We start from the raw sequence: 56,702 nt of genomic DNA, 5'->3' as shown, positions 1-56,702 counted from the left end.
GCGTCAATCCGATATAGATCGGCCCGAGCGTGCCGAGTGCCCGCCATACCCGCGCTTCGGGCTCGATGCTGCGGTCGCGGACGCGGATCGCGTTCGGCCCTTCGCCGCCGTGTCGCAGGCTGGTGTTGCCTTCGGCGACCTCGAACCCGCCGAGATTGAGGGGGGCGAGGATCGCGATGGCCGCGACCCAGATGACCAGCCCGCCCTCCCAGGCGACGACCGCACGCCACAGATGCACGCTGTCGTTCAGCCGTGTGGGCTTGTAGAGGCTGCCCCCCGTGGTCGTCGCGGCGGAGACCATTTCGACATAAAGGTTCAGGAGCCGCGTATCGACGATCACCTGCGCCAGAGGGATCGCCGCAAGGAGCGGCAGCGTCGTGAACGCCATCAGGAGCGCCACGAGATGGCTGCGCGAGACGTTCGAGGGCCGGCGCCGCGCGCTCGCCACCGCGACCGCGGCGAGAAACGCGAGAAGCAGCGTCGCTGAATAGAAGAACGCCCGCGCCGTCGGATGTTCTCCCGCGATCTCGGCGTGGAGCGCGGGGCCGTACATCGACGCGCAAAGGCCCATCGCCATCAACACCGAGAGCGAGACCTGCTGGCCCACGAGGGCGAGCCGTCCGGGCCGGGCGCGCGTCCGGTGCATCAGAAGAAGTCCACCTGCACCTGCAGAAGGCGTTCCACCTCCGTCACGTCGGAGGAAAGCGCAAAGATCACGACCACGTCCGCCTCCTCGATCCGGGTGGCGCCGTGCGGCCGGATCACGCGGCCGTCCGCCTTGCGGATCGCCCCCACGAGCGCGCCCTCGGGAAAGTCGACCTCGCGGATCAGACGCCCGGTCATGGGCGAGGTGGAGAGCACCTGCGCCTCGATCACCTCGGCCTCGGCGTCGCCCACCGAATAGACATTGCGCACCCGGCCGTGCCGGACGTGCCGAAGGATCGACGACACCGTGGTCTGCCGCGGGTTGATGTAGGCGTCGATCCCCAGCGGCTCCATCAGCGGTACGAGCGTGGGGTCGTTGATGAGCGCGATCGTGCGGTTGCAGCCCGCGGCCTTCGCCCGCACACCCGCGAGGAGGTTGGTCTTGTCGTCGTCCGTCACCGTCAGCACCGCGTCGGCCCGCTCGATTCCCGCCTCGCGCAGAAGCTCGATGTCGAGCCCGTCGCCCGACAGGACGATGGTCCGGGTCAGCGCCTCCGCCGCGCGCTCGGCCGAAGGTCGGTGACGCTCGATCATCTTGGCGCGGATACGCTCCGGCGCGTTTTCGAGCGCCTCGGCCACTGCGAGCCCGACATTGCCGCCGCCGACGATGACGACGCGATTCTGCTTGCGAACCTTCTTGCCGAAGATTTCCTGCGTGCGGTGCAGGTCGTCGGAATGGGAGACGATGTAGACCTGATCTCCGGCCTTCAGCTGGTCGTTCGGATCGGGCGCGAAGAGGCGCTTGCCGTCCCGCCGGACGCCTACGACGACTGCGCGCAGGGTCGAGAACAGCTCCGAAAGCTGGCGCAGCGGCGTGTCGAGGACGGGGCATTCGGCGTCGAGGTTCAGGCCGATAAACGTCGCCCCGCCGTCCATGAACTCCTCCACGTCGAAAGCCTCGGGTGCGCGAAGCCGGCGCAGCGCGGCCTCCGCCACCTCCCGCTCGGGCGAGATCACGACATCGATCGGCAGGTGGTCGCGCCGGTAAAGGTCGGCGCGCACCGCGGAAAGATAGCTCTGCGCGCGCAGGCGGGCGATCTTGCGCGGTACCGTGAAGATCGAATGCGCCACCTGACAGGTGACCATGTTCACCTCGTCGGAATGGGTCGCGGCGATCAGCATGTCCGCATCCTCCGCCCCCGCCCGTTCGAGCACGTCGGGATAGGAGGCGAAGCCGGTGATGCCCTGCACGTCCAGCGTGTCGGTCGCCCGATGCACGAGAGCTGAATTGTTGTCGACGATGGTGACGTCGTTGCGCTCGCCGGCGAGGTGCCGCGCGATCTGCCAGCCGACCTGTCCCGCGCCGCAGATGATGACCTTCATGGTCCCCCTTCCCCGAACGGCCGGTTCGGCACCCTGTTTCGGGGATTGGATAGGCAGGCCGCACCGGACGGTCAACGGCCCTGCGACGGCGCGTGTCCCGCGTTCGCGGGCGATTGTCATGTCCTGTCCGTGTGCTAGGGTCGCGCCTATGCGGTATTTACCTCTGGCCCTTTTCCTCGCGGCCTGCGCCGGTGTGTCCGATCCGGTCTGGATCAAGCCCGGAACGCCCGCGCTGAAGGCTGAGCAGGAATATCTCGCCTGCGCCGCCCGGGCGCAGACCGACTTTCCCGTCGCGAGCCGGATCCGGTCGTCGTCGCGCATCACGGTCGGCACGAGCATCTGCCGGGGTTGGTTCTGCTACGGCGGCTATTCCGCGCCCGACGTCCACGAGGACGATCCGAACGAAGAGCTGCGCGCCCGCGCTTTCGATGTCTGCATGACGACGAAGGGCTATCGGGCGGTGGATCTGCCGGCCTGTTCCACGCAGGATGCGGCAATCCTGCAGAGTCAGCCCTACGACCTTCGTGGCCTGTGCGAGGCTGACGGACGGATCGCCGCGGACTAAAGCGGTTTGCCCCCATCCCGACTCAAGGGGGATTCCCGCGGTGTCGTTCGTCCGGTTCGCTTTCGGCGGGAGATGGAACAGGGGCACGTCCCACGCGATGGATCGTCGCGAGCAGGTCCTCGGCCGCATCTTCGCGGGTCGTTCGTGCCGGGCGGTGGCGCGGGTGGTCGTGGTCGGCGCGAGTCCGGCGATCCGGCCGGTGTCCGATCGCCGTGATCGGGGGGCGATCGCCCGAAGCGGCAGGGTCGCGCACCGGGACCCGCGGGCAAGCCCGCGCCGCACATGGCGTTCCCGGCCGGGATCGTCCGTGCGGCGCCGGACATCTCCCTGAAAGAGCCGGCCCCTGAAGGAGCAGGCCGGGGCGCCGGAGGCGGCGCGCCCGTCGGCCGCGGGACGCCGCGGACCTTCATCGCCGGGCTCGCCCGCGACGCGGGGTTCGCGCCCCGGGCAATCGGGGACGCGATGGACCGGACCGCGTTCGGCATCCACGTCGAGACCCGGCTCACCCCGGCCCTGTCGCCCGGCACCGTCGTGATCCCCGACGACATCTCCGCAGGAGCCCGAAAGCGGCCGGGATCCGGAACGGCCAGAGAGGCCGGATGCCGGTCCGGCCCGTTTGTGCCAGACCCGACCCCGATCGAAACGGCCTTCTCCGGGCCGAAGGCTCACCTCCGCCCCATCGGCGCACGTGCCTGCGATCCCCGTCTCCAAGCTCTCGGCGACATCTGCGGCCTGTTCGATTTCGGGGCGTGCCGGACCGCCTTCAGCGCCGCGGGATACGCGCCCGATTGAACGCAGACCGGTTTAGTCGTCCACCCGCGCCACCCGCGCGCCGCCCCGCGTCGTCGTCACCACGCCCAGCGACTTCAGCTTTCGATGGAGGGCCGACCGTTCCATCCCGACAAAGTTCGCCGTGCGGGAGATGTTGCCGCCGAACCGGTTGATCTGCGTCATCAGGTATTGCCGCTCGAAGAGTTCGCGCGCGTCGCGCAGCGGCAGTGAGGCGAGGGAGCCCGACAGCGTCATCTCACCCCCGTCCGTCCCGCCGTCGGAGGGGTTCGGAAGCTCGCTCGGCTCGATCGGCCCGGTCCCGTCGCCAAGGATCAGCACCCGCTCGATCACGTTGCGGAGTTGGCGCACGTTGCCGGGCCAGCGCATCGTCTGCAGAAGCGCGCTGGTCTCGTCGGAGAGCGCCCGCAGCGGCAGTCCCTGCACCTTGTTGAGCGCGGAGATGAAATGGTTGGCCAGCACCGGAATGTCATCGCGCCGCTCCTCCAGCGAGGGCACTGCGATCGGGACCACGTTGAGACGGTGGTAGAGCTCCTCGCGGAACCGGCCCGCGCGGATCTCCTGCGTCAGCTCACGGTTGGTCGAGGAGATGACCCGCAGGTCGACGCGGATCTTCTCGGTGCCGCCGACGCGGGTGAAGGCCTGCTCGACGAGGACGCGAAGGATCTTCGACTGCGTGCCGAGCGGCATGTCCGCGATCTCGTCGAAATAGATCACCCCCTCGTGCGCCTGCTCGAGCATTCCCTGCTCGATGCCCTTTTCCGGGCTCTCGCGCCCGAACAGCACCGTCTCCATCCGCTCCGGCTCGATCGAGGCGGAGGAGATCGTGACGAAGGGGGCGTGGGCGCGGCTCGACTTGGCATGGATGTAGCGCGCCGCGACCTCCTTGCCCGCGCCCGCGGGCCCGGTCAGCATGACGCGGCTGTTGGAGTTCATCACCTTCTTCAAGTGCCCCACCAGCATCTTGTAGGCGGCCGACTGCCCGATCATCTCGGCCGAGGCGGCGTCCTTGCGGCGAAGCTCGCTGTTCTCCTGCCTGAGGCGCGCCGTTTCCATCGCGCGTGTGATGACGACCATGAGCTGGTCGATGTTGAACGGCTTCTCGATATAGTCGTACGCGCCCTGCTTGATGGCCGCGACCGCGATCTCGATGTTGCCGTGCCCCGAGATGATGATGATCGGAATATCGGGATGCGAGCGGCGGACCGACTTCAGGATGTCGATCCCGTCCATGTCACTGTCCTTGAGCCATATATCGAGGATCATCGCCGCCGGCGGCTCCTCCGCGAGGGCGGCCATGCAGGCCTCGGCGGTCCCGGCCGTGCGGCAGGTGTACCCTTCGTCCTCCAGGATGTCCGAGATGAGGCTACGGATGTCGGCCTCGTCGTCGGTGATCAGAATGTCGCCCATGTCACTGCTCCTCTATGCGGGGAAGCCTTACGACGGCCTCCGCTCCTTTATGTCCCGTCGGGTCGGGCGCCGCGTCCCGCAGCTCCAGCGTGCCGCCGTGCTCCTCGACGATTTTCTTGACGATCGGCAGGCCGAGCCCCGTGCCCTTGTCGCGGGTCGTGACGTAGGGCTCGAACAGGCGGGCGCGGTCCGCGGGCAGACCGATGCCGGTATCCGCGATGCGGATCTCGATATGCGTCTCCCCCGGCTCCATTGTCACGGCGACCCGGCGCGGGACGTCCGCATTCGCTTCCTCCTGCCGGGATTCAATGGCTTCGCCGGCGTTCTTGATCAGGTTCGTGAAGGCCTGTCCCATCATCGTCAGGTCGAACTCGGCGGCGACGGGCCCGTCGGGAATCTCCGCCACCATCTCGACGGGATCGAGCGCCGCGCGTTGCAGCGTCACGGTCTCGCGTAGCAGCGCGGCCAGGTCGCCGCGACGGCGCTCGGGGACCGGCATACGTGCGAACTTGGAGAACTCGTCGACGATGCGGCGCAGGTCGTTGGTCTGCCGGACGATCACGTCGGTCAGCTCGGCGAGCTTGGCGGCACTTTCGGGAGCGAGCTCGCGGCCGAAGCGCCGGTTCACGCGCTGCGCCGAAAGCTGGATCGGGGTCAGCGGGTTCTTGATCTCGTGCGCGATGCGCCGCGCCACGTCGCCCCAGGCCGCCATGCGCTGCGCGGAGACAAGGTCGGTCACGTCGTCGAAGGCCACGACGTAACCCTCGGGCGCGCCGTCCTCGCCGGCGCGGGTGGCGATCCGAACGAGCAGGCTTTCGAGCTTGCCCCCGCGCGCCAGCCGGACCTCCTCCTGCATCGTCTCGGCGCCGGTTTCCCGGAGGCGGTCGAAGAGATCGCGATATTCCGGCACCACCTGCGCCAGCGTGTCGCCGTCGCGGTCGTCGTCGAGCCGGAGGAGCCGCTGCGCCGAGCGGTTCATGAAGTCGATCCGACCTTCCGCGTCCAGCCCGATCACCCCCGCCGTCACCGAACCCAGCACCGAGTCGAAGAGCCGCCGCCGCCGTTCCGTCTGCATATTGGTCTCGACGAGCGCGTCGCGCTGGCCCTTCAGCTGTCGCGTCATCTGATTGAAGATGCGGCCCAGCATGGCGATCTCGTCGTCGCCCGCCTCCTCCCGGACACGCACGTCGAGATCGCCCTGCCCGACCCTCTGCGCCGCCCCGGCAAGCCGGCCCACCGGCCGCGACAGCCGCTCCGCGAACCACAGCCCGGCCCAGGTCGCGGCGAGAATGAGGATCAGCGCGAAGCCGAGATAAAGCAGGCCGAACTCGAACAGGAGCCGCCCGCGGTCGCGCTCGAGTTGCTGGTAGAGCTGCGCCGTCGCCTCGGTCTCGTCGAGCAGTTCGAGGATCTCGCCGTCCACCGTCCGGGTAACGTAGAGATAGCGGTCGGCATAGTTCTGCAGCTTGAGGAGGACGCGGAACTCGTTGATCTCCTTGTCCTCGACCAGGATGATCGCCCCGTCGCGCGCCCGCGCGAGCTGCTCCGGGGTCAACGGCTCGAAGTCGAACAGGTAGGAGCTCTCGCCCCGCGCCCGGATCTCGCCCGTGCCGTCGATCACGAAGGCCTCCTCCAGCCCCCGCTGCACGAGCTCCTGCCCCTGTCCCAGCAGCTCCCGCAGGTCGCCGTCGGCCATGAAGAAGGACGCGCGCTTCGCGACGTCGAGATAACCGGCCAGCGCCCGGGCATCCTCCGTCAGCCCGTCGCGATGCTCCTGCGCATAGGCCTGCGCGGCTTCAACCGAATTTCCGAGGGCGTTGCGGACCCGGTCGGAGAACCACCCTTCCAGACCGATATTGATCGTCACCGTGGCGAAGACGGCCGTGAGCACCGTGGGGATCAGCGCGATGCCGGTGAAGACCCCGGTGAGGCGCAGATGCAGCTGCGACCCGGCGGAGCGGGCCCGGCGCGCGGAGATCATGCTCGTCAGGCGCCGCACGACCAACGCGGCGATGGCGAGGATGTAGACGAGATCGCCCAGCAGGACCGCGCGCAGCCAGCCGTACTCGCCGCCCGGGCCGCGCAGGTCGAGCGTGAGAAAGGTCACGATCACCAGGAGCGGCCCAAGCACGACGAGCGTGACCGTCAGGACGGATTGCACATCGCGCCGGCCGCTCCAGAGGAAACTGCGCGACAACAGGTCGGCCGTTGGGGCGGAAGACCGCAAGATTGCCTCGTATCAATGTCCTACCTCACGCCGCTCACGCCGGGTTGTTCCCGATCTGCAACGCGTGTGACGCGTTTACATCATCTTGCGTCGTCGTGTCACGAGGATATCGAGGTCGATGATCTTCTTTCGCAACGTATTGCGGTTGATCCCGAGCAGGTCCGCGCAACGTGCCTGATTGCCGCCGGTCGCGTCGAGCGCGATCCCGATCAGCGGCGCTTCCACCTCGCGCAGGACGCGGGCATGCAGGCCCGCGGGCGGAAGCTGGCCGCCTTGCAGATCGAAATACCGTTGCAAATGCGCCCGCACGGATTCCGACAGGTCGTCGGTCGCGCGCGCCGCCTTCGGTCCCGCGGCGGCGGGGCCAAGCACGGCCTCCAGTTCGAGCCGCGTGATTTCCTCCGCAGGGGCGGTGGCGACGAGCCAACGGGTCACATTCTCGAGTTGCCGCACGTTGCCGGGCCACGGATGGGCGCGCAGCAGATCCGTGGCTTCGGTCGAGAACCGACGCACGGCGGCGCCGTCGCGCTCGACGCGATGCAGGAAATGCGTTGCCAGAAGCGGGATGTCGTCGACGCGCGCGCGAAGCGGCGGCACGTCGATCTGCGCCCCGGCCAAGCGGTAGTAGAGGTCGGACCGGACGCTCCCCGCCCCGGCGTCAAGCCGGGGGCCGGGGTCCCGCTGCGTCGTGGCCATCAGCCGCGGCCCCGACCCGTCGAGACCGTCGATCAGCCGTGCGGCCCGCGCCTGCGCATCGAGGCCCAGATCGCCGAACTCGTCGAAGAGGATCGTGCCGCCCCGCGCCCGCGACAAAAGCTCCGACGGGCCGTCGTTGCCCTCGAAATCGGCGCCGGTCGCGACGACGAACGGCAGGGCGCGACGATCCCCGAGATTGTGGATCGCCCGGGCGATCAGCGACTTTCCGGTGCCGCTCTCGCCCTGGATCAGGACCGGCAGGTCGGTGTTCATTACTCGCGCGATGAGACGGTAGAGCGCCTGCATCAGCGGGGTCCGTCCGATCAGCGGAAGGTCGTCCGCGCGCTCGGTCTCCGTTCGAGGCGCGGCGGCCTTGTTGCGCTCGTTCAGCGCCTGCGCGGCGCGCTTCATCAGATCCGGCAGGTCGAAGGGCTTGGGCAGGTAGTCGAACGCCTCGGCCTCGGCGGCCTGGACGGCGGTCATGATCGTGTTCTGCGCGGAGATCACGATCACCGGCAGGTCCGGCCGCAGCTCCGCCAGCCGCGGCAGCATCTCCAGCCCGTTGCCGTCGGGCATGACGACGTCGGTGATCGCGAGATCGCCCTTGCCCTCCTCCGCCCACCGCAGGAGCGTGTCGAGCGATGCGGTCGCATGCACCTTGCAGCCGGCCCGCGTCAGCGCCTGCGTCAGGACCGTTCGGATCGTGCGGTCGTCATCGGCGACCAGGATCGTGCCGTCCATCGTTATCCCTCAACCCGTTGTGCGTCGCTCTTCAGGTCCGTCAGCGCGCGCGGCAGGGAGATGCGGAAAACGGTCCGTCCCGGATGCGAATCCACCGTGATCCAGCCGTCATGCTCGTGGACGATCTTCGATGCCAATGCGAGGCCGAGCCCGGTACCGTTCTCCCGGCCCGATACGAATGGCTCGAACAGGTTGTCTGCGATCTCCGCGGGAATGCCCGGTCCGTCATCCGCTATCTCCACCTGCAGGGGAACGGCGCCGTCGGTGCCGTCCCGCCGGCGCACGCGCAGAGACATGTCGTAGAAGGTCCGGATGGTTATTTTCCCCGACCACATCGATGCTTCCGCCGCGTTCTTCAGTAGGTTTAGGACGACCTGCAAAAGCTGGTCCGCATCCCCCCATGCGGGCGGAAGCGACGGGTCGTAATCCTCGATCAGGGTCATGCGCGACGCGAAGCCGACCATGGCGGAGCGGCAGGCGCGGTCGAGCACGTCGTGCAGGTTCACGGCCCGGCACTCGAACGCGCGATGGTCGCCGAACCGCTCCACCTGTTCGAGAAGCTTCACGATCCGCCGGCTTTCCGCGACGATGAGCTCGGTCAGCTCGAGGTCCTCGCCGGCGAGGTTCATGCCGATGAGCTGGGCGGCGCCGGTGATGCCCGCGAGCGGGTTCTTGATCTCGTGGGCCAGCATCTCGGCCATGCCGACGGCCGAGCGGGCGACGCTGCGCGATTGTTCGGCGCGGTCGAGCCGGGCCGCGACATCCTGTGGCGAGATCAGAAGGAGAATGTCGCCGCCGAGCGGTGCGAGATGCAGGTCGCAGCGCAGATCCGGCGCGGTGCCGATCCGCAGGGCGGTGTCGTGCAGCGTGATGGGCGACTCGCGCGCCCGTACCCGCGCCACGACATTGGCGAGCCCGCCCTCGACCGACAGCAGCGCGGGCAGGATCGCACCCTCCAATGCGCGGGCGGAGCGGTTCAGGAAACCCTCCGCCGGCCCGTTCGCCGCGACGATGCGATCGTCGGGCCCGATGACGAGCGCCGGCATCGGCAGTGCCTGCCAGATGTCGGGATCCCTCATGCCGCGCGGCGTTCGCGAACGGCGAGCGCTTCGGGCAGCAGCGCAGCCACATCGTCCGGCGGGGATGTGAGTACCCGCTTGCGGAGCGCCGGCGGTGTGCCCGCATCGTCCATGTACCAGCCGAGATGCTTCCGCGCGACGCGCCCGCCGAGTTCCGACCCGTAGAACGCCACGATGGACGCGTGGTGGCGGGCGACCATGCGAGCCAGCGCCTCGCCCGACGGTATGTCCGGTCGCGGACCGTGGCCGAGCGCATGCGTGACCCCGGCAAGGGCCCAAGGCCTTCCCTGTGCGCCGCGCCCGATCATCACGCCGGCGGCGCCCGACATTGCAAGGGCCGCGCGGGCGGTCGCGGCGTCGGTGATGTCGCCGTTCGCCAGAACGGGGATCGAGACGGCGCGGGCGATCGGCGCGATCGCGGCCCAGTCGGCCCGGCCGCGGTAGAACTGACACCGGGTCCGGCCGTGGATCGTCAGCAATCGCACACCGGCCGCTTCCGCGCGGACGGCCAGGGCCGCGGTATCCCGGCTGTCGTCGTCCCAGCCCAGCCGCGTCTTGAGCGTCACCGGCACGTCGACGGCGCGCACCACCGCCGCGATCAGGCGCAGGGCATGGTCGTGGTCGCGCAGGAGCGCCGAGCCGGACAGCCCGCCGGTCACCTTCTTCGCCGGGCAACCCATGTTGATGTCGATGATCCGGGCGCCCTGCCCGGCCAGCGTCTTCGCCGCTTCCGCCATCCAGAACGCATCCCGCCCCGCGATCTGGACCGCCGTTCCGGCCACGTCCGCGCCGAGTTCGGCCCGGTCGCGGACGGACGGCTTGGCCTCCACCATCTCGCGACTCGCCACCATTTCCGAAACGACGAGCCCTGCGCCGAATGACGCGACAAGCAGGCGTGTCGGCAGATCCGTGATGCCCGCCATGGGCGCAAGGACGACCGGACTGCGCAGGCCGAGCGCCTTAAGGCGGGGGTCGATGGTATCCGCGGGTTTTTTCGGCATATGCTGTGTTTCCGGGCTGGTCGCAGCAGTCCTACGGGGGCGGTGTCGGCACTGGCAGGGTGATGCCGCGGACGGAGAGCGTCCAATCCGGGATATGCCCAAAAGTTGGGCAAACCGCCAGTGCCCGGCCCGTCCGGTTGTCACCTCCGGGGCGGATCGCTAGGACGGGGCGTCCGCCGGAACGGAGCGTGCATGCCCCCTCCCACCTTCACCGCCCTGATCGTCGCCGCGGGCCGCGGCCTGCGGGCGGGTGGCGGAACGCCCAAGCAGTATCGCGACCTCGCCGGGCGGCCGGTCCTCGCCCGCAGCGTGGCGGCCTTCGCCGACGCGATGGACGTCGTCATCGTCATCCATCCCGACGACCGGGCCTTGGCGGAGGCGGTGGCGCCGGGCGTCCGGCTCGTCGAGGGCGGCGCCACGCGCGCGGCGTCGGTCGCGGCGGGGCTGGCGGCAATCGAAACGTCGCATGTCCTGATCCACGACGCCGCGCGACCGAGCGTGCCGTACGACGTGATACGGCGTGTGCTGGACGCTCTGGAAACGGCGGACGGCGCGGCCCCGGCCCTCGCGGTGACGGACGCGCTCTGGGCGGGCGACGGCATCGTCGACGAAATCCGCGACCGGACGGGGCTTTGGCGCGCGCAGACGCCGCAGGGATTTCGGACCGAGGCGATCCGCGCGGCGCATGCCGCCCATCCGGGCGAGGCTGCCGACGACGTGGCCGTGGCGCTTGCAGCGGGGCTTGCCGTCCGCATCGTGCCGGGCGACGAGGCGGCGATGAAGATCACCACGTCCGGGGATTTCGCCCGGGCGGAACGTCTGTTCAGGGAGGGGTGCATGGATGTCCGCGTAGGCAACGGGTTCGACGTGCACGGGTTCGGGGCTGGCGACCACGTCATGCTTTGCGGGGTGCGTGTGCCGCATGGTCGGGGTTTGCGAGGCCATTCCGATGCCGATGTCGGCCTGCACACGGTGACGGATGCCATCTACGGCGCTTTGGCCGAAGGTGATATCGGTCGTCATTTTCCGCCCTCCGACCCGCAATGGAAGGGCATGGACAGCGCCGTGTTCCTTGCGCATGCCGCTGCGTTGGCCATGGAACGAGGCTTCTCCATCGGCAATGTCGATGTCACGCTGATCTGCGAGGAACCGAAGGTCGGCCCGCACGCCGCGGCGATGCGGGCGCGGGTGGCGGAGATTGCGGGGATGGAGATCGGGCGCGTGTCGGTGAAGGCGACCACGACGGAACGGCTGGGCTTCGCGGGGCGCGGCGAGGGGATCGCCTGCATGGCCACCGCGACGCTGGTGGCGCGATGATCGCGAAGGCCGTTGCCACTCTCGGCTATGTCGGCCTGCTCACGCCGGCGTCTGGAACATGGGGGTCGCTCCTCGCTCTGCCGCTCGGCTGGCTCGCCATGCAGGGCGGGCCGTTCTTTTTCACCCTCCTCGCGATCCTCGTCCTGCCCGTCGGCTACTGGGCCACCTCGGTGGCGACGCGCGGGGCAACCGATCACGACCCGTCGGAGGTGGTGATCGACGAACTCCTCGGTCAATGGGTCGCTCTGATGCCCGTCGCCTGGGGGGCCTGGGCGGCGGGGGTACCGGTGACGGCGCTCTGGCCTGGCTGGATCGTGGCCTTCGTATTGTTCCGGGTCTTCGATATCTGGAAGCCGGGGCCGGTGGGTTGGCTGGATCGACGGAACGATGTCTGGGGCGTGATGCTGGACGACGCGGTGGCCGGCGCGATGGCGGCGGGCGGTGTCGTGCTGCTGGCGGGGCTGGCGCATCTATGAGCGTCGCCCGGCTGCTGCAGACCTGCCGCGAGCGCGGTCTGACGATCGCGACGGCCGAAAGCTGCACCGGCGGCATGGTGGCGGCATCGCTGACCGATCCGCCCGGCGCGTCGGACGTGTTCCTGTGGGGGGCGGTCACCTATTCGAACGCGGCCAAGCGGTCGCAGCTCGGCGTCGCGCAGGTCTCGCTCGTCGAGCATGGCGCGGTGTCCGAACGCGTCGCCCGGGAGATGGCAGCCGGCGCGCAGGGGCGGTCCGGTGCAAGCCTCGCGGTCGCGATCACCGGTATCGCGGGGCCCGGCGGCTCGGAGTTCAAGCCGGAGGGCCGCGTCTGCTTCGCCGTGGCTGACGCGAACGGCGTGCGGGCGGAAACGGTCGAGTTCGGCGCGCTCGGCCGCGACGCGGTCCGGAGGGCGGCGCGCGATCACGCCATCGCGCTGCTTCAGGCGGCGGCCGGTCCGTAGAGCTCCCGCGCGCGCTTTTCGAAGGCCGCGACGATGCGCTGCATCGCCTGATTGAACACGCTGCCCACGACGCGCCCGATGAGTTTGTTGCGGAACGCGAAATCGACCCAGAAATGCACGCGGCAGCCGGTCTCCGTCGGCTCGAACCGCCACTCCGAGTTCATATGGTCGAAGGGCCCGTCGAGATAGGCCGTCTCGATCCGCTTTTCCGCAGGCCAAAGCGTGACCTTGGAGCCGAAGCTCTCCCGAAACACCCGAAAGCTGATGACGAGGTCGGCGAGCATTACCTCGCCGTCCGAGCCGCCCTCGCGCGAACGGATCCGCGCGGCGGCCGTCCAGGGAAGGAATTCGGGATAGCGTTCCACGTCGGCGACGAGGTCGTACATCTGGTCCGCCGTATAGGGCAGCTCTCGGGTCTCGGAATGGCGGGTCATGTCATCCTTGGGGTCGGGCGATCTGCATGTTAACGCCTCTGATGGCGCAAGGGTCCGAAGGGGGCAACATGCAGGACGACTACGTGATCGAGCAGATGATCAGCGCCAAGGCCATCGCCGCGCGGATCGAGGCGCTTTCCCGCGAGATCGAGACGCGGTTCGCCGGCACCGAGAAGCTCGTCGTCGTCGGCCTCCTGCGCGGCTCCTTCGTGTTCATCGCCGACCTCGTGCGCGAGCTGCAGCTGCCGGTGGAGGTCGATTTCCTCGAAGCGTCAAGCTACGGCAACGCCATGGAATCGAGCCGCGAGGTCCGCATCCTCAAGGACCTGCGGGGGGAGATCGCGGGGCGCGACGTCCTCGTCGTGGAGGACATCGTCGATACCGGCCATACGCTGCGGCACGTCATCAACTTCCTCGGTCATCGCGACCCCAAGCGGCTCGAGACGATCGCGCTGCTCGACAAGCCATCGCGGCGGGAAGTGGATGTCAGGGCAAGCTGGACGGGCTTCGAGATCCCCGACGCCTTTGTCGTAGGCTATGGCATCGACTACGCGCAGCGGAACCGGAACCTGCCTTATATCGGCGTCGTACGGATGCGATCCTGACCGTCGCGAACCCCGGCGTTCCGGACGAGCAGGGAACCGGACGCGGACACGCCGCGATGTAATCAAGATGCCAATGGCATCGTCGTATGGGAGGTCTTCATGTTCGGTCGCATCGTTTTTCTCATGGGGAGTCTGGTCGGGTTGGCCGCCTGCGGCAGCGGTGCGACGGAACGCGCCGCGACCGGCGGTCTCGGCGGGGCCGTGCTGGCCGGGCCCGCGGGCGCGGTGGTCGGCGGCACGGTCGGCGCGGCGACGTCCGACGAATAGCTCCCGCCGCCATCCGGCACGCAAACGCGGCGCGGCCGACCGGCGTATCCCGGGCGGTCGCGTCGGGTCCGGTCAGCGATAGAGCAAGGACACGCCGTTGCGGAAGATATGCACTTTCGACGGCTTCGCGGTGAGGGACATCTCGCGTCCGCGGATATCGGTATGAATGCCCTGCAGCTTGGCGATGATCGTGTCCGTCTCCTCGCCGGTCCGGGACACTTCGAAATAAAGCTGCGTCACCTCGCCGAGCGCCTCGACGATGTCGACCTTGCCGCGGAACGCGTAATCCTCGCCTTCGGCCGGGATCATGTCCTCCGGACGGATGCCGACATTGACCGTGGCTCCCATATCCTCCTCGCGGGACGGCACGCCCGATTCGATCGTGCCGCCCCCTTCATGAAGCCTTAGCCGCGTCGTCGGACCGGTCCCGACGATCTCCCCGGCCATGAGGTTCATCGCGGGCGAGCCGATGAACTGCGCCACGAACTCGGTCTCCGGGCGCTCGTAAAGGTCGAGCGGCGTGCCGACCTGCGCGATCCCCTTGTTGGCCAGGACCACGATGCGGGTAGCGAGCGTCATCGCCTCCACCTGGTCGTGCGTGACGTAGATCATCGTCGAATCCGGCATCTGCTCCTTCAGCTGCGCGATCTCGATCCGGGTCGCGACGCGAAGCGCGGCGTCGAGGTTCGAGAGCGGCTCGTCGAAGAGATAGACCTTGGGGTCGCGCACGATGGCGCGGCCGATTGCGACCCGCTGCCGCTGGCCGCCCGACAGCGCCTTCGGCAGACGGTCGAGATATGGCGTGAGCTGAAGCTTCCGCGCCGCCGCCTCCACCGCGGACTCCATCTCCGCCTTCGAGACCTTCGCAATTTTGAGGGCGAACTGCATGTTCTCGCGCACGGTCATATGCGGGTAGAGTGCATAGGACTGGAACACCATCGCGATGCCGCGCTCCGACGGCGGGACGTCATTGACCACCTGTCCGTCGATTTCGAGCGTGCCCGAGGAGATCTTCTCCAGACCGGCGATCATCCGGAGGAGCGTGGACTTGCCGCAGCCGGACGGGCCGACGAAGACGATGAGTTCCCCGGTCCGGATGTCGAGGTCGATGTTCTTCAGAACCTCGACCTGACCGCCATAAACCTTGGCCACATCCGTAAGTTTCAGATTCGCCATTCCGCCCCTCCCTTTCGCTGCGCTAGCCTGTCGCGCGCAGAAGCACGTAGTCCCACGGGCCGAGGATCAGCCCGCCCGTCCCGTCGTTCAGCTCCGACCCGCCGATTCCCTCGATCGCGCGCCAGAGCCCGGCCGGAGCCGGAACGGTGTTCGTCCCCTTGCCGAGATTGAACGCCGCGAAGATCCGCACGCCTCCGCCCTCCCGGGTGAAACTGAGAACGTCGCCGCGGGCTGTCGTGTCGCGCTGCGTTCCCGAGCGCAGCACTTCGTGGGCGCCGCGAAGCGCGATCACCCGGCGGTAGTGATGCAGCATGGCATCCGGCGCCCCTTCCTGATCGGCGACCGCCTTGCCGAGATGCTCGGGCGCGACCGGAAGCCAGGGCTTTGTCTGGCTGAACCCGCCATTGGTGTTCGACGTCTCCCACACCATCGGCGTGCGGCATCCGTCGCGACCGGCGAATTCAGGCCAGAACTCGATGCCGTAGGGATCGCGCAGATCCTCGTAGGCGACGCTCGATTCCGTCAGGCCGAGCTCTTCTCCCTGGTAGAGGCAGACCGAGCCGCGCAGCGTCTGGATGAGCGTCGCGTAGCAGCGCGCGGCTGCTTCCGTCAGATGCCACCGGGTCATGTGGCGGGTCACGTCGTGATTCGACAGCGCCCAGCAAACCCAGCCATCCGGAGCGGCCCGGTCCATGTGGTCGAAGACGTCGACGATGCGGCGGGCGGTCAGCGGATCGGCGGCGAGAAAATCGAAGGCGTAGCACATGTGCACCCCCTCCCCGTCGCGCGTGTACTGGCCCAGGATCTCCATGCCGAGCTGCGCATCACCGACCTCGCCGACCGCGGCGGTGCCGGGATACGCGTCCAGAAGGTCGCGGAACCGCTTCAGGAAGACGAGGTTCTCCGGCTGGTTCTTGGAGTGGATGTGTTCCTGGTGGTTGTAGGGGTTCACCTGCGGCGCGATGTGCGCATTGCGACGCTCGGGCGGCAGGGCCGGATTGTCGCGCAGGTAGCGGTCGGCGAAGTAGAAGTTGATGACGTCGAGCCGGAACCCGTCGACCCCGTGATCGAGCCAGAAGCGCGCCACGTCGAGCAGCGCGTCCTGCACGTCGGGGTTGTGGAAGTTCAGGTCGGGCTGGCTGACGAGGAAATTGTGGAGGTAGTATTGCTGCCGCCGGGTGTCCCACTGCCAGGCCGGGCCGCCGAAGATCGACAGCCAGTTGTTGGGCGCCGTGCCGTCGGGCTTCGGATCAGCCCAGACATACCAGTCCGACCTGGGATTGTGGCGCGAGCCGCGGCTTTCGCGGAACCACGGATGCTTGTCGGAGCTGTGCGACAGGACGAGGTCGATCATGACCCGGATGCCGAACCGATGCGCGGTCGCCACCAGCTCATCGAAATCGGCGAGCGTGCCGAACATCGGATCGACGTCGCGGTAGTCGCTGACGTCGTAGCCGAAATCTTTCATGGGCGACGTGAAGAACGGGCTGATCCAGATCGCGTCGACCCCGAGCGAGGCCACGTAGGGCAGCCGTTCGGTGATGCCCGCGAGGTCGCCGATGCCGTCGCCGTTGCTGTCCTGATAGGACCGGGGATAAATCTGATAGATCACACCCCCGCGCCACCAATCGAGATTCTGCGCGGGCTGCTGGGCTTCGGCGATGGCGATCATGCGGTGTCCTATTTCACGGAGCCGGCCAGAAGGCCGCGCACCAGATACCGCTGCATCGTGAAGAAAACCAGAAGCGGAACCGCGATCGACACGAAGGCCGCCGCGGCGAGGATGCCCCAGTCGCCGCCGCGCGAACCGAGCAGGTCGTCCGCGATCTTGACCGTCATCACCCAGGATTCCGCGCTCGACGGCAGGAACACCTTGGCGATGAGCAGGTCGTTCCATGTCCACAGGAACTGGAAGATCGCAAAGGAGGCCAACGCAGGGAAACTGAGCGGCAGCACGATCCGCGTGAAGACCTGGAAGTCGGTGGCGCCGTCGACCTTGGCGCTCTCGATGATGTCGCGCGGCAGACCCACCATGTAATTGCGAAGCAGGTAGATCGCGAGCGGCAGGCCGAACCCGGTATGGGCGAACCAGATCCCGTAGAAGCTCTGCCCGATACCGATCGTGTTGTGGAACTTCAGCATCGGCACGAGCGCGAGCTGAAGCGGGACGACCAGCAAGCCGACGATGATCGCGATAATCGTGCCGCGGAACGGGAAGTCCATCCAGGCCAGAGCATAGGCGGCGAAGGCCGCGACGAGGATCGGGATGATCGTCGCGGGAATCGTCACCGTCAGCGTGTTGATGAAGGCCCGGTCCATGCCGTTCGAGAACAGGATCGTCTCGTAGTTACCGGTCCCGAACGTCGGCGGCACTTCCGTCGCAACATAGAGCGTCGGATTGCGGGACGGTTCCTCCGCATCCGGGTCGACATAGACGAAGTCGCCGTCGGCCTCGATCGTGAGTGTGCGGCCGCGGACCAGTTCGCCGGTCTCGCCGGGGGCGAAGGCGTTCGGCTCCGAGCGTCGCCCGCCGAAGGCCGAAACCTCGCCCGACCCGTCCGGACCAAAGACGTTGCCCGTCAGCGTCCAGCCGTCCGGCGTCTGCGTGAACTCGCCTTCCGTGGAGATCGCGACGTTCTGGCTCGTCGCCGTGAAGGCCCGCCACCATCCAGAGCCGCCGATCGCATCGCGGTCGCGGAAGCTCGAAACCAGCAGACCCACCGTGGGGATCAGCCAGAGGATGACGAGGAGGAGGACGGTGACGTTGGTGACCAGGGACAGGCCGCTCTTGGCGCCTGCGATGCCGTCATCGGATGCTGCGGCCATGTCAGCGAACCTCCTTATTCGCCTGCACGATGTTCCAGACCATGACCGGAAGCACGATGATCATAATGACGAAGGCCACCGCCGTCGCCCGCCCGTCGTCGCGGAACATGTATTCCATCATGTAGCTGGGCAGGATCTGCGTTCCGAAGTTGCCGCCGGTCATCGCGTAGACAATGTCGAAGACCTTCAGGACCAGAATGGTGATCGTGGTCCAGACGACGACGATCGTGCCCATGATCTGCGGAATCTTGATGCGGAAGAAGATTTGCAGGGGGCTCGCGCCGTCGATGATCGCCGCCTCGATCGTCTCTTCCGGGATGCCGCGCAGCGCCGCCGAGAGGATGACCATGGCGAAGCCCGTCTGAACCCAGACCAGGATGACCATCAGGAAGAAATTGTTCCAGAACCCGACCTGGAGCGGGTCGACCGGCGCCATGCCGAACGTGTCGCGGATCGCGTTGATGATGCCGATGTCGGGATCGACCGCGTAGACGAACTTCCAGATGAGCGACGCGCCGACAAAGCTGATCGCCATCGGCATGAAGATGAGGGACTTTGCGATGTTCCCCCATTTCAACCGGTCGGTCAGCTGCGCCACGAGAAGGCCCAGAAAGGTCGCGGCGGCGGGCACGAAGAGCACCCAGAGGAAGTTGTTGAACAGCGCCCCGCGGAACTCCCCGTCCCCCATCAACGCGACGTAGTTCCCGGCACCGACGAAGTCGGTCCCCGCGCGATTGAAGAGCGAGCGCCAGAAGCTGCCGAAGACCGGATAGACGAGGTAGAGGGCGAGCGCGAGCATCGCCGGCAGCAGGAAGAGCCAGGGGCGGATCGCATTGGCCCGGTTGATGTTCCGCCCGGCATTCGGACCACGCGGCGGGAACAGGACCTTGTCGAGGACAAGGTTGGAGGTCCAGAAATAACCGATGCACCCGCCAACGCCGATGACGACCGTCAGAACTCCTTGAAATAACGGCGACATGGCTTCCTCCCTGACCCGCGGGTCCTGCAGCTAAGGCCGGGTTCGGTTCCCCGGTCAAAGGAAAAGTGGCCCGCGCCCGGAAGCGCGGGCCGGAGCGTGCTCAATTGAGCGCGTCCCAACGCTGCTGGATCTGCCCCGCCACGCTTTCGGCGTCCGCACCGGTGACGTAATCCACCATGCCGGCCCAGAACGCGCCGGCGCCGATCTCGCCCGGCATCAGGTCGGAGGCGTCGAAGCGGAAGGTCGTGGCCTCCGACAGGATCTCGCCCTGCGCGGCCTGGCTTTCGTCGGCATAGGTGTCGGGGTTCACCCCGGCATGCGCCGTGAGGAACCCGCCCTGCGCCATCCAGAGCTCGTGCGCGACCGGCAGCTTCAGGTAATCGATCATGGCGGTCGCCGCGTCCGACGGATCGGTGATCGCGAAGAGCGTGCCGGCGCCGAGAACGGGCTGTCCCAGATCCCGATCCTCGTAGGCAGGGAAGTAGAAGAAGTCGACATCCTCCCCGACCACGGTCCCTTCCGGGAAGAAGGCCGGGATGAACGAGGCCTGCCGGTGCATGTAGCAGCCCGGCGGAATCTCGAAGAGGCCCGAGGGGCTGTCGCGGAAGTCGGTATTGGCGACCGATTGCGCGCCGCCCGAGACGTAATCGTCGTTGGTGGCGAACCAGCCGAACTCCTCGATCGCGGCGATGACCTTCGGGTCGTCGAAAGGCAGATCGTTCGTCACCCAGGCATCGTAGTCCTCGGGGCTGTTGACGCGCAGCATCATCTCCTCGACCCAGTCGGTCGCGGGCCAGCCCGTCGCCGCGCCGGAGCCGAGCCCGATGCACCACGGCGTCTCGCCGTCCTCGACGATCTGCTCGGTGAGCGCCTTCAGGTCCTCCATCGTTTCCGGAATGTCGTATCCCATCTCGTCGAAGGCGGCGGGCGAGTACCAGACGAGCGACTTGAGGTCGATGCGGTAGAAGAAGCCGTAGAGCTGCTCCTCGCCGTCCGGCCCTTCGTAGGTGCCAAGATCGACCCAGGACTGCCCGGCGGCGAAGTTCTCCGCCACCCATTCGGCCGTCCCCTCCTCGAGCGGCGTCAGCAGGCCCTGCGCGGCCATGTCGGCGGCAAGGCCCGGCTGCGGAAAGACCGCGAGGTTCGGCGCGGACCCGGCACGGGCGGCGATGATGATGTCCTGCTCGAAATTGTCGGAGCCGGAATATTCGACCGAAGCGCCGGTCGCTTCCTCGAAGAAGGCCATCACGATGTCGACCTTCGCCTTCTCGTCCCCCGTCCAGGGACCCGAGATCGTCAGCGTCTCGCCCGAGAGATCGGTCGCGTCCGCGAACTCCTGGTAGCTGTCCCAGGTGAAGTCGCCCTCGCCCACGGTGAAGTCGCCGTGGCTCTGCGCCATCGCCGTTCCGGCGGCCAGCAGGCCGACAGCCGTGCCGGTCATCAAAGTCTGCATCGTCCTCAGCATCGTTCCTCCCCTGCGGATGCGATCCGCGTCCCGACGATCTGCGCCGGCCCTCGTGCCGCGCATGTCAGGAAATCATGGGGGGGCGGACATTTGGATGTCAACGGCCCCAACCGGGGGGCATGACGCGCGCGAACGTATTTGCAGTTGCAGCCGCGAATGAAATGGCGGCTTCTGCTCGTCGGAAATCAAGGCATCGTCCGCACGCAACCGGCAGGGGGGAAACATGGACGCGAGACGCCCGGATGAACGCGGCCCCGCGGCGGCACCGGATCGCGGCACGGATGCGCGGGCGGCCTCCGGTTCAGGATCGGCGGCGACATGGACGAACTGACCCTCGGACGCGCGGACTTCCCGGACGGCTTCGTCTTCGCCGCCGCCACGTCGGCCTACCAGATCGAGGGACACGCTTTCGGCGGCGCCGGGCGGACCCATTGGGACGCCTTCGCCGAGATGCCGGGACGGGTCCACGAGGGCCATACCGGCGCCGTCGCCTGCGACCACTTTCACCGCTGGCCGGAGGATCTTGATCTCGTCCGGCAGGCGGGGCTCGACGGGTATCGCTTTTCGACCTCCTGGGCGCGCGTCATGCCGGATGGCGTACACGTCAATCCCGAAGGGCTCGACTTCTACGACCGGCTCGTTGACGGAATGCTGGACCGTGGCCTGAAGCCCATGGCGACGCTCTATCACTGGGAGTTGCCCGAAGCGTTGTCGCGGCGCGGAGGCTGGACCGTGCGGGAGATTCCCGAACGCCTCGCCGATTTCGCCTCGATCATCGGGCGGCGGCTGGGCGACCGGCTGTGGTCCACCGCCCCGATCAACGAACCGTGGTGCGTGGCCTGGCTCAGCCATTACGAGGGGCACCACGCGCCCGGACTGCAAAGCCTCGATGCCGCGGGAAAGGCCATGCATCACGTCGCGTTGTCCCACGGGCTCTCGGTCGCGGCGCTTCGCGCGGAGAACGTCGGCAATCTCGGCGCCGTCTGCAACATGGAATACCCGCATCCGCTGACCGACAGCGAGCAGGACCGGCAGGCCGCCCGAATCTACGACGGGATCTACAACCGGTGGTTCGCGGCCGCGATGACCAAGGGGCAATACCCCGAAGAGGTGATGGCCGGGCTCGAGCCGTATCTGCCGGCGGGCTGGCGCGACGACATGGCGACGATCGCGCAGCCGATCGACTGGTTCGGGATCAACTACTACACCTGCAAGCGCCTGACCCGCGGGGGCGACGTATGGCCCCGGATCGTCGACGCGCCGGGGCCGCTGCCCAAGACGGATATGGGCTGGGAGATCTACCCCGAAGGGTTGGAGAAGCTGCTGCGCCGGACCGCGACGGAGTATACGGGCGACCTGCCCCTCTATATCACCGAGAACGGCATGGCGAACCGCGATGCCGTTCTCGGACAGGATCCGGAGCGGATCGCGTATCTCGACGGCCACCTTCACGCTGTCCGGCGCGTCATCGAGGGCGGCGTGCCGATGAAGGGCTACACGTTCTGGTCGCTTCTGGACAATTACGAATGGGCGTTCGGCTACGACAAGCGGTTCGGCCTAGTCCATGTCGATTTCGAAACCCAGCTGCGGACGCCGCGTGCAAGTTTCCACGCGCTTGTCCGGGCTCTGGCCGCCTGATACGCGAAGGCATGGCTGATCCCCTGCTCCTCGTGGCCGATGTCGGCGGAACGAACACGCGCGTTGCGATGGCGCGCGGAGCTGTGGTGCAGACCGACAGCATTCGCCGCTACACGAACCGGGATTTCGTCGATCTCGCACCCGTTCTTCGGCGGTACCGGGAGGACCATGGCGGCCGCAGGCCCGACGGGGCCTGCGTCGCGGTGGCCGGTCCGGTCGGCGAAGGCCGGGCAGAGCTGACCAATCTGGACTGGTCGATCGATACGGCCAGCCTGCTGTCAGCGACGGGGGCGCCCCGCGGCGCGATCCTGAACGACCTGCAGGCGCAGGGTCACGCGCTCGGCCATCTGGACGAGGGCGCCTTGCAGGACGTGATCGTCGCGCCCGCGGTCAAGAGCGTTTCGCGCCTCGTGATCGGCGTCGGGACGGGCTTCAATGCCGCCCCCGTCCACGAGACGCCGAAGGGCCGCTTCGTGCCCCCCTGCGAGGCGGGTCACACGAACTTGCCGGCCCGGACGGAAGCGGAGCTCCGGCTTTGCAATTTCGTCTCCACGGCGCATGATTTCCCGGCGGTCGAGGACGTCCTGTCCGGACGGGGACTGGTGCAGGTCTATCGTTGGCTCGCGGCGGAGGCGGGGTCGCGCGAGGAATACCCGGCCGCCGAGATCATGGCGCGCGTCGGCTCCGACCCGCGGGCGGAGGCGGCGGTGCGACAGTTCGTGCGCATGCTCGGCACCGTGGCCGGGAACCTCGCGCTGATCCACCTGCCCCTCGGTGGCGTCTACCTCGTCGGCGGCGTCGCGCGCGCGATGGCACCCTATCTCGGCCCGATGGGGTTCGCGGCGGCGTTCGGCGACAAGGGCCGCTTCTCCGACTTTATGACAAACTTCCCGGTTCGCCTCGTGCTCGACGATTACGCCGCGCTGACCGGCTGCGCCGCGCATCTCTGCGAACCCTCGACGGAGCCACAGAAGGACGTGCAGGTCTGACGGCCCCCCGGACACGCTGACGCGTTCTCGATCACGGTCTTCTACGCCTTCTTTCGACCGAACGAGAGGGGCGGCCCGCGATATGGATCATGACGGAGCTCGCAATGCGCGGCCAGGTCATCGCCCTGCCCGAATGCGTCGACCTCGTAGCTGCGGAGATCCTGCGTCATACGCCGGCCGATGCGGAGGCGATGTCGGATTCGACGCGACCGGGCTTGCGATACGCGCTTCCCCGGCGCTCCACATTCCCCGGAAGCGGATCGTTGCGGCGCCGGACCTTTCTTTTCTGCCTGCGAACGCCCAGCGTGCCGGGCCGGATCCGGACAGCGAAAGTAACATCGTGAAGGTCTTGGCCATCGGCGACAGTCGCACCATCCGAGACACGGTTGGGGACACTCGAGCGGGAGCGGATCGAAGCCTCCTCGATGGAAGACGGCACCTGAAGCGGTTCGCGCGTGCGCCGATGCGGCGGAGGTGAGCCTTCAGCCTGGCGAAGGCCAACCACCCCTCGGGTATCCCCCGTAAGTCGGGACAGAGGCAAACCGCTTTGATTTCCCTACTGGGCAGCGCCGAGGGAGCTCGCCGTCCGGCGATCGAAGTTAATCGCCTCCGTCGGGGCACAAATTGCTGTGGAATGCGTTGTGCCGTACAGCAGCGGACCACGAGGATTCCAATGTCATCCAATGAAACCGATACCAGGACCGGCCCTCGGGGCTCGGACGAGCGCGTTCTGACGAACCGCCAGGGTCATCCGGTCATCAACAACCAGTCGCAGCGTACCGTCGGCGCGCGCGGCCCCGCGACGCTCGAGAACTACCAGTTTCTCGAGAAGATCAGCCATTTCGACCGCGAGCGCATCCCCGAACGCGTTGTGCATGCCCGCGGCTTCGTCGCCTACGGCAAGTTCGAGGCGACCGGAAAGATCGGCGACGAGCCGGCCTCCACCTATACCCGCGCCAAGTTGTTTCAGGAGGCGGGCAAGAAGACCCCGCTCGCGATCCGCTTCTCCACCGTGATTGGTGGTCGCGACAGCTCCGAGGTCGCCCGCGACCCGCGTGGCTTTGCGATCAAGTTCTACACAGAGGACGGCAACTGGGACCTTGTCGGCAACAACCTCGCGGTGTTCTTCATCCGCGACGCGATCAAGTTCCCCGACGTGATCCACTCGCTGAAGCCGGATCCGGTCACCTTCCGTCAGGAGCCGAACCGGATTTTCGACTTCATGAGCCAGACCCCCGAGTCGATGCACATGCTGACGCACCTGTTCAGCCCGCGCGGCATCCCAGCGAACTACCGGCACATGGAAGGTTTCGGGGTCAACACCTACAAGATGGTGAACGCCGAAGGTGAAACCTGTCTCGTGAAGTATCACTGGCATCCCAGGCAGGGCGTGGCGAGCCTGACCGAGGAGGAGGCCGCCAAGGTACAGGGCCAGGATCTCGGTTCCGCCTCCAAGGACCTCTACACCGCGATCGAATCGGGCAACTACCCGCAGTGGGATCTCTACGTGCAGATCATGGAGGACCACGACCATCCCGAACTCGATTGGGATCCGCTCGACGACACCAAGGTCTGGCCCGAGCGTGATTTCCCGCTCCGACACGTGGGCACGATGACGCTCAACCGGAACGTGAAGGACTTCTTCAACGAGAACGAGCAGATTGCGATGGGGACCGGTGTCCTCGTCGACGGGCTCGACTTCTCGGACGACAAGATGCTGGTCGGGCGCACGTTCTCCTATTCCGATACGCAACGGTACCGGGTCGGACCGAACTACCTGCAACTTCCGGTGAACCAGCCTAAGCAGGCCAAGGTCGCGACCAACCAATCGGACGGGCAGATGTCCTACTACCGCGACACCGCGGAAGGCCAGAACCCACACGTGAACTACGAGCCGTCGCTGCATGACGGCCTTGCCGAAGCACCGCGGGAAGAGCCGAACAACGCACCCGAGATTCAGGGACGTCTTACTCGCAGCGTGCTCGACCGGCGCAACGACTACGTTCAGGCTCGCGCCCGTTTCTGCACGATGCTGAATTGGGAACGCGACGACCTGATCAAGACGATGGGCACGATGCTGGGTGATTGCGAGCGCGACGTGCAGGAACGCATGGTGTGGCACCTGTTCCTCATCCATGACGATTACGGACGTCGCGTCGGCGAAATGATCGGCCTCGGAGCCGAGGACGTGAAGCACCTTGCGCCGTTGCCGAAGCAGGTTCTGACCGACGAGGATCAGCGCCGCCTTCAATCGATGGGCGGCAACGGTGACGAGATCGACCCATCCGTCTGGGGTCAGTGGACAAGCTCCGTGGAGAACCGCAAGGCGACTGCCGAGGATGTGCTCGCTGGTTTCCCTTCGCGCGATAAGGTCGCGCGGACGCAGGCCGCCGAATAAGCCCTCTATCGAGGGGAAATCCGGCCTCGGGATTTTCGGATCCCGGGGCCGTTTTCGTTTGCGGTTCCGCGACTTGGGCACAGACTGATATTTCATGCATCGCCGCCCCGTCTCGGAACATTGCGGGTCTTGAAGCGTCAATCGATGTGAACCGCCCGGCCCTTTTGCCTCGCTTCCGCGTCGCAAGGTCCGGGCAAGAGAGGAGAAAAAACGATGGTAACGACAGTTGGCAACGAAGCGACTTTCGACAAACTCGTCACCAATCTCATCTATCTCGAACGGGATGCGATTGCGGCGTACGATTCCTCGATCGAACGACTGTCCGACAAAGCGCTCAGCGATCAGATTGCCCGGTTCCGCCAGGATCACCTTCAGCATCTCGAGGTGCTGACCGAAATGGCGGCGGAAGCCGGCGCGGAGGCTCCGACCGAAGGCGATGCAAAGCAGATGCTTACGACTGGCAAGATCGCGCTCGCCGATCTTATGGGCGACAGCGCCATTCTCAGCGCGATGAAGACCAACGAGGACGACACGGTAATGGCCTACGAGCGGGCCGCGCAGCACGAAAACGCGCTGCCGAAATCCAAGGCGTTCTTCGAGAAGGCACTGGCCGACGAGACGCGCCACCGCGAATGGATGGAGCGCATGTCGCAAAACGCCTGACGCTCAAGACGGCGCGGTTTTCAACCGGTTCGCCCTCCTTGCCATGCCGGTGCATTTGTGCCGGCATGCTCGGCATCATCGATGCAGCCCCCTGCTTGAACGAACGCAGTTCGAAGCAAGCTGAGCGGAGGAACGACGTCGTTCAGACTGCAGCATGTCCGGGTGCCGAACTTCCGATCAATTCCGACCGGATCATGAAATCCCAAGCAGACAGCCCCCCGAGGGATAACATGAATGGCTTGCGGGAATAGTGCGGTGATGGGGAATGGCGCGGTTGACGGGGCTCGAACCCGCGACCCCCGGCGTGACAGGCCGGTACTCTAACCAACTGAGCTACAACCGCGCGTGGAGGCCGGGATAGCGGCGGCGTCTTCCGGGGTCAATACGTATCCTGCGCAGTTTGTTGCTTCTTCCTGCGTCCCTGCACGACGTTAACTTCCGTGTCTCATGTTATCTGCGGCATCCGCTGAACCGAAATCGTAACGGGTCCGCGAGTCTGTGCCTTGACTATTCTGCGCTCGTCACGGCACGGATTGCGGCGCCCCAGGCGGTGAGCTTGCGGTCCCGGGTCTCGGCCGTCATCTGCGGCACGAATTGCCGGTCAAGGGACCAGGTTTCCGCGAAGGTTTCCGCATCGGGATAGACGCCCGCCCCCCGCCCCGCGAGCCAGGCTGCCCCTAGAGCGGTCGTCTCGAGAATAGCGGGCCGGTCAACCCGAGCATCGAGGATGTCCGCCAGAAATTGCAGCGCCCAGTCCGACGCGCTCAGCCCCCCGTCGACGCGCAACGCCGTGTTCGCCTCGGGGGTCCAGTCGGCGCGCATCGCCTCGAGGAGGTCGCGCGTCTGGTAGCCGACGCTTTCAAGCGCGGCGCGGGCGAACTCCGCGGGGCCCGTGGCACGAGTGAGCCCGAAGATCGCGCCCCGGCAATCCGGGCGCCAGTACGGTGCGCCAAGGCCGGTAAAGGCCGGAACGAGCACGACGTCCTGCGACGGATCGGCCCGCTCGGCCAGACCTTGCGTCTCCTCGGCGGAGCGGATCAGGCCAAGCCCGTCGCGAAGCCACTGCACCACAGCGCCGGCGACGAAAATCGATCCCTCGAGCGCGTAGGTGGGCGTGCCGCCGAACTGGTAGGCGATCGTGGTCAGGAGCCGGTTCTGCGACCGGACGGGATCCGTTCCGGTGTTCAGGAGCGCGAAGCAGCCCGTGCCGTAGGTCGACTTCACCATGCCGGGTCGGAAACAGGCCTGCCCGATCGTGGCGGCCTGCTGGTCGCCGGCGACGCCGATGATCGGGATTTCCCGTCCGAAAAGGTCGGGCCGGGTCATGCCGAACTGCGCGTCGGTGTCACGCACCTCGGGCAGGAGCGACATCGGGACGCCCAGCATCTCGCACATTTCGGGTGACCAAATACCCGCCCGGATGTCGTAAAGCAGCGTGCGGCTCGCATTCGTCGCGTCGGTCGCGTGAACGGCGCCGCCGGTCAGGTTCCAGACCAGCCAGGAATCGACCGTGCCGAAGGCGAGTTCTCCCGCCTCGGCCCGCGCCCGGGCGCCGTCGACATTGTCGAGAAGCCAGCGGATCTTCGTGCCGCAAAAATAGGGATCGATCAGCAGGCCGGTGACATCGGTGACGGTCGCCTCGTGGCCGGCCTCCCGCAACTGGGCGCAGAAGGGCGCGGTGCGACGGTCCTGCCAGACGATCGCGTTGTGGATCGGTCGACCGGTCTTTCGGTCCCAGATCAGCGTCGTCTCGCGCTGATTGGTGATTCCGATGGCGGCGATGTCGGCCGGCCGGATGTTGGCCCGCTCGATCGCAGCACGGCAGGTGGCGGCGGTGCTCGACCACAGGTCGGCAGGGTCGTGCTCCACCCAACCGCTCCGGGGGAAATGCTGGGGGAACTCCTCCTGCGCCGACGCGGCGATCCGCATCTCGCCGTCAAAGACGATGGCCCGCGAGGAGGTGGTGCCCTGGTCGATGGCCAGAACGTGCGTCATGGGATCGGCCCCGTCGTTCGTAAGTGGAATGGCCGGGGCCCGAAGGCCCCGACCGGGCGGCTCACTGCCAGGACTGGATCAGCTCGTCGTAGGAGACGGTCTGCGGCTCCTCGTCCTCGTTCTCCAGCGCAGGCTTCGGTGCGCCGGGCTCGTTCAGCCAGTATTCCGCATCCTGTTCCTCGTTCAGGACCGGGCCGAGATCGCCCTGCACGCCGGCACGCTCCAGACGCGACATCACGTCCTCCATGTCGGCACAGAGCTGGTCGAGCGCCGCCTGCGTCGTCTTCGCCCCCGACATCGCGTCCCCGATATTCTGCCACCAGAGCTGCGCGAGCTTGGGGTAGTCGGGCACGTTGGTGCCGGTGGGCGACCACTGCGTCCGCGCGGGCGAGCGATAGAATTCCACGAGACCGCCGAGGTTGAGCGCACGGTCGGTGAAGTAGTCGGAGTTGATCGTGCTGTCGCGGATGAAGGTGAGACCGACGTCGGACTTCTTCACATCCACCGTCTTGGACGTCACGAATTGCGCGTAGAGCCAGGCGGCCTTGGCGCGGTCGTCGGGCGTGGAGTCGAGGATCGTCCAGGAACCCACGTCCTGGTAGCCGACCTTCATCCCCTCTTCCCAGTAGACGCCATGCGGCGAGGGGGCGAGGCGCCACTTGGGCGTGCCGTCCTCGTTCATCACCGCCTCGCTATCGACGAGCGGCGCCACGAAGGTCGTGTACATGAACATCTGCTGCGCGATGTCGCCCTGCCCCGGAACAGGACCAGCCTCGGAAAACGTCATGCCCGCGGCCTGCGGCGGTGAATAGTTCTGCAGCCACTCGATCGCCTTGTTGACCGCGTAGACCGCCGCGGGCGAGTTCGTCGCGCCGCCCCGGTCCATGCAGGCGCCGACCGGCTGCGAGTTCTCGTTGACGCGGATGCCCCATTCGTCGACCGGCAGGCCGTTCGGCTCGCCGGTGTCGCCCATTCCGGCCATGGACATCCACGCGTCGGTGTAGCGCCAGCCGAGCGAGGGATCCTTCTTGCCGTAATCCATGTTGCCCCAGACCGAGGTCGGCTCGCCCTCGATATAGCTCATGTCGCGGCCGGTGAAGAACTCGGCGATATCCTCGTAGGCCGCCCAGTTCACCGGCACGCCCAGCTCGTAGCCGAATTCGGACTCGAAATCGGACTTGGTCTGCTCGTCGGTGAACCAGTCATAGCGGAACCAGTAGAGATTCGCGAATTGCTGGTCGGGAAGCTGATACAGGTTGCCGTCCGGGCCGGTCGTGAACTGCGTACCGATGAAGTCCTCGAGGTCGAGGGTCGGCGAGGTGACGTCGGCGCCCCCGCCCGCCATCCATTCGGTCAGGTTGCGCGCTTGGCCGTAGCGCCAGTGCGTGCCGATCAGATCGCTGTCGTTGACGAACGCGTCGTAGACGTTCTGGCCGGACTGCATCTGCACCTGCAGCCGCTCGACCACGTCGCCCTCGCCGATCAGGTCGTGCGTGACGTTGATGCCGGTGATGGCCGAGAAGGCCGGGGCCAGCACCTGAGCCTCGTATTCGTGCGTGGTGATCGTCTCGGAGACGACGTTGATGTCCATGCCCTGGAAGTCGGCGGCGGCGTCGATGAACCACTGCATCTCGGCCTCCTGCTCCTCGCGGGTCAGGGTCGAGACGTCGCCGATCTCCGCGTCGAGAAATTGCTGCGCGGCCTCCATGTCGGCGAAGGCCGGCGGCGCCGCGAAGGCGAGTGCCACGGCGGCGGTGGAAGTAAGTAGTCGGTTCATGGTGTCCTCCCTTTGGAACCGGTTATCGTGCTGCGGATCCCCTCGACCGCAGCTTGGAATACTACACCCAGCGGAACACCGCCGCAGCGTAGACAAGGCAGACGACCATCGCCCAGGGTTGCGGCGCGAGTTCGAGGCCGAGCCAGATCAGGTTGATGAAGGCCGATCCGAGGAGCGTGATGAAGAGCCGGTCACCCCGGGTCGTCTCGATCCGGAGCACGCCCGCGCGCGGCGTTTCAGGGTAGCGGATCGCGAGAAACGTGAAGACCACGAGCAGCGCCGCGATCGTGGCGAAGAAGGCCGCCGTCGGCCAGGTCCATGCCATCCAACCCATGACGAAACCTCCTCAAACGCGGCCGAGGGCGAAGCCCTTGGCGATGTAGTTGCGGACGAACCAGATCACGAGCGCGCCCGGAATGATGGTGAGCACGCCCGCCGCGGCGAGTACGCCCCAGTCGACACCCGCGGCGCCCACGGTACGGGTCATGGTGGCGGCGATGGGCTTCGCGTCGACGGAGGTGAGCGTGCGCGACAGCAGAAGCTCCACCCACGAGAACATGAAGCAGAAGAACGCGGCCACGCCGATGCCGGAGGCGATGAGCGGCATGAAGATCCGCAGGAAGAAGCGTGGAAAGGAATAGCCGTCGATATAGGCCGTCTCGTCGATCTCGCGCGGCACGCCCCGCATGAAGCCCTCGAGGATCCACACCGCGAGCGGCACGTTGAACAGACAATGCGCGAGCGCCACGGCGATATGCGTGTCGAAGAGTCCGACCGAGGAATAGAGCTGAAAGAACGGCAGCGCGAAGACAGCCGGCGGCGCCATGCGGTTCGTCAGCAGCCAGAAGAACAGATGCTTGTCGCCGATAAAGGAATAGCGAGAGAAGGCATAGGCCGCAGGCAGCGCGACAGCGAGGCTGATCGCCGTGTTCATTACCACGTAGATAAGCGAATTGACGTAGCCCATGTACCACGACGCGTCGCTCAGGATCGTCGCGTAATTCGCGAAGGTAAGGTTTTGCGGCCAGAGCGAGAACGTCGAGAGAATTTCGTTGTTCGTCTTCAGGCTCATGTTCAGCAGCCAATAGATCGGCAGCATGAGGAACAGCAGGTAGAGCCCCATCACGATCGCCGAGCCGTTCGGGCGGAAGCGGCGGCGCGTGCGGGTGGCGGCATGGCTGTCGGTGACGCGGCCGGGGATCGAGGATGCGCCGGGGGCGGAGGCGGTCGCGTCGGTCATTGGACGCCGTCCCTTTTGTCGAGGTTGGTCATCACCGTGTAGAACACCCACGAGACCAGCAGAATGACGAGGAAATACATCAGCGAGAAGGCGGCGGCGGGACCGAGGTCGAACTGCCCGAGCGCCATTTTGACAAGGTCGATCGACAGGAAGGTCGTCGCGTTGCCCGGACCTCCGCCGGTGACCACGAAGGGCTCCGTGTAGATCATGAAGCTGTCCATGAAGCGCAGCAGGATCGCGATCATCAGGACACCCGCCATCTTCGGCAGTTCGATGTAGCGGAACACCTTCCAACGCGAGGCCTGGTCGATCTTCGCGGCCTGGTAATAGGCATCGGGAATGGATTGGAGGCCGGCATAGGCGAGCAGCGCCACGAGCGACGTCCAGTGCCAGACATCCATTACGATCACGGTCGTCCACGCCGCGATGAAGCCCTGCGTGTAGTTGTAGTCGATGCCGATCGCGTCGAGCGTGTAGCCCAGGAGGCCGATGTCGACGCGGCCGAAGATCTGCCAGATCGTGCCGACCACGTTCCACGGGATGAGGAGAGGCAGCGACATCAGCACGAGGCAGAACGACGCCCAGACTCCGCGCTTGGGCATGTTGAGCGCGACGAAAACGCCGAGCGGCACCTCGATGGCAAGGATGATGGCGGAGAAGGCAAGCTGCCGGACGAGCGCGTTCCACATCCGGTCGGAGGCGAGCATGTCGCGGAACCAGTCCAGCCCGGCCCAGAAGAACACGTTGTTGCCGAACGTGTCCTGCACCGAGTAGTTCACGACGGTCATCAGCGGGATGACGGCCGAGAACGCCACCAGCAACAGTACCGGCAGGACAAGGAACCAGGCTTTCTGATTGACGGTCTTCATTACGCGGCCTCCCTGCCCCGGCGCGCCGGTTCCACGCGCCAGTCATTCTCGTAGACATTGATCCCGGCCGGATCGAAGACGACGCGGTCGACTCCGGCAGGGACGGTCTCGTGCTCGGGCAGGATCGCGCTCGCCGGCGTGCCGCCGACGTCGAGCCGGACGATCTTGTGACGGCCCACGTCTTCGACCCGGCGCACGCGCGCCGGCACGCCCGCGCCGCCGGCACGCAGCGCGACGAATTCGGGTCGCACGCCGATCTGCAAACGGCCCCGCCCCGTCTCGTGGACCGCGCCGAGATCGACCTCCGCCCCGCCGATGCGCCCGGTCCGTCCGTCCACCTCCGCATCGAAGAGGTTCATGCCGGGCGAGCCGATGAAATAGCCCACGAAGGTATGCGCCGGACGCTCGAACAGCTCCTGCGGCGTGCCGATCTGCACCACCCGCCCGTCATACATGACGACCACCTTGTCGGCGAAGGTCAGCGCCTCGGTCTGATCGTGGGTCACGTAGATCATCGTGTGCCCGAAATCGTGGTGCAACTGCTTGAGCTGCGTGCGTAGCTCCCACTTCATGTGCGGGTCGATCACGGTCAGCGGCTCGTCGAAGAGAAGCGCGTTGACGTCCTTGCGGACCATGCCGCGGCCAAGCGAGATCTTCTGCTTCGCATCCGCCGTGAGGCCGCGCGCCTTGCGATCGAGCTCCGCCTCCATGCCGATCATCCGCGCGATCTCCTGCACGCGTTCGGCAACGTAGCTCTCGTCCCGGCCCCGGTTGCGCAGCGGGAAGGCGAGATTGTCGCGTACGGTCATGGTGTCGTAGACCACCGGGAACTGGAACACCTGCGCGATGTTGCGCTCCGCCGTCGGTGCCTGGGTCACGTCCTGCCCGTCGAACAGGATGCGTCCGTGGCTGGGGTGAAGAAGTCCCGAGATGATGTTGAGAAGCGTCGATTTCCCGCAGCCGGACGCGCCAAGGAGGGCATAGGCCTCACCGTCGTTCCAGTCGTGGTTCAGCTCTTTCAGAGCGTAGTCGTCCTCGCCCTGCGGCTGCGGCACGTAGGAATGCGCGAGGTTATCGAGGGTGATCTTGGCCATGTCAGGCGGCCTCCGCGTAGGATGCGGGCGAGACGAGGGCGCCGTCCTCGGCAAAGACGTAGACATGCGCGGGGTCGAGATGGATCACCAGCTCCTGCCCCGGGCGCAGGTCGCGGATGCCGTGGACGAGCCCGACCCAGCGTTCGCCGTGATGGTCGAGATGGACGAAAGTCTCCGAGCCCGTGATCTCGGTCACGGCAAGCTTCGTGCGGAAGCTCATCGCGCCCGTGAACGGCGTGTCGAGTACGACGTGGTTCGGACGGAACCCCGCGAGGTAGCTCCCGTCCGAAAGGCTCGCCGCCGCCGCCGGGACCGGCGCGGACTGACCGTCGCCGAAGGACAGCGTTTCGCCCGACTTGCGGACGCGCAGAAAGTTCATCGGCGGGTCGGAGAAGACCCGCGCCGTCGTCGCGTCGACAGGCCGGCGATAAACGGCGGGCGTGGACCCGAACTGCGTCACCCGCCCCTCCCAGAGCGTGGCCGTGTTGCCACTCAGAAGCAGCGCTTCCTCCGGCTCCGTCGTGGCATAGACGAAGATCGCGCCGGATTCCTCGAAGATCCGCGGGATCTCGGCCCGCAGTTCCTCGCGCAGCTTGTAGTCGAGATTGGCGAGCGGCTCGTCGAGGAGCACGAGGCCCGCATTCTTGACCAATGCCCGGGCCAGCGCGCAGCGCTGCTGTTGCCCGCCCGAGAGTTCCAGCGGCTTGCGGTCGAGCATGGGAGTCAGGCGCATCATATCGGCCACCTCGTCCACCCTCCGGTCGATCTCGGCCCGGTCCATACCCATCAGCTTCATCGGCGAGGCGATGTTGTCGCGCACGCTCATCGACGGGTAGTTGATGAATTGCTGGTAGACCATCGCGACCCGCCGGTCCTGCACCCGCTGACCCGTCACGTCCTGTCCCTGCCACAGTATCCGCCCCGTCGTCGGTGCGTCGAGCCCGGCCATGAGGCGCATCAGCGAGGTCTTCCCCGCGAGCGTCGGTCCGAGGAGCACGTTCATCGTGCCCTTCTCGAGCGTCAGGTCCGTCGGGTGGATATAGGTCTGCGCGCCCACCACCTTGGAGACGTTGTCGAGGGTCAGGGTCATCTCGGTCCTCCTCCCGCCGCTATTCCGCGGCTGCTCGACGCACGATCCGCGCCCGCGCCTCGTCCATCCATTCGTCGAGGCGGGCGATCTGTGCCGCGTCGAGACGCAAGCCCAGCTTCGAGCGGCGCCAGACGACGTCCTCCGCGTTGTGCGCCCATTCCCGCAACATCAGCCACTCGACCTCGCGCGCTGTCAACGTTGCGCCGAAATCCTCACCCAGATCCGCCGCTTCATGCGCCCCGTCGAGTATCTCCCACGCCTCGGTTCCGTAGGCGCGGATCATCCGGCGGCAGGCATAATCGCCCAGGAACGGATGTTCGGCCTTCAGTCGCCGGGTCAGGTCGTCGACCGCGGTCACGTCGAAATCCCCGCCCGGCAGGGGCGCCCCCGCCGTCCATGATCCGTTCCGCACCTCGAGATGCGCGCCGATCCGCTCCAGCGCGCTTTCGGCCAGACGGCGGTAAGTCGTGATCTTGCCGCCGAACACGTTGAGGAGGGGCGCGCCGCCCTCCGCATCGACCCGCAGCGTGTAGTCCCGCGTGGCCGCCGAGGCGGATTGCGCGCCGTCGTCGTAGAGCGGCCGCACCCCCGAATAGGACCACACCACGTCCGCCTCGGTCACGTCCCGCTTGAGGTAAGCGTTCACGAAGTCGAGCATGTAGCGCCGCTCCTCGGGGGTGCAGACCGGCTTCGCATCGGGATCCGCGTGCTCCTGATCGGTGGTGCCGATCAGGGTGAAGTCCTCCTCGTAGGGGATCGCGAACATGATGCGTCCGTCGGTCCCCTGGAAAAAGTAGCACTTGTCGTGATCGAACAGCCGCCGCGTGACGATGTGGGAGCCGCGCACGAGGCGCACGCCCTCGCGGCTGTTCGAGCGGACTTTGCTGCGGATGATGTCGCCGACCCACGGCCCGCCCGCATTCACCAGCATTCGGGCCCGAACGTCCCGCACTTCGCCGTTGTCCCGATCCGCAAGCGTGACGACCCAGAGGTCACCGTCGCGCCGCGCCGCCGTGACCTTCGTCCGCGTGAGGATCGTCGCGCCCCGCGCTTCGGCGTCGCGCGCGTTCAGCACGACCAGACGGGAATCCTCGATCCAGCAATCGCTGTACTCGTAGGCGGTTTCGAACCGATCCTCGAGCGGCGCCCCTTCGGGCGTGCCCCGCAGGCGGATCGTCTCCGTCCCGGGCAGGATCTTCCGCCCACCGAGGTTGTCGTAAAGGAACAGGCCAAGCCGGATGATCCAGGCCGGACGTCGCCCCTTCGTCCAGGGCATGACGACGTTGAGGATGCGCGAGGTCGGCGTTTCCCCCTCGAACCGCATATCTTTGTGATAGGGCAGCACGAAGCGCATGGGCCAGGAGATGTGCGGCATCGCGCGCAGCAGCGTCTCCCTTTCGATCAGCGCCTCCCGCACCAGTCGCACCTCGAAGTATTCGAGGTAGCGCAGCCCCCCGTGAAACAGCTTGGTCGAGGCCGAAGAGGTGGCCGAGGCGAGATCGTTCATCTCCGCCAGCGTGACCGTCAGTCCCCGGCCGGCCGCATCGCGCGCGATGCCGCAGCCGTTGATGCCGCCGCCGACGATGACGAGATCCTGAATGTCCCCGCTATCGAACACACGGCCCTCCCCGCCTGATGCTCACACCGCCGTGATAGCGCCGGCCGAACAAAAACGAAAGCATTTTGTGCGCGTTTTTGCTCCCTTTCTTCGGGCAAGAGGCCCCGTCCCATCCAGGGCCCGGTACGACGGAATATTCCGATCCGAGCACGCGCGCATGATACCGACCGTCTGCGCCCGATTGACAGAAGCGCGTCGATCCGCACATTTTCGCGCAGGGAGGCCACCCATGTCGCTATCGTTTCGCCAGCCCGAGATCGTGGAGATCGCCCGACGCGACAGGATGGTCACGGTCGAGGGCCTCGCGACGCATTTCGGGGTCGCGTTGCAGACGATCCGGCGCGACCTCTCCGAGCTTGCCGAGGCGGGGAAACTCGAGCGCGTTCATGGTGGCGCCGTCCTGCCCTCTCGGGTGATCAACATCGGCTACGAAGACCGCCGCGAGTTGAATCCGGAGGCGAAGGCCGCGATCGCCCGGGCCTGCGCAGCGGAGATCCCGAACGACTGCTCCATCTTCCTCAATATCGGCACCAGTACCGAGACGGTCGCGACCGAGCTGCTCGATCACAAGAACCTTCTTGTGGTGACGAACAATATGAACGTGGCCAACATCCTCGGTCAGAACGCCGAATTCCGGGTGATCGTGACGGGCGGCGTGCTGCGACGCTCGGATGGCGGGCTGGTGGGGGACGTGGCGATCTCCACCATCCGGCAGTTCAAGGTCGATATCGGCGTGATCGGCTGCTCCGCGCTCGATATCGATGGGGACATCCTCGACTACGACCTCCAGGAGGTCGGCGTGAGTCAGGCGATCCTCCAGCAGTCGCGCCGCCGGTTCCTCGTGGCCGACCATTCCAAGTTCCAGCGCTCCGCGCCCGCCCGGATCGCGGGGCTCGCGGAGATCGACACCTTCTTCACCGACCGCCCCCCGCCCGACGATCTCGAAGCGCGCTGCCGCGACTGGCATACCCGCGTGGCCATCGGCGCGAAGACGGATGAGTCGGATGCCCCCGAAGCCTTGGCCAACCCCGCCTGAAACGATCACTCCGAGGTCGCTGTGCCCGCCATCTCGTGGCGGAGCAGGCGTGACGTTCCGGGCGAGGCATTCCGGGGCCGTTCCTCGTTGACCCCGGCCGTGCCTCCGGTCAGACGGTCGACAACGCAGGAGGACTGGACCATGACCGCGCAGAACACGCCCGACATCATCTTCACCAAAGTCGACGAGGCGCCGCAGATCGCGTCCGCCTCGCTCCTGCCGATCATCCAGTCCTTCGCCGCCTCCGCCGGCATCTCGGTCGGCACGCGCGACATCTCGCTCGCGGGTCGCATCCTCGCCGCGTTCCCCGAAACGCTGGGCGACGAGCGGCAATCGGATGACCTCGCCGCCTTGGGCGAACTCGTGAAGACGCCGGACGCGAACGTCATCAAGCTCCCGAACATCTCCGCCTCCGTGCCGCAGCTCAACGCCGCGATCCGCGAGCTGCAGGCGCAGGGTTACGACCTTCCTGACTATCCGAGCGATCCGCAGACCGACACGGAGCGCGACGCCCGCGCCCGCTACGACGCGATCAAGGGGTCGGCCGTGAACCCCGTCCTGCGGGAAGGCAACTCCGACCGCCGCGCCGCGGTGGCCGTGAAGCGCTACGCGATGGCGAACCCCCATTCGATGGGCGAATGGTCGGCCGACAGCCGTACCCGCGTCGCGACCATGGCGGAGGGCGATTTTCGCGCGAACGAAAGCTCGGTCGTCGTTTCCGCCGCGCAAGCCGGCGCCGCGCGGATCGAACTGGAGACGGCGGACGGCACGCAGGTCATGAAGGAGGGCGTGTCCTTCCCGGAAGGCACCGTGGTCGACGCGACCTTCATGTCGGTCCGCGCCCTCGACCGATTCCTCGCGGAACAGATCGCGGCGACGAAGGAGGAGGGAACGCTCTTCTCGCTCCACCTCAAGGCCACGATGATGAAGGTCTCCGACCCGATCATCTTCGGGCATGCCGTGCGCGAATACCTCCGGCCCGTCTTCGAGACACACGGACCCGCGCTCGGGGCGGCGGGCGTCGATCCCAATTCCGGCCTGGGCGCGCTCTACGAGCGGGTGGACGGCATGGAGAACGGCGGCGCGATCCGCTCGGAGATCGACGCCGTTCTGGCCGACCGGCCACCGCTCTACATGGTGGATTCCGACCGCGGGATCACCAACCTCCATGTCCCGTCCGACGTTATCATCGACGCCTCCATGCCCGCGCTGATCCGTGCTGGCGGCAAGGGCTGGGGTCCGGACGGCGCGCCGGCCGACACGAATTGCGTGATCCCAGACAGCTCCTACGCGGCGATCTACCGGGAGGCGATCGACTACTTCAAGGAAACCGGCGTGCTCGATCCCGCCACGGCCGGAACGGTGCAGAACGTCGGCCTGATGGCGCAGAAGGCCGAGGAATACGGCTCCCACCCCACGACGTTCGAGGTGCCCGCGGACGGCACGATGCGCGTGGTCGCCGCCAATGGCGACGTGCTGCACGAGCACCGCGTCGAGGCGGGCGACATCTGGCGGTCGGCCAGCACCAGGAAGGCCCCGATCGAGGATTGGGTGAAGCTCGCCATCGAGCGGCAGGCGGCCGAAGGATGCGAGGCGGTCTTCTGGCTCGACGAGACGCGGGCCCACGACGCGCAGCTCATCGCGCTGGTGAAGCCTCTTCTCGAAGCGGCCGGCGTGTCCGACAGGTTCCGCATCATGGCCCCCGGCCCCGCGACGCGCGTCGCGCTCGAAACGATCCGCGCGGGCAAGAACCACATCGCGGTGAGCGGCAACGTGCTGCGCGACTACCTCACCGACCTGTTTCCGATCCTGGAGCTCGGCACCTCGGCCAAGATGCTTTCGGTCGTGAAGCTGATGAACGGCGGCGGCCTTTTCGAAACGGGGGCCGGCGGCTCCGCGCCGAAGCACGTCCAGCAGCTTCTGGAGCAGAACCACCTCCGGTGGGACTCCCTGGGCGAGTTCTGCGCCTTGGGCGAGAGTCTGCGGCTTCTGGCGGAGACGACGGGCAATGCCAGGGCGCGCGTCCTGGGCAACGCGGTCGACGTGGCGACGCAGAGCGTTCTCGACCACGACCGCTCGCCGGGCCGCAAGGTCGGGCAGCCGGACAACCGCGACAGCCACTATTACTTCGCGCGCTACTGGGCCGAAGCGCTCGCGGCGCAGGAGGACGACGCGAAGCTCGCGCGTGCCTTCGCCCCGGTCGCGGAAACGCTCGCCCGGAAGGAAGAAACCATCCTGTCGGAGCTGCGCGCAGACCGCGGGCAGGCCGTGGACCTTGGCGGCTACTTTCACATGGACGCCGGCAAGGCCGCGGCGGTGATGCGTCCGTCGCAGACCTTCAACGAGGTGATCGCGCAGATCGCCGTGGCCTGACACGCGGGACACCACCTCGGGACCCGTCGCCGACGGGTCCCAAGGTGGTGTCGCCCACGGATGAACCGCGCGGCGAGGTCGAGGCGGCGCGCGACGTCCTGGAGCAGGATCGACAGGCGCGCGGGTTCGTCGGGCCCTCGAACAATGTCCCAGACGACTCCCATGTGCGGACAGCGACCAGCGTGGGAATTGCTCCGCAACGCTTCGAATTCTCATAGGCCGGTCGTCGGCCGACCCGCCTTCGCGGTCCGCCGCCGAGGGAGTGAAGGTTCGAGAACGGTCGGCGTTTCGGCATCCGTCGGCTTCGACCGCTCGACGAGGATTGCTCCCGGCAGGTGCGCAATGATCCGGGACAGCCGCGCGTGATACAGGACGCAAGGAGCGGCGAGACTCGATCAGGCATGAAGACCGCAGGTAATGATCGAGGGCATGCCAGTTCAAATGATCGCGCATGGGCGAACGCACCGCAAATCCGGCAACCTTCATCAAGGAAGTCCCAAGACGGAGTCTAACGATTCATTCAGACGATGCCCCCGCCGGCCCCGCTCGCCGAGGGACGTATCTCCGCGACCCGGGCGCGGTAGCCCGACCGGCGGTAGGCCGCGAGTGGATCGATCGCCGCGCCGGCCTCCAGCCGCGCCATGGCGAGGATCGGCGACACATCGGTGCGGAAGGCGCGCTTCAGCGTTTCCGACGCCATGATCGCGTCGTTCGCCTCCTGATGATCCGCCAGTGCGGCCCGGTCCACGAGGAGCGCCTGCGCATAGGCGCGCTGCACCTCCATGGCGGAGCTCATCAGGCTCTCGATCGGGTCGGTCACGTTGTGGCTCTGGTCGAGCATGTGCGCCGGGTCGAAGCCCGGCATGTCCGCCGCATCGATGAGTTCGTTGAAGACGAGAAACAGCCGGTAGGGGTCGATGGCACCGGTATCGAGGTCGTCGTCGCCGTACTTGGAATCGTTGAAGTGGAACCCACCCAGCTTGCCGTAGCGGATCAGCCGGGACACGATCATCTCGATGTTCACGTTCGGGGCATGGTGGCCCAGATCGACGAGGCAGAACGCCCGTTCGCCCAGCTCCTGCGCGATCAGGTAGTTGGTTCCCCAATCCTGTACGATCGTCGAATAGAAGGCCGGCTCGTACATCTTGTGCTCGGTGAAGAGCCGCCAGTCCGCGGGGAGGCCCGCGTAGATCTCCCGCGCGCTGCCTAGGTAGCGGTCGAGCTGCCGCGCGAAATGCGCCTGCCCCGGAAAGTTGGAGCCATCGCCCACCCAGATCGTCAGGGCCTTCGAGCCGATGGCGTCTCCGATCTCGATGCAGCGCAGGTTGTGCTCCACCGCCTGCGCCCGCGTGCCGGCGTCGGTGTGGCTGAGCGAGCCGAACTTGTAGCTGCGGGCTTGGCCCGCCTGGTCCTGAAAGGTGTTCGAGTTCATTGCATCGAAGCCGAGGCCCACCTCTTCGGCCTTGGCGCGCAGGTCGGCCGGCTCCGCCGCGTCCCACGGGATATGCAGCGAGACCCGGGGCGTCGCGTTGGTCAGACGATGGACCACGCCGCAATCGTCGAGCTTGTCGAAGATCGTTGCTGGCTCCCCCGCGCCGGGGAAGCGGGCGAAGCGCGTGCCGCCGGTGCCAACGCCCCAGGACGGGATCGCGACGCCGCAGGCCGCGACCTTGTCGCGGATGGCGGCGATGTCGACGCCCCGCCGATCGAGCGTCTCCCCGAGCGCGTCGTATTCGGCGCGGAGCGATCCCTCGCCGTCCGCGTTGGCGGCGGCGATCGTGTTGTTGTCGATCATGTCGTCCCTCCCCGTGCCCCGGTGCTTGGCCGAAGGCGTGTCGTCAGCGCGTGAACGCCTGCACGTTGCCGGCATCGACATTCACGATGTTGCCCGTCGATTTCGCGCTGTGGTCCGAAGCGAAGAAGTAGCAGGCCGCCGCGATGTCCTCGGGCAGGACCGACCGCTTCAGAAGGCTGCGCTCGCGGTACATCTCCTCCAGCCCTTCCTTGTCGGTGCCGTAGGTCGAGGCGCGCTGGTCAAGCCATTCGCCCGACCAGATCTTGGAGCCCTTCAGCACCGCGTCGGGGTTCACCACGTTGACGCGGATGCCCTCCGGCGCCCCTTCGAGCGCGAGGCAGCGAGCGAGGTGGATCTCCGACGCCTTGGCGGTGCAATAGGCCGAGGCACCGGGCGAGGCGGCAAGCCCGTTCTTCGATGCCACGAAGACGATGGACCCACCGATTCCCTGTCGCTTGAGCATCCGGAACGCCTCGCGGGAGACCAGGAAGTAACCCGTGGACAGGATCGACATGTTCCGGTCCCAGAGCTCCAGCGTCGTGTCCTCGACCTTGGCCGAAGAGGCGATGCCGGCATTGGAGACGACGATATCCACGCCTCCGAACTCTACCGCCATCGCCACATAGGCCTCCGCCACCGCCGCCTCGGAAGTGACGTCCATCACCACGGAGCGGACAACATCCCCGGAATAGCGCGCCGCAAGATTCGCCTCCGCCGCGGCGAGCGCGTCCGCGTCGATATCCGCCAGCACGACGCAGGCGCCTTCGGAAAGGTACTTCTCCGCCGTGGCCGAGCCGATGCCACCGGCCCCGCCGGTGACGATCGCGACCCGGCCGGCCAGCGATTTCGGCGCGGGCATCCTCTGAAGCTTCGCCTCCTCGAGACGCCAGTACTCGATGTCGAACGCCTCCTGCTCTGGGAGGCCCCGATAGGCGCCTACCGCGTCGGAATTGCGCATCACGTTGATGGCGTTCACGTAGAACTCACCCGAGATCCGCGCCGTCGCCTTGTCCTTGGCGAAGGTGATCATGCCGACACCCGGCACGAGATAGACCACCGCGTTCGGGTCGCGCATGGCCGGACTGTCGTCGTGACGGCAACGCTCGTAATATGCGGAATAGTCCGCGCGGTAGGCCTCCACCATGCCGCGCAGGCCATCGAGCGTGCCGTCCACATCCGGGTCCGCCGGATCGAAATCAACGACGAGCGGGCGGATCTTGGTACGCAGGAAATGGTCCGGGCAGGACGTGCCGAGTCCGGCCAGGCGTTCCATGTCGCGGCCACCGACGAACTCGAGTACCGCGTCCCCGTCGTCGAAATGCCCGACCTTGTGGCTTCCGCCCGAGATCATGCCGCGGATCGCCGGCATCAGCGCGGCCGCGACGCGGCGACGCTCACCCTCGGGCAGCGCAGCTCGGATCTCGCCGCCGAAGGCGGGGCCGTCCGCCGTTCGCCCCTCGAACCACGCGATCGCGCGGTTGACGATGCGGAGCGTCAGCTCGTAGCACTCCCGCGCGTCGTCGGCCCATGTGAACAGGCCGTGGCTTTCCAACACGACACCCTTCGCCCTGGGGTTCCGGCGGCAGAAAGCCTCGAGCCAGAGGCCGAGCTCGTAGCCCGGCCGCTTCCAGGGCAGCCAGCCGATCTGGTCGCCGTAGATCTCCTTCGTCAGCGCCTCGGAATTCTCGGAGGCCGCGATGGCGATCACCGCGTCGGGGTGGACGTGGTCCACGTGCCTGTGCGGCACGTAGGCGTGGAGCGGCGTGTCGATGGAGGCGGCGCGCGTGTTCAGGTTGAACGTGCAATGCGGCAGGTAGCCGACCATCTCGTCCTCGAATTCGACGCCGCGGTAGAGGTCCTTCAGCGCTTCGAGCTTCGACATGTAGAGCGTGGCAAAGCCGTCCAGCGTGATCGAGCCGATATCGCCACCCGATCCCTTTACCCAGAGCACCTCGACCGCCGCGCCGGTCAGCGGGTCGGTTTCCGTGACCTTGGCTGACGTATTGCCGCCGCCATAATTCGTGACCCGCTTGTCGGAGCCGAGGAGGTTCGAGCGGTACAGAAGCAATTCCGGCTCGCTCATGCCCGAAGCCGTCGCGTCGTCCCAGATATCGGCGATCCGGCCGTCGCCTGCATTTCCCGGCATCGTGCTCTCCCCGCCTCGATTTTCGCGCAAACTCGTCGGGGTTCGCGGCTCTGTCAATCTTTTTCGATCACCTTCGATCATTCTGCGCCGCAGAAATGCGGCCTGATGACAGATATTGATTGACAGTGAGCTGATTGAGCTGAAATCTCGACCCCATCGGGGAGGTCGTCAATGATCGAAAGCGAACGTCACAGGGCGATCCTGTCCGCGGTGCAGGCGAGACCCGTCGCGACCGTGGCCGAGCTCGTCGAGTTGACCCAGGCGTCGGAGGCCACGGTGCGCCGCGACATCGCCACGCTCCACATGCAGAAGAAGGTCCGCCGCGTGCGGGGCGGCGTGGAATCGCTCGCGCCGCCGCAATTCGTGGGCCTTTCGGGGCGTCCCTTCGAGATGAACGCCACCCGGCAGATCGCCGAGAAGCGGGCCATCGCGCAGGCGGCGGTGGAGCTCTGCGCCGACGGGGACGCGATCATCATCAACGGCGGGACGACGACGTTCCAGATGGTCCATCCGCTCGCCAACCGGCGTTGCCTCGTCTTCACCAACTCCTTTCCGATCGCCGAGCACCTGCTCAAGCAGTCGAAGAACACCGTGATGCTCGCCGGGGGCACGATCTACCGGGAGCAGAACATCGTGCTTTCGCCCTTCGAGAACGACGTGACGAAGAATTTCGCGGCGCGCCGCATGTTTCTCGGCGCGCAGGGCGTCTCGCGGCTCGGCGTGATGGAGCAGGACCCGCTCATCATCCAGGCCGAGACCAAGCTCATCGGACAGGCCGACGAGGTCGTGCTCATGGTCGACTCGACCAAGTTCCGGAACCGGTCGAGCCTGATCCTGTGCCCGCTCGACCGCATCGGCACGCTGATCACCGACGACCGCATCACCGACGCCGACGCCGCGATGGTGGAGGCGGCCGGCCCGCGCCTCGTCGTGGCGAGCCCCCGGCGCGGACGCGCAGAGATACCGGCCGCCGGCTGACGAACACCGCTCATTCAGGGAGGAAACGACATGAGCATCACCAGACGGATCGCCATCGCCACGGGCCTCGCGGCCGGGCTCTGGTCCACGACCGCGCTGGCGCAGGACGACATGCGCATCGCGCTCGTCGCCAAGTCGCTCGGCAACGGCTTCTTCGAGGCCGCCGCGCGCGGCGCCGAGGAGGCCGCCGAGGAACTGGGCGGCGTCGAGATCATCTATACCGGCCCCACCTCCACCACGGCGGAGGGCCAGATCGAGGTCATCAACAGCCTGATCGCGCAGCGGGTCGACGCCATCGCCATCTCCGCCAACGACCCCGACGCGGTTGTGCCGGCGCTGCAGAAGGCGATGCAGCGGGGAATCACCGTCATCTCCTGGGATTCGGGCGTGGCACCCGAGGGCCGCGAGATGCACCTTGCCCCGTCCTCCGACGAGCTGATCGGACAGACCATCATCAAGCTCGCCGCCGATCAGCTGCCCGAGGGCGGACAGGTCGCGGTGCTCTCGGCCACCTCCACATCGACCAACCAGAACGTCTGGATCGAGGAGATGGAAAAGGTGATGGGCGAGTATCCCGACATCGAGGTGGTGGCGACGGTCTACGGCGACGACCTCGCCGACAAGTCCTACCGGGAAACGCAGGGCCTGCTGCAATCCTACCCGGATCTCGACGCGATCATCGCGCCGACCTCCGTGGGCATCGTCGCCGCCGCGCAGGCAGTGCAGGACGCGGGCAAGGTGGGCGAGGTGAACGTCACCGGTCTCGGCCTTCCCTCGGAAATGGCGGGCGCCATCGAGTCGGGCGCGTCGAAATCCTTCGCGATCTGGAACCCGGTCGATCTGGGCTACGCGACCGCGATGATCGCGCACGCGCTCGCCAGCGACGAGGCGACGGCGGAGCCCGGCGCAGAGATCTCGATGGGCCGGATAGGCACTGCCACGCTCGACGAGGACAACCAGGCCGCGATGAGCGAACCCTTCACCTACGACGCGTCGAACATCGACGAGTTCAAGAGCGTCTTCTGAGACGGCCTGCGGGTCCGGCCGAAAGGCCGGGTCCGTCCGACGGATGGGGGCGCCCGGTATGAAGGATACAGAGACCGACGCCGATCCCGTGCTGCGGCTCGACGGGATATGCAAGACGTTTCCGGGCGTGGTCGCGCTCGCCGATGTGGAGCTCGCGCTATATCCCGGTCAGGTCACGGCGCTGGTGGGCGAGAACGGTGCCGGCAAGTCCACGCTCGTCAAGGTGCTGACCGGCATCCATCAGCCCGACGCCGGCACGATCCGGGTCGACGGGGCGGAGACGCGGTTTCCCTCCGCCGGGGCCGCGACGAAAGCCGGGATCACCGCGATCCATCAGGAAACGGTGCTCTTCGACGAGCTGACCGTGGCGGAGAACATCTTCCTGGGCCATGCGCCGCGGGGCCGCTTCGGCCTCGTCGACTGGACGCGCATGCGGGGGGACGCCGCCGCCATCCTCGATCGCATCGGCGCCCGGATCGACCCGCGCACACCGCTCCGCGAGCTGGGCATCGCGTCGAAGCATCTCGTCGCCATCGCCCGCGCCCTGTCGGTGGACGCGCGCGTGGTGGTGATGGACGAGCCGACCGCCTCGCTGAGCCAGGCCGAAATCGAGGAGCTCTACGAGCTCGTCGGGCGCCTCAAGTCCGAGGGCAAGGCGATCCTCTTCATCAGCCACAAGTTCGACGAGGTCTTCCGCATCGCCGACCGCTACACCGTGTTCCGCGACGGCGAGATGGTTGATGCCGGCCTGATCGCCGACGTGACCGAGGATCAGCTCGTCGAGCGGATGGTCGGCCGGTCGATGGACGCGATCTTTCCCGCCCGAACGGCCACCCCTGGCGGCGAGGTTCTGCGGGTCGAGGGGATGAGCCATCCAACCGAGTTCGCCGACATCTCCTTCACCCTGCGCCGGGGCGAGATCCTTGGGTTCTACGGCCTCGTCGGCGCGGGGCGGTCCGAGTTCATGCAGGCGCTTTTCGGCGTGACCCGCCCCTCCTCGGGAACGGTGACGCTCGACGGGCGGCCGCTCGTCATCCGCTCGCCTGCCGACGCCATCGCGAGCGGCATCGTCTACGTGCCGGAGGATCGGGGGCGGCAGGGGGCGATCACCGCGATGCCGATCTTCCAGAACGTCACCCTGCCCTCGCTCGCGCAGACCTCGCGCCACGGCTTCGTGCGCATGGCCGAGGAGTTCCGCCTTGCGCGCCGTTACACCGAGCGGCTCGACCTGCGCGCCGCCGCGCTGGATCAGGAAGTGGGCACGCTGTCGGGCGGCAACCAGCAGAAGGTGGTGATCGCCAAGTGGCTCGCCACGAGGCCCGCGGTCATCATCCTCGATGAGCCGACGAAGGGGATCGACGTGGGTTCCAAGGCCGCCGTCCACGAGTTCATGGCCGAGCTCGCCGCGGAAGGCCTGTCGATCGTCATGGTCAGCTCCGAAATCCCCGAGATCCTCGGCATGTCCGACCGCGTCATCGTCCTGCGCGACGGCCGCATCGCGGCGCGTTTCGACCGCGAGGGCCTCACGCCCGAGGCGCTGGTCCGCGCGGCGGCGGGCTACGAGACAGCCGCATGATCCGGTCGTTCCTGCGCTCCCGCGAGGCGATCCTTCTCGCCGCGCTGATCGCGCTCGTCCTGCTCGTGGAAACGCGCTTCGCGGGCTTCGCCGCGCCCAGCAACCTCGCCGCGATCTTCAACGACACTTCGATCCTCGTGATCCTCGCTCTCGGTCAGATGCTGGTGATCCTGACGCGCTGCATCGACCTGTCGCTCGCCTCGAACCTCGCGCTGACGGGCATGGTCACGGCGATGCTGAACGCCGCGATGCCGGACCTGCCGATGGGGGTTCTCATCGCCGCCGCCATCGGACTCGGGCTCCTGATGGGCGCGTTCAACGGACTTCTGGTCTGGAAGCTCGAGATTCCGTCCATCGTCGTCACCCTCGGCACGCTGACGATCTACCGGGGTCTGATCTTCCTCGTCTCGGGCGGCGAGTGGGTGAACAGCCACGAGATGAGCGCGGCCTACAAGGCGCTCCCGCGCACGGAGATCCTCGGCCTGCCGCTCCTCGGCTGGACCGGGGCGGCGGTCGTCGCGGCCTTCGCCGTGGGGGTGAACCGCACCGCGCTCGGCCGGGCCTTCTACGCCGTCGGCGGCAATCCGGGCGCGGCAATCTATACGGGCATCGAGGTGGGCCGGACGCGGTTCCAGGCCTTCGTGATCGCCGGCGGGCTCGCCGGGCTCTGCGGGTATCTCTGGGTGTCGCGCTACGCGGTGGCCTACACGGATGTGGCCGGCGGGTTCGAACTCGACATCGTCGCGGCCTGCGTGATCGGCGGCATCTCCATCGCCGGGGGCCTCGGCACGGTGACGGGTGCGGTGCTGGGCGCGCTGTTCCTCGGCACGATCAAGAACGCCCTGCCCGTCGCCGGCATCTCGCCCTTCTGGCAGATGGCGATCTCGGGCGCCGCGATCATCGTCGCCGTCGCCTTCCACGCCCGCCGGCAGCCCGGCCGCGTGATCCTGAAGCCGGAGGCCGCCCGATGAGTCCGACCGCCGAGGCCCGTCGCCTGCCCGACCGCGGCACGGGGTGCGGAGCGCGCATCCTGCGGAGCTGGGAGCTGTTGCTCGCCGTGATCGCGATCCTCATCTTCATCGCCAACACGCAGGCCAGCCCGTACTTCCTCGATCCCTGGAACCTTTCGGACGCGACGTTCAACTTCACCGAGAAGGCGATGATCGCGTTCGCCATGGCGTTCCTCATCATCGCGGGGGAGATCGACCTGAGCGTCGCGGGCATCATCGCGCTCGCCTCCACCGCGATGGGCTGGGCATTGCAATTCGACGTGGGCGCGGCGGGGCTAGCGGTGATCGGCCTCGGCGTGGGCGTGGTCTGCGGGCTTTTCAACGGCGTGCTTGTCACCCGGCTGGGCCTGCCCTCCATCGTCGTCACCATCGGAACGATGAGCCTGTTCCGGGGGATCAGCTACATCGTGCTGGGGGATCAGGCGTTCAACGGCTACCCGGAGAGCTTCGTCTGGCTCGGGCGCGGCTACGTGTTCTGGGTCGTCTCGTTCGAGCTCGTACTGTTCGCGCTTCTCGCCGGCCTCTACGCGGTGGTGCTGCACGCCACCAATTTCGGCCGGCAGGTCTACGCCATCGGCAACAACCCCACGGCGGCGACCTTCTCGGGCATCCGCGTCGCGCGGGTGAAGATGATCCTCTTCGTGCTGACCGGCGCGATGTCGGGGATCGCGGCGATCTGCCTGACCGCGCGGCTCGGCTCCACCCGCCCCTCCATCGCCTTCGCCTGGGAGCTGGAGGTGGTGACGATGGTCGTGCTCGGCGGCGTGTCGATCCTGGGCGGCGCGGGTTCCATCCCGGGCGTGGTGCTGGCCGCGCTCATCATCGGGATGGCGACCTTCGGGCTCGGCCTCCTCAACGTGCCGGGGATCGTGATGTCCATCTTCACCGGCGCGCTCCTGATCGCGGTGATCGCCCTGCCGCGCCTTTACAGACTGATCCGCACCGGGAGGGCCGCATGAGCGGGAAACACGCCTTCGCGATGAAGCTCCTGCCGGGGCGGGAGGCGGAATACCGGCGCCGCCACGACGCGATCTGGCCGGAACTCGTGGAACTCCTGCGCGACGCCGGGGTCAGCGATTATTCCATCCATCTCGACCGGGAGACCTCGACCCTCTTCGCGGTGCTCTGGCGGACCGACGATCACGGCATGGACGCGCTGCCCGACCATCCGGTGATGCGGCGTTGGTGGGACCACATGGCCGACATCATGGAGACGAACCTCGACGGCTCCCCCCTCGCGCGCGATCTCGAGACGGTGTTCCACCTGCGATGAGCGATCCGCGCCGCATCGCCGTCATCGACATCGGCAAGACCAACGCGAAGCTCGCGCTGGTGGAGAGCGAGAGCCTGACCGAGATCGACGTCCGCACCCGTCCGAACACGGTCCGCCCCGGCCCGCCCTGGCCGCATTTCGACCTCGAGGGGCACTGGGATTTCCTGCTCGACGGGCTGGCGGCGATGCAATCCACCCACGGGATCGACGCGATCTCGGTGACGACCCACGGCGCCGCCGCCGTGCTTCTCGACGCGGAGGGCGGGCTCGCGGCGCCGATGCTCGACTACGAGCATGACGGGCCCGCGCGCAGCGCCGACGCCTACGACGCGATCCGCCCGCCCTTCGCGCAGACAGGCTCCCCCCGCCTGCCGAACGGGCTCAACCTCGGGGCGCAGCTGCACTGGATGCTGAGCGAGGATCCCGACCTCGCGGAGCACGTCGCGCATGTCCTGACCTACCCGCAATACTGGGGCTACCGCCTCACCGGCGCGCACGCCACGGATGTAACCTCGCTCGGCTGCCACACCGATCTGTGGAACCCGTGGGAGGGACGGTTCTCCTCGCTGCCCGCCCGGCTCGGCCTCGCAGACAGGATCGCGCCGCCGCGTCACGCCTCCGACATCCTCGGCACCGTCACGACGGAGGTCGCGGCGCGGACCGGGCTCGCCCCCGGCACCCCGGTCGCCTGCGGCATCCACGACAGCAACGCCTCGCTTTATCCGCACCTCACCGGCCGGGAGGCGCCCTTCGCGATCGTCTCGACCGGCACCTGGGTCGTCGTCATGGCGGTCGGCGGCCGCACGGTGGCGCTCGATCCGGGGCGCGACACGCTGGTCAACGTGTCCGCCCGGGGCGAGCCCGTCCCTTCCGCGCGCTTCATGGGCGGGCGGGAATACGAACGTCTGCGCGATGGCACGGCGACGGTGCCGAGTCCCGAGGACCGCGCGGCGGCTCTCTCCGGGCCTTGGTGCTTGCCGGCCGTTGAGCGGGGCACGGGTCCGTTTCCCGCGCGCGGGGGCGGCTTCACGGCGGAGCCTGCGACCGAGGGCGCGCGAATGCTCGCGATCTCGTGGTACCTCGCATTGATGACCGACACCTGCCTCGCTCTCGCGGGCGCGGAGGGGCCGGTCGTGGTCGAGGGGCCGTTCGCGCGGAATGCCGATTACCTCGACATGCTCGCCACCCTGCGCGACGAGGTGGAAGCCAACGCCTCTGCCACCGGAACCTCCGCCGGCAGCGCGCTCCTGCTCGCCCAAAGGCGCCGGATGGCGCGGGGGACGACGATCACGCCCTCGAACGCGCCCGCGCTTCGGGCCTACGCGGACGAATGGCGAGCCCGGGTGGCGTCCTGAGGGGACGGAGCGGCAATCTGGACGATCGAAGGCATGCGCGCGGCGCTGCCCGTCCACCCCGGCGGCGCGTAGACTCCGACGCGGCGGTCGCGGGCGGACCCTGCGTACCGAGAATGACCGTCGTTCCGAAAGATTTCGACGCGTCGGCGCCTTCCCGTGCCGCACCCTGAAATCCCGATCCTCGGCGATGGCGGTCATGCTCATGGCTTTTCCCGAAGGATGCGGTATCCCGTGCGGTGGGCGCCGGGTGCGAAAGGTCAGGGGGCGGACATGATATCGGGCAGCAGGATGGCAGAACCCGCCCCGCCGGACGACGTCGAGTTCCGCAAGCTGCACTTCGTCGATGACGGGACGGTTCCGAACAACCCCGCGCTGCCCGCGATCCTGATGCGGGGCGCGTTGGGCGGAGGCGCCGACCCGCAGGCGGTGACCGCGCTTCTGGAGGCGAATGGCTGGACCGGCACCTGGGTCTGGCAGGTCTTTCCCTATCACCACTACCATCCGAACGCGCATGAGGTGCTGGCCGTCGCGACGGGCGAGGCCACCCTGATGCTTGGCGGTCCGGGGGGCGAACGGGTGGAGGTCGCGGCCGGCGACGTGATCATGTTGCCGCCGGGAACCGGACATTGCCAGGTCGTGGCGAGCGGGAACTTCCGGATCTGCGGTGCCTATCCCCCCGGGCAATCAGATTACGAGACCGTCCGGGCCGATGCGCCGGCCGACGACACCATGCGCGATCGGATCGCGGCCGTACCTCGACCCGGAACCGATCCGGTCTGGGGCGACGGGGGTCCGCTTCTCCCCGTCTGGGCCGGGACGACGGACGGCTAATCCGGCTCCGCCCGTCCGAGATAGCCCTCCACCATCTCCCGCACCGGGACGCGCGCGCGAAGCCGGGCGGCGAGCAGGTACATGCCCGCGATCTTGCGCTGGACATGCAGCGCCTCCATCGGCAGCGGCGGCGGGACCAGGCCGTCCTCGGCCAGCGCGATCGCCTCCGCCTGCAGCCGGCGTGGCAGGTCCAGCGTCGCGATATCCAATGGGCCGGTCCGGCGCAGCTCGGCGCAGGCGATCTCGGCCATGTCGAGGATGCGGTCGGCATGGCCGGCGGGCGTGTCGGGCCCGATCACGCCGACCTCCCCGGCCAGCGCGCGCAGCCTGTCCCGATCACCGTCGAGCGCGGCAATCAGAAGGCGGCGGTGCAGATCGGCGGTCGCGGGGTCGATCCGCCGGGTCGCGCCGAAATCGAGCAGGACGATGCGCCCGGCCTCCGCGTCCCAGCGGTAGTTCGCGAAGTTCGGGTCCGTCTGCATCCAGCCGAAGACGAAGAGCTCGCGCAGCGTCAGGTCGATCAGGTCGCGGGCCACGCGGTCGCGGACCGCCTGCGACGCCTCCGCCACGCTCTCGATCGGCGCGCCCTCCATGAACGACATCGACAGCACCGACCCGGTTGAAAAGGATGCAACGTATTCGGGCACGGCGAAGCGGTCGTCCCCGGCGAGGACGTCGGCGAACCGGGCGAGATGAGCGCCTTCGGCCATGTAATCCGTTTCCGCGTGCAACTGCGCGCGGGCCTCGGCCAGATAGGGCGCGAGGTCGAACCCGCGCGGGAGCAGGCCCGAGATCCGCAACAGCGCACCCACATTCGCCACGTCGCTGTCGATGCTGGCCGCGACGCCCGGATACTGGACCTTGATCGCCAGCGCCCGCCCGTCCTTCAGCCATGCGCGATGGACCTGACCGATGGAGGCTGCGGCGACCGGGTGGACGTCGAACCGGGCGAAGGTCGAAAGCCAGCCCCGCGGCCATTCGCGGTCGAGCACGCGGCGGAGCTGCGCGGGCGGCATCGCGTCGGCCTCCGCGCGCAGGCGGGCCATGATCGCGGCGAGCTCCGGCGGCAGCACCTCGCCCGCATCCATCGAAAGAAGCTGGCCCAACTTCATCGCCGCGCCGCGCATCTCGGCAAGCTGATCGGTCACGCGGCGCACGTTGCCGGGCGTGAGCACGAGGTCGCGCAGCTGCGGCCGCCGCCCGCGACCGAGTTCCGCCAGCCCACCCGCCGCCACGCGCCCGGCCACGCCCGCCCCGGTGGAGCCGAGCCGCGCGAGCCGCGCAAGCCTGCCCGACGGGACCGGCACGCCTGCCCGGCGCGCGTCTTCGGTATCCTCGTTCGTCACACGTGCCTCGTCCCGCTGCATCCTCACGCGGGACATAGAACGACGCGGCCCTCGTGGGCGGGACGCGGCGAAATGCCCCCGGTGCCGGACGGAGACCGGGTCCGGTCGTGCGCGCCGGACACGGTCCGCACCGGTCGCGCCAGTCACCATAGACCCCGGCGCCCCGGCCATTAGGTTGCGCATCGTCTCAACTCCGGATCCGCCATGCCCAGAGCCCCTTCCCCCGATTCCGCCTCGCGCCGCAAATGGGCGGCCGTGGCCGTGCTCCTGCTGGCGAACTTCATGAACCTGATCGACATCACCATCGTGAACGTTGCTCTGCCCTCGATGCAGGAGGAACTGTCGGCGCCGCCCAACCTGATCGAGTGGATCGTCGCGGGCTACACCTTCTCCTTCGCGCTGCTGCTCCTACCGGCGGGTCGCATGGGGGACCTCTACGGGCGCCGGCGCATGTTCATGGCCGGGATCGTCGTCTTCACGGCGGCCTCGCTCGTCTGCGGCCTTGCGCCGGGCATCGGCACGCTGGTCGGCGCGCGGGTCGTGCAGGGCATGGGCGCGGCGATCATGACGCCGCAGACGCTGGCGCTGGTCCCGCGGCTGTTCCCGCCGGAGCAGCGGGGCGCGGCCTTCGGTCTTTTCGCGCTGGCAGCGGGCCTCGCCTCCGTGACCGGCCCCATCGTCGGCGGATTGTTGATCGGCGCCGATCTGTTCGACCTGACCTGGCGGCCGATCTTCCTCGTCAACATCCCCCTCGGGATCGCGGCCTTCGTCGGCGCCTTGCTGCTGGTGCCCCGCGCGGAGGGAAATGCGCGCCTCGGCACGGACGGGATCGGCATCCTTCTGGCGGCGCTGGCCATGCTCGCGGTGCTGGTCCCGCTGATCGAGGCGCCCGCGCTCGGCTGGCAGGGCTGGATGATCGTGCCCGTCCTGGCGGCCTTCCCGCTCGGCTGGGCGTTCCTGCGCTGGCAGCGCCGGCAGGAGGCGCGCGACCGGCCCCAGCTTCTGCCCATGCGGCTGACCCGCTCCGGCCCGTTTCTTGCCGGCGGGCTTCTGGGCGGCGTGCTGTTCTCGGCCGCGCCGGCCTATTTCTTCGTGATGGCGCTGTACCTGCAATCCGGCTACGGGCTCACGCCCCTGCAATCGGGACTGACGACGACGCCGTTCCCGCTCGGCGTGCTCGTCGCCTCTGCCACGAGCGGCTGGCTCGGCTCGCGCTGGATGCGTCCGCGCGTCGTGGGCGGCGGCCTTCTGTTCGCGGCGGGTTTCATCGGGCAGGCCTGGGCCGTGATGGGAATGGGCGCGGAGATCTCGTGGCTCCGGATGGCGCCGTGGTTCTTTCTGGGCGGGCTCGGCCTCGGCAACGTCGTCTCGCCGCTGTATCAGGTCGCCCTCGCCGCTGCGTCCGACAGCGATACCGGCTCCGCCTCCGGCGCGGTGCAGGCGATCCGGCAGGTCGGCATCGCATTCGGCGTGGCGATCATGGGAGGCGTGTTCTTCACCATCCTGGGCGATGCGGCGCAGGGCGACCAGGAGGCCTACCGCGCGGCGATGCTGGGCGCGATCGGCTATGCCTGCCTCGTCGCTCTCACCGTCGTCACGGCACCCTTCTTCGCGCCGGTCCGGCTGCCCGACGAGGGGTGAGCGTCGTCAGGTTCCGGCGTCGGAATGGGGGCTTCGCTTCGACTGCCCTCCGTCGATCACCGAGAAGGAGCCGTCGGATTCGAGGATCACCGCGGAAATATCCTCGAGCCCGCGCTGCCCCTCGGTCCGCACCACCGTTTCGAGCTCTGCCTTCGTGACCCGGGCGTGGCGCATCGCGTCGGGCAGCGGCACACCGTCCCGCAGCAGCAGCGTCGGCTCGGAGCGGACGGCGCGAGCGAAGCGCTCGGAGCGCACCGAAAGCGTGGTCACCGCATATTGCAGCACGATCAAAAGGACGAGCGCGGTCACCCCCTCGGCCAGCGCGACGCTCTCGCTCAGCAGGATGGAGGCCAGCGTGGAGCCGAAGGCGACCGTCACGACGAGGTCGAAGGCGTTCAGCTTCGCGAGCGTCCGCTTGCCCGAGACCCGGAGCGAGAAAACGAGGAACGCATAGGCGAGCGTGCCCACGATGACCGTTCGCACGATCCCGCTCCAGCTTTGAAAGAACATCTCGGACCAGTTCATGGGCACCTCCGTTCGCGCCCAACGACCCATCCGCCGGGATGGTTTCGCCCGAACCCTCAGATCACCCTTTCAAAGAGATCGCGCAGCCCCGCCTCGGTCAGCTCGACCGGGTTGCCACCGCAGGACGGATCGCGCAACGCCATCGGCACGAGCTCGTCGATCCGCGCAGGATCCGCCCCGAGATCGCGCAGGCGCTTCGGCACTCCGAAGCCGTCGTTGAACCTGTCCACGAAGGCGCGGAACCCGTCGAACCCGCCTTCGATGCCGAGATAGGGGGCGGCACGATCGAAGCGGTCGCTGATCGCGTCCGCGTTGAAGTCCAGCACGACAGGCATGCAGACGGCGTTGGTGGTGCCGTGATGGGTGTTGAAGACGGCCCCGATCGGATGGCTCAGCGCATGGATCGCGCCCAGCCCCTTCTGGAACCCGACCGCGCCCATGGAGGCGGCCGACATCATGTGGGTGCGCGCTTCCAGATCGTCCGGTTCGGCATAGGCGCGCGGCAGATGTTCGATTACCAGCCGCATCCCTTCGAGCGCGATGCCCTGGCTCATCGGGTGGTAATGCGGCGAGGAGAAGGCCTCGACGCAATGCGCGAAGGCGTCGAGCCCCGTTCCCGCGGTGATGTGCGGCGGCATCCCCACCGTCAGCTCCGGGTCGGCCAGCACGATGGCCGGCAGGATTTTCGGGTGGAAGATGATTTTCTTCTCGTGCGTCCGCGAATTCGTGATGACGCTCGCGCGGCCCACCTCCGAACCGGTGCCCGCCGTGGTCGGCACGGCCACGATGGGCGCGATCGCGTCGCTGTCGGCGCGCGTCCACCAGTCGGCCACGTCCTCGAAATCCCAGACCGGACGGATCTGGCCCGCCATGAAGGCGACCATCTTGCCCAGGTCGAGGCCCGAACCGCCACCGAAGGCGATCACCCCGTCATGCTCTCCCGCACGATAGGCCGCGACGCCCTCGGCGAGGTTCACCTCGTTCGGGTTCGGATCGACCTCGGCGAAGAGCGCGGGCGCGAAACCCGCCTCCTCCAGGATCGTGAGCGCGCGCGCCGTCACGTCGAGCTTCGCGAGGCCCCGGTCGGTCACGAGAAGCGGGCGCTGCATGCCCGCCTCGATGCAGGCCTGCGGCAGCTCCGCGATGCGGCCGGCGCCGAAGCGGATGGCGTTGGGATAGGACCAGCGGCCGGAGAGCGTCATGCGGAGACCTTCAGATGGTAGGATTTCGGTCGGGTGAGGTTGTGATAGCCGATCACCGAGAGCCCCCCGCCCCGGCCGGTATCCTTGCAGCCGGTCCAGCAGAGGCCGGGGTCGAGGTAGTCGGCGCGGTTGAGGAACACGGTGCCCGTCTCGATCCGGTCGCCGAGCGCGGCGGCGCGCGCCTCGTCCGCCGACCAGAGGCTCGCCGTCAGGCCGTAGCGGGAGTCGTTCATCAGGCGCACCGCCTCGTCGTCGTCCGCGACCCGCATGATGCCGACGACGGGGCCGAAGCTCTCCTCCCGCATGACGTCCATGTCGTGGGTCACGCCGGTCAGCACCTGCGGGCCCAGATACGCGCCGCCGTCATCGGCCGGATCGGGCTCCAGATGCGCCGTCGCACCGGCGGCGACCGCCGCCTCGGTTTGCGCGCGGACATGCGCGGCGAAGCGGGCATGGGCCATCGGCCCGATCGTCGTTTCGGGGTCGAGCGGGTCGCCCAGCTTCTGGGCCCGCGCCCAGGCCACGGCGCGCTCGACGAACTCGTCGTAATGCCGGGCATGGACGTAAATGCGCTCGATTCCGCAGCAGCATTGCCCGGAATTGAACATCGCCCCGTCCATCAGCGTGTCCACGGCCGCGGCGACGTCCGCGTCCTCCATCACGTAGCCCGGAT

The 56,702-nt window shown here is 67.5% G+C and carries 49 protein-coding genes and 1 tRNA gene (2 of these 50 cut by a window edge); 22 read left to right on the top strand and 28 right to left on the bottom strand.

Annotated elements, in window-relative coordinates; translation table 11 throughout:
- A protein-coding gene (locus Q1B08_RS05000) for a potassium transporter TrkG (protein ID WP_299815669.1) crosses the window boundary here: on the bottom strand, positions 1 to 646 show its 5' portion. Its footprint begins 908 nt before the window's first position; only the first 646 of its 1,554 coding nucleotides appear in the window; it begins with the start codon at positions 644 to 646; the stop codon falls past the left edge of the window.
- Positions 646 to 2,028, bottom strand: coding sequence for a Trk system potassium transporter TrkA (trkA, locus tag Q1B08_RS04995; RefSeq protein ID WP_299815666.1), 1,383 nt, complete (start codon positions 2,026 to 2,028; stop codon positions 646 to 648). Before trkA ends, Q1B08_RS05000 begins: the two co-directional genes overlap by 1 nt.
- A 148-nt stretch (positions 2,029 to 2,176) precedes the next feature.
- Between trkA and Q1B08_RS04990 the strand changes: the two genes are divergently transcribed.
- A complete protein-coding gene (locus Q1B08_RS04990; protein ID WP_299815663.1) occupies positions 2,177 to 2,593 on the top strand; it encodes a hypothetical protein in 417 nt (138 codons plus the stop codon).
- A 282-nt stretch (positions 2,594 to 2,875) separates the two neighbouring features.
- Positions 2,876 to 3,385: a hypothetical protein gene (locus Q1B08_RS04985; protein WP_299815660.1), complete on the top strand. Its 510-nt coding sequence runs from the start codon at positions 2,876 to 2,878 to the stop codon at positions 3,383 to 3,385.
- Between the two features lie 12 nt (positions 3,386 to 3,397).
- Here the strand turns inward: Q1B08_RS04985 and Q1B08_RS04980 are convergent, their stop codons facing one another.
- From Q1B08_RS04980 to dusB, 5 genes are all read right to left on the bottom strand, one after another.
- The gene (locus Q1B08_RS04980; protein WP_299815657.1) at positions 3,398 to 4,792 is read right to left on the bottom strand and encodes a sigma-54 dependent transcriptional regulator; all 1,395 of its coding nucleotides are present in this window, start codon (positions 4,790 to 4,792) and stop codon (positions 3,398 to 3,400) included.
- A gap of 1 nt (position 4,793) precedes the next feature.
- Positions 4,794 to 6,953, bottom strand: coding sequence for a PAS domain-containing sensor histidine kinase (locus Q1B08_RS04975; protein WP_299816349.1), 2,160 nt, complete (start codon positions 6,951 to 6,953; stop codon positions 4,794 to 4,796).
- Positions 6,954 to 7,094: 141 nt separating this feature from the next.
- Positions 7,095 to 8,456 (bottom strand): response regulator, encoded by a 1,362-nt coding sequence (locus Q1B08_RS04970; RefSeq protein ID WP_299815654.1) that lies wholly within the window; start codon positions 8,454 to 8,456, stop codon positions 7,095 to 7,097.
- A 2-nt stretch (positions 8,457 to 8,458) separates the two neighbouring features.
- The gene (locus Q1B08_RS04965) at positions 8,459 to 9,535 is read right to left on the bottom strand and encodes an ATP-binding protein (RefSeq protein ID WP_299815651.1); all 1,077 of its coding nucleotides are present in this window, start codon (positions 9,533 to 9,535) and stop codon (positions 8,459 to 8,461) included.
- Positions 9,532 to 10,536, bottom strand: coding sequence for a tRNA dihydrouridine synthase DusB (dusB, locus tag Q1B08_RS04960; protein WP_299815648.1), 1,005 nt, complete (start codon positions 10,534 to 10,536; stop codon positions 9,532 to 9,534). Before dusB ends, Q1B08_RS04965 begins: the two co-directional genes overlap by 4 nt.
- Before the next feature lie 192 nt (positions 10,537 to 10,728).
- Here dusB and Q1B08_RS04955 point away from each other — a divergent pair, with 192 nt between their 5' ends.
- The 3 genes from Q1B08_RS04955 to Q1B08_RS04945 are packed head-to-tail and all read left to right on the top strand — an operon-like array spanning position 10,729 to position 12,793.
- Positions 10,729 to 11,853 (top strand): bifunctional 2-C-methyl-D-erythritol 4-phosphate cytidylyltransferase/2-C-methyl-D-erythritol 2,4-cyclodiphosphate synthase, encoded by a 1,125-nt coding sequence (locus Q1B08_RS04955; protein WP_299815645.1) that lies wholly within the window; start codon positions 10,729 to 10,731, stop codon positions 11,851 to 11,853.
- On the top strand, positions 11,850 to 12,329 hold the full coding sequence (locus Q1B08_RS04950; protein ID WP_299815643.1) for a phosphatidylglycerophosphatase A: 480 nt from the start codon (positions 11,850 to 11,852) through the stop codon (positions 12,327 to 12,329). Before Q1B08_RS04955 ends, Q1B08_RS04950 begins: the two co-directional genes overlap by 4 nt.
- Complete coding sequence (locus Q1B08_RS04945) at positions 12,326 to 12,793, top strand: CinA family protein (RefSeq protein ID WP_299815640.1); 468 nt, start codon at positions 12,326 to 12,328, stop codon at positions 12,791 to 12,793. The genes Q1B08_RS04950 and Q1B08_RS04945 overlap by 4 nt, the downstream gene beginning before the upstream one ends.
- Here Q1B08_RS04945 and Q1B08_RS04940 read toward each other — a convergent pair.
- A complete protein-coding gene (locus Q1B08_RS04940) occupies positions 12,772 to 13,227 on the bottom strand; it encodes a type II toxin-antitoxin system RatA family toxin (RefSeq protein ID WP_299815636.1) in 456 nt (151 codons plus the stop codon). The two genes, Q1B08_RS04945 and Q1B08_RS04940, sit on opposite strands and share 22 nt — an antisense overlap.
- Positions 13,228 to 13,253: 26 nt before the next feature.
- Between Q1B08_RS04940 and hpt the strand changes: the two genes are divergently transcribed.
- A complete protein-coding gene (hpt, locus tag Q1B08_RS04935; RefSeq protein ID WP_299815633.1) occupies positions 13,254 to 13,832 on the top strand; it encodes a hypoxanthine phosphoribosyltransferase in 579 nt (192 codons plus the stop codon).
- 99 nt (positions 13,833 to 13,931) lie between these two features.
- Positions 13,932 to 14,099: a hypothetical protein gene (locus Q1B08_RS04930; protein WP_299815630.1), complete on the top strand. Its 168-nt coding sequence runs from the start codon at positions 13,932 to 13,934 to the stop codon at positions 14,097 to 14,099.
- 72 nt (positions 14,100 to 14,171) lie between these two features.
- Here Q1B08_RS04930 and ugpC read toward each other — a convergent pair whose 3' ends face one another.
- From ugpC to Q1B08_RS04905, 5 genes are all read right to left on the bottom strand, one after another.
- The gene (gene ugpC / locus Q1B08_RS04925; RefSeq protein ID WP_299815627.1) at positions 14,172 to 15,275 is read right to left on the bottom strand and encodes a sn-glycerol-3-phosphate ABC transporter ATP-binding protein UgpC; all 1,104 of its coding nucleotides are present in this window, start codon (positions 15,273 to 15,275) and stop codon (positions 14,172 to 14,174) included.
- Positions 15,276 to 15,297: 22 nt separating this feature from the next.
- A complete protein-coding gene (locus tag Q1B08_RS04920; protein WP_299815624.1) occupies positions 15,298 to 16,947 on the bottom strand; it encodes an alpha-amylase family glycosyl hydrolase in 1,650 nt (549 codons plus the stop codon).
- 8 nt (positions 16,948 to 16,955) lie between these two features.
- Entirely contained in the window at positions 16,956 to 18,101 is a 1,146-nt protein-coding gene (locus Q1B08_RS04915) for a carbohydrate ABC transporter permease (protein WP_299815620.1), read from the bottom strand.
- Position 18,102: 1 nt separating this feature from the next.
- Complete coding sequence (locus Q1B08_RS04910; RefSeq protein ID WP_299815617.1) at positions 18,103 to 19,080, bottom strand: sugar ABC transporter permease; 978 nt, start codon at positions 19,078 to 19,080, stop codon at positions 18,103 to 18,105.
- 100 nt (positions 19,081 to 19,180) lie between these two features.
- Positions 19,181 to 20,479, bottom strand: a complete 1,299-nt coding sequence (locus Q1B08_RS04905; protein ID WP_299816348.1) for an ABC transporter substrate-binding protein — start codon at positions 20,477 to 20,479, stop codon at positions 19,181 to 19,183.
- A 393-nt stretch (positions 20,480 to 20,872) separates the two neighbouring features.
- On the opposite strand from Q1B08_RS04905, the gene Q1B08_RS04900 reads away from it, so the two are divergent.
- The 4 genes from Q1B08_RS04900 (at position 20,873) to Q1B08_RS04885 (ending at position 26,233) form a co-directional block, all read left to right on the top strand.
- Positions 20,873 to 22,183 (top strand): GH1 family beta-glucosidase, encoded by a 1,311-nt coding sequence (locus Q1B08_RS04900; protein ID WP_299816347.1) that lies wholly within the window; start codon positions 20,873 to 20,875, stop codon positions 22,181 to 22,183.
- 11 nt (positions 22,184 to 22,194) lie between these two features.
- Positions 22,195 to 23,172, top strand: a complete 978-nt coding sequence (locus tag Q1B08_RS04895) for a glucokinase (protein WP_299815614.1) — start codon at positions 22,195 to 22,197, stop codon at positions 23,170 to 23,172.
- A 673-nt stretch (positions 23,173 to 23,845) separates the two neighbouring features.
- Positions 23,846 to 25,570, top strand: a complete 1,725-nt coding sequence (locus Q1B08_RS04890; RefSeq protein ID WP_299815611.1) for a catalase — start codon at positions 23,846 to 23,848, stop codon at positions 25,568 to 25,570.
- Between the two features lie 213 nt (positions 25,571 to 25,783).
- Complete coding sequence (locus Q1B08_RS04885) at positions 25,784 to 26,233, top strand: ferritin-like domain-containing protein (protein ID WP_299815608.1); 450 nt, start codon at positions 25,784 to 25,786, stop codon at positions 26,231 to 26,233.
- Between the two features lie 266 nt (positions 26,234 to 26,499).
- Here Q1B08_RS04885 and Q1B08_RS04880 read toward each other — a convergent pair.
- The 9 genes from Q1B08_RS04880 to glpD all read right to left on the bottom strand — a co-directional run bounded on the left by Q1B08_RS04880 (position 26,500) and on the right by glpD (position 35,916).
- Positions 26,500 to 26,576, bottom strand: a tRNA-Asp gene (locus Q1B08_RS04880).
- Between the two features lie 164 nt (positions 26,577 to 26,740).
- Complete coding sequence (gene glpK, locus Q1B08_RS04875; protein WP_299815605.1) at positions 26,741 to 28,228, bottom strand: glycerol kinase GlpK; 1,488 nt, start codon at positions 28,226 to 28,228, stop codon at positions 26,741 to 26,743.
- Between the two features lie 61 nt (positions 28,229 to 28,289).
- Entirely contained in the window at positions 28,290 to 30,005 is a 1,716-nt protein-coding gene (locus tag Q1B08_RS04870) for an ABC transporter substrate-binding protein (RefSeq protein ID WP_299815602.1), read from the bottom strand.
- 61 nt (positions 30,006 to 30,066) lie between these two features.
- Positions 30,067 to 30,339 (bottom strand): DUF2160 domain-containing protein, encoded by a 273-nt coding sequence (locus Q1B08_RS04865; protein WP_299815599.1) that lies wholly within the window; start codon positions 30,337 to 30,339, stop codon positions 30,067 to 30,069.
- A 12-nt stretch (positions 30,340 to 30,351) separates the two neighbouring features.
- A complete protein-coding gene (locus Q1B08_RS04860; RefSeq protein ID WP_299815596.1) occupies positions 30,352 to 31,245 on the bottom strand; it encodes a carbohydrate ABC transporter permease in 894 nt (297 codons plus the stop codon).
- Positions 31,242 to 32,114: a sugar ABC transporter permease gene (locus Q1B08_RS04855; RefSeq protein WP_299815593.1), complete on the bottom strand. Its 873-nt coding sequence runs from the start codon at positions 32,112 to 32,114 to the stop codon at positions 31,242 to 31,244. Before Q1B08_RS04855 ends, Q1B08_RS04860 begins: the two co-directional genes overlap by 4 nt.
- A complete protein-coding gene (locus Q1B08_RS04850) occupies positions 32,114 to 33,208 on the bottom strand; it encodes an ABC transporter ATP-binding protein (protein WP_299815590.1) in 1,095 nt (364 codons plus the stop codon). The genes Q1B08_RS04855 and Q1B08_RS04850 overlap by 1 nt, the downstream gene beginning before the upstream one ends.
- A gap of 1 nt (position 33,209) precedes the next feature.
- A complete protein-coding gene (locus Q1B08_RS04845; protein ID WP_299815588.1) occupies positions 33,210 to 34,298 on the bottom strand; it encodes an ABC transporter ATP-binding protein in 1,089 nt (362 codons plus the stop codon).
- 19 nt (positions 34,299 to 34,317) lie between these two features.
- Positions 34,318 to 35,916: a glycerol-3-phosphate dehydrogenase gene (gene glpD, locus Q1B08_RS04840; RefSeq protein ID WP_299815585.1), complete on the bottom strand. Its 1,599-nt coding sequence runs from the start codon at positions 35,914 to 35,916 to the stop codon at positions 34,318 to 34,320.
- 229 nt (positions 35,917 to 36,145) lie between these two features.
- Here glpD and Q1B08_RS04835 point away from each other — a divergent pair, with 229 nt between their 5' ends.
- Entirely contained in the window at positions 36,146 to 36,952 is an 807-nt protein-coding gene (locus tag Q1B08_RS04835) for a DeoR/GlpR family DNA-binding transcription regulator (protein ID WP_299815582.1), read from the top strand.
- Positions 36,953 to 37,093: 141 nt separating this feature from the next.
- Complete coding sequence (locus Q1B08_RS04830) at positions 37,094 to 39,325, top strand: NADP-dependent isocitrate dehydrogenase (RefSeq protein ID WP_299815578.1); 2,232 nt, start codon at positions 37,094 to 37,096, stop codon at positions 39,323 to 39,325.
- A gap of 520 nt (positions 39,326 to 39,845) precedes the next feature.
- Here the strand turns inward: Q1B08_RS04830 and rhaI are convergent.
- A complete protein-coding gene (rhaI, locus tag Q1B08_RS04825) occupies positions 39,846 to 41,120 on the bottom strand; it encodes an L-rhamnose catabolism isomerase (protein WP_299815575.1) in 1,275 nt (424 codons plus the stop codon).
- A 43-nt stretch (positions 41,121 to 41,163) separates the two neighbouring features.
- Positions 41,164 to 43,266, bottom strand: a complete 2,103-nt coding sequence (locus Q1B08_RS04820; protein ID WP_299815572.1) for a bifunctional rhamnulose-1-phosphate aldolase/short-chain dehydrogenase — start codon at positions 43,264 to 43,266, stop codon at positions 41,164 to 41,166.
- 171 nt (positions 43,267 to 43,437) lie between these two features.
- On the opposite strand from Q1B08_RS04820, the gene Q1B08_RS04815 reads away from it, so the two are divergent.
- The 8 genes from Q1B08_RS04815 to Q1B08_RS04780 all read left to right on the top strand — a co-directional run bounded on the left by Q1B08_RS04815 (position 43,438) and on the right by Q1B08_RS04780 (position 51,315).
- The gene (locus Q1B08_RS04815) at positions 43,438 to 44,244 is read left to right on the top strand and encodes a DeoR/GlpR family DNA-binding transcription regulator (protein WP_299815569.1); all 807 of its coding nucleotides are present in this window, start codon (positions 43,438 to 43,440) and stop codon (positions 44,242 to 44,244) included.
- Positions 44,245 to 44,274: 30 nt separating this feature from the next.
- Positions 44,275 to 45,270 (top strand): rhamnose ABC transporter substrate-binding protein, encoded by a 996-nt coding sequence (gene rhaS / locus Q1B08_RS04810; protein ID WP_299815566.1) that lies wholly within the window; start codon positions 44,275 to 44,277, stop codon positions 45,268 to 45,270.
- Positions 45,271 to 45,328: 58 nt separating this feature from the next.
- Positions 45,329 to 46,846, top strand: a complete 1,518-nt coding sequence (locus Q1B08_RS04805) for a sugar ABC transporter ATP-binding protein (protein WP_299815563.1) — start codon at positions 45,329 to 45,331, stop codon at positions 46,844 to 46,846.
- The gene (locus Q1B08_RS04800; protein ID WP_299815560.1) at positions 46,843 to 47,817 is read left to right on the top strand and encodes an ABC transporter permease; all 975 of its coding nucleotides are present in this window, start codon (positions 46,843 to 46,845) and stop codon (positions 47,815 to 47,817) included. Before Q1B08_RS04805 ends, Q1B08_RS04800 begins: the two co-directional genes overlap by 4 nt.
- Entirely contained in the window at positions 47,814 to 48,815 is a 1,002-nt protein-coding gene (locus Q1B08_RS04795; protein WP_299815558.1) for an ABC transporter permease, read from the top strand. The genes Q1B08_RS04800 and Q1B08_RS04795 overlap by 4 nt, the downstream gene beginning before the upstream one ends.
- Complete coding sequence (gene rhaM / locus Q1B08_RS04790; protein WP_299815555.1) at positions 48,812 to 49,129, top strand: L-rhamnose mutarotase; 318 nt, start codon at positions 48,812 to 48,814, stop codon at positions 49,127 to 49,129. Before Q1B08_RS04795 ends, rhaM begins: the two co-directional genes overlap by 4 nt.
- A complete protein-coding gene (locus Q1B08_RS04785; RefSeq protein WP_299815552.1) occupies positions 49,126 to 50,484 on the top strand; it encodes an FGGY-family carbohydrate kinase in 1,359 nt (452 codons plus the stop codon). Before rhaM ends, Q1B08_RS04785 begins: the two co-directional genes overlap by 4 nt.
- Positions 50,485 to 50,772: 288 nt before the next feature.
- Positions 50,773 to 51,315 (top strand): cupin domain-containing protein, encoded by a 543-nt coding sequence (locus Q1B08_RS04780; RefSeq protein WP_299815549.1) that lies wholly within the window; start codon positions 50,773 to 50,775, stop codon positions 51,313 to 51,315.
- Here Q1B08_RS04780 and Q1B08_RS04775 read toward each other — a convergent pair.
- Positions 51,312 to 52,661 carry an AarF/ABC1/UbiB kinase family protein gene (locus tag Q1B08_RS04775; RefSeq protein ID WP_299815546.1) on the bottom strand — a complete coding sequence of 450 codons (1,350 nt, stop codon included), beginning with the start codon at positions 52,659 to 52,661 and terminating at the stop codon, positions 51,312 to 51,314. The two genes, Q1B08_RS04780 and Q1B08_RS04775, sit on opposite strands and share 4 nt — an antisense overlap.
- Positions 52,662 to 52,865: 204 nt before the next feature.
- Here Q1B08_RS04775 and Q1B08_RS04770 point away from each other — a divergent pair, with 204 nt between their 5' ends.
- On the top strand, positions 52,866 to 54,302 hold the full coding sequence (locus tag Q1B08_RS04770) for an MFS transporter (RefSeq protein ID WP_299815543.1): 1,437 nt from the start codon (positions 52,866 to 52,868) through the stop codon (positions 54,300 to 54,302).
- Between the two features lie 6 nt (positions 54,303 to 54,308).
- Here Q1B08_RS04770 and Q1B08_RS04765 read toward each other — a convergent pair whose 3' ends face one another.
- The 3 genes in view from Q1B08_RS04765 to Q1B08_RS04755 are tightly spaced (at most 56 nt apart) and all read right to left on the bottom strand, a layout consistent with a single transcriptional unit that may run on beyond the window.
- Positions 54,309 to 54,827: a YetF domain-containing protein gene (locus tag Q1B08_RS04765; RefSeq protein WP_299815539.1), complete on the bottom strand. Its 519-nt coding sequence runs from the start codon at positions 54,825 to 54,827 to the stop codon at positions 54,309 to 54,311.
- 56 nt (positions 54,828 to 54,883) lie between these two features.
- A complete protein-coding gene (locus tag Q1B08_RS04760; protein ID WP_299815536.1) occupies positions 54,884 to 56,029 on the bottom strand; it encodes an iron-containing alcohol dehydrogenase in 1,146 nt (381 codons plus the stop codon).
- Positions 56,026 to 56,702, bottom strand: partial view of an aldehyde dehydrogenase family protein gene (locus tag Q1B08_RS04755; protein WP_299815533.1) — the 3' end only. 700 nt of this gene lie beyond the right edge of the window; 677 of the gene's 1,377 nt are visible here — the last part of the coding sequence; the start codon falls outside the window, past its right edge — the gene reads right to left on this strand; its stop codon occupies positions 56,026 to 56,028. Before Q1B08_RS04755 ends, Q1B08_RS04760 begins: the two co-directional genes overlap by 4 nt.

Source organism: uncultured Jannaschia sp. (genome assembly GCF_947494025.1).
GTDB lineage: Bacteria > Pseudomonadota > Alphaproteobacteria > Rhodobacterales > Rhodobacteraceae > Jannaschia.
Note: the sequence above shows the minus strand (reverse complement) of the source record. Positions and strands in the feature narration are given on the sequence as shown.

What these genes read in the sequence shown, in the direction of transcription:
- trkA (WP_299815666.1), bottom strand. Translation starts at nt 2,028, where the DNA reads ATGAAGGTCATCATCTGCGGCGCGGGACAGGTCGGCTGGCAGATCGCG.
- Q1B08_RS04990 (WP_299815663.1), top strand. Translation starts at nt 2,177, where the DNA reads ATGCGGTATTTACCTCTGGCCCTTTTCCTCGCGGCCTGCGCCGGTGTG.
- Q1B08_RS04985 (WP_299815660.1), top strand. Translation starts at nt 2,876, where the DNA reads ATGGCGTTCCCGGCCGGGATCGTCCGTGCGGCGCCGGACATCTCCCTG.
- Q1B08_RS04980 (WP_299815657.1), bottom strand. Translation starts at nt 4,792, where the DNA reads ATGGGCGACATTCTGATCACCGACGACGAGGCCGACATCCGTAGCCTC.
- Q1B08_RS04970 (WP_299815654.1), bottom strand. Translation starts at nt 8,456, where the DNA reads ATGGACGGCACGATCCTGGTCGCCGATGACGACCGCACGATCCGAACG.
- Q1B08_RS04965 (WP_299815651.1), bottom strand. Translation starts at nt 9,535, where the DNA reads ATGAGGGATCCCGACATCTGGCAGGCACTGCCGATGCCGGCGCTCGTC.
- dusB (WP_299815648.1), bottom strand. Translation starts at nt 10,536, where the DNA reads ATGCCGAAAAAACCCGCGGATACCATCGACCCCCGCCTTAAGGCGCTC.
- Q1B08_RS04955 (WP_299815645.1), top strand. Translation starts at nt 10,729, where the DNA reads ATGCCCCCTCCCACCTTCACCGCCCTGATCGTCGCCGCGGGCCGCGGC.
- Q1B08_RS04950 (WP_299815643.1), top strand. Translation starts at nt 11,850, where the DNA reads ATGATCGCGAAGGCCGTTGCCACTCTCGGCTATGTCGGCCTGCTCACG.
- Q1B08_RS04945 (WP_299815640.1), top strand. Translation starts at nt 12,326, where the DNA reads ATGAGCGTCGCCCGGCTGCTGCAGACCTGCCGCGAGCGCGGTCTGACG.
- Q1B08_RS04940 (WP_299815636.1), bottom strand. Translation starts at nt 13,227, where the DNA reads ATGACCCGCCATTCCGAGACCCGAGAGCTGCCCTATACGGCGGACCAG.
- hpt (WP_299815633.1), top strand. Translation starts at nt 13,254, where the DNA reads ATGTTAACGCCTCTGATGGCGCAAGGGTCCGAAGGGGGCAACATGCAG.
- Q1B08_RS04930 (WP_299815630.1), top strand. Translation starts at nt 13,932, where the DNA reads ATGTTCGGTCGCATCGTTTTTCTCATGGGGAGTCTGGTCGGGTTGGCC.
- ugpC (WP_299815627.1), bottom strand. Translation starts at nt 15,275, where the DNA reads ATGGCGAATCTGAAACTTACGGATGTGGCCAAGGTTTATGGCGGTCAG.
- Q1B08_RS04920 (WP_299815624.1), bottom strand. Translation starts at nt 16,947, where the DNA reads ATGATCGCCATCGCCGAAGCCCAGCAGCCCGCGCAGAATCTCGATTGG.
- Q1B08_RS04915 (WP_299815620.1), bottom strand. Translation starts at nt 18,101, where the DNA reads ATGGCCGCAGCATCCGATGACGGCATCGCAGGCGCCAAGAGCGGCCTG.
- Q1B08_RS04910 (WP_299815617.1), bottom strand. Translation starts at nt 19,080, where the DNA reads ATGTCGCCGTTATTTCAAGGAGTTCTGACGGTCGTCATCGGCGTTGGC.
- Q1B08_RS04905 (WP_299816348.1), bottom strand. Translation starts at nt 20,479, where the DNA reads ATGGCGCAGAGCCACGGCGACTTCACCGTGGGCGAGGGCGACTTCACC.
- Q1B08_RS04895 (WP_299815614.1), top strand. Translation starts at nt 22,195, where the DNA reads ATGGCTGATCCCCTGCTCCTCGTGGCCGATGTCGGCGGAACGAACACG.
- Q1B08_RS04890 (WP_299815611.1), top strand. Translation starts at nt 23,846, where the DNA reads ATGTCATCCAATGAAACCGATACCAGGACCGGCCCTCGGGGCTCGGAC.
- Q1B08_RS04885 (WP_299815608.1), top strand. Translation starts at nt 25,784, where the DNA reads ATGGTAACGACAGTTGGCAACGAAGCGACTTTCGACAAACTCGTCACC.
- glpK (WP_299815605.1), bottom strand. Translation starts at nt 28,228, where the DNA reads ATGACGCACGTTCTGGCCATCGACCAGGGCACCACCTCCTCGCGGGCC.
- Q1B08_RS04870 (WP_299815602.1), bottom strand. Translation starts at nt 30,005, where the DNA reads ATGAACCGACTACTTACTTCCACCGCCGCCGTGGCACTCGCCTTCGCG.
- Q1B08_RS04865 (WP_299815599.1), bottom strand. Translation starts at nt 30,339, where the DNA reads ATGGGTTGGATGGCATGGACCTGGCCGACGGCGGCCTTCTTCGCCACG.
- Q1B08_RS04860 (WP_299815596.1), bottom strand. Translation starts at nt 31,245, where the DNA reads ATGACCGACGCGACCGCCTCCGCCCCCGGCGCATCCTCGATCCCCGGC.
- Q1B08_RS04855 (WP_299815593.1), bottom strand. Translation starts at nt 32,114, where the DNA reads ATGAAGACCGTCAATCAGAAAGCCTGGTTCCTTGTCCTGCCGGTACTG.
- Q1B08_RS04850 (WP_299815590.1), bottom strand. Translation starts at nt 33,208, where the DNA reads ATGGCCAAGATCACCCTCGATAACCTCGCGCATTCCTACGTGCCGCAG.
- Q1B08_RS04845 (WP_299815588.1), bottom strand. Translation starts at nt 34,298, where the DNA reads ATGACCCTGACCCTCGACAACGTCTCCAAGGTGGTGGGCGCGCAGACC.
- Q1B08_RS04835 (WP_299815582.1), top strand. Translation starts at nt 36,146, where the DNA reads ATGTCGCTATCGTTTCGCCAGCCCGAGATCGTGGAGATCGCCCGACGC.
- Q1B08_RS04830 (WP_299815578.1), top strand. Translation starts at nt 37,094, where the DNA reads ATGACCGCGCAGAACACGCCCGACATCATCTTCACCAAAGTCGACGAG.
- rhaI (WP_299815575.1), bottom strand. Translation starts at nt 41,120, where the DNA reads ATGATCGACAACAACACGATCGCCGCCGCCAACGCGGACGGCGAGGGA.
- Q1B08_RS04820 (WP_299815572.1), bottom strand. Translation starts at nt 43,266, where the DNA reads ATGCCGGGAAATGCAGGCGACGGCCGGATCGCCGATATCTGGGACGAC.
- Q1B08_RS04815 (WP_299815569.1), top strand. Translation starts at nt 43,438, where the DNA reads ATGATCGAAAGCGAACGTCACAGGGCGATCCTGTCCGCGGTGCAGGCG.
- rhaS (WP_299815566.1), top strand. Translation starts at nt 44,275, where the DNA reads ATGAGCATCACCAGACGGATCGCCATCGCCACGGGCCTCGCGGCCGGG.
- Q1B08_RS04805 (WP_299815563.1), top strand. Translation starts at nt 45,329, where the DNA reads ATGAAGGATACAGAGACCGACGCCGATCCCGTGCTGCGGCTCGACGGG.
- Q1B08_RS04800 (WP_299815560.1), top strand. Translation starts at nt 46,843, where the DNA reads ATGATCCGGTCGTTCCTGCGCTCCCGCGAGGCGATCCTTCTCGCCGCG.
- Q1B08_RS04795 (WP_299815558.1), top strand. Translation starts at nt 47,814, where the DNA reads ATGAGTCCGACCGCCGAGGCCCGTCGCCTGCCCGACCGCGGCACGGGG.
- rhaM (WP_299815555.1), top strand. Translation starts at nt 48,812, where the DNA reads ATGAGCGGGAAACACGCCTTCGCGATGAAGCTCCTGCCGGGGCGGGAG.
- Q1B08_RS04785 (WP_299815552.1), top strand. Translation starts at nt 49,126, where the DNA reads ATGAGCGATCCGCGCCGCATCGCCGTCATCGACATCGGCAAGACCAAC.
- Q1B08_RS04780 (WP_299815549.1), top strand. Translation starts at nt 50,773, where the DNA reads ATGGCAGAACCCGCCCCGCCGGACGACGTCGAGTTCCGCAAGCTGCAC.
- Q1B08_RS04770 (WP_299815543.1), top strand. Translation starts at nt 52,866, where the DNA reads ATGCCCAGAGCCCCTTCCCCCGATTCCGCCTCGCGCCGCAAATGGGCG.
- Q1B08_RS04765 (WP_299815539.1), bottom strand. Translation starts at nt 54,827, where the DNA reads ATGAACTGGTCCGAGATGTTCTTTCAAAGCTGGAGCGGGATCGTGCGA.
- Q1B08_RS04760 (WP_299815536.1), bottom strand. Translation starts at nt 56,029, where the DNA reads ATGACGCTCTCCGGCCGCTGGTCCTATCCCAACGCCATCCGCTTCGGC.